Source organism: Streptomyces sp. BE303 (assembly GCF_036290945.1).
Taxonomy (GTDB): Bacteria; Actinomycetota; Actinomycetes; order Streptomycetales; family Streptomycetaceae; genus Kitasatospora.
This window is the reverse complement of sequence record NZ_JAQYWZ010000605.1, coordinates 1-57,671: the sequence shown is the minus strand read 5'-3', so window position 1 is coordinate 57,671 and position 57,671 is coordinate 1. Positions and strand designations below refer to the sequence as shown.

Annotated in this window: 46 protein-coding genes, 1 tRNA gene and 1 pseudogene (1 of these 48 running past the window's edge); 27 read left to right on the top strand and 21 right to left on the bottom strand. The window is 73.4% G+C overall.

Translation table 11 applies throughout. The features are described 5' to 3' along the window. From PUR56_RS13770 to pcaB, 5 genes are all read left to right on the top strand, one after another. Positions 1–36: the end of an SRPBCC family protein gene (locus PUR56_RS13770; RefSeq protein ID WP_380355347.1), read on the top strand. The gene continues 507 nt to the left of window position 1, outside the view; only the last 36 of its 543 coding nucleotides appear in the window; its start codon lies off the left edge, out of view; it ends in the stop codon at positions 34–36. Between the two features lie 232 nt (positions 37–268). Next, positions 269–1,849 carry a class I adenylate-forming enzyme family protein gene (locus tag PUR56_RS13765; RefSeq protein WP_329949110.1) on the top strand — a complete coding sequence of 527 codons (1,581 nt, stop codon included), beginning with the start codon at positions 269–271 and terminating at the stop codon, positions 1,847–1,849. Continuing rightward, positions 1,846–3,126 carry an FAD-dependent monooxygenase gene (locus PUR56_RS13760; RefSeq protein WP_329949109.1) on the top strand — a complete coding sequence of 427 codons (1,281 nt, stop codon included), beginning with the start codon at positions 1,846–1,848 and terminating at the stop codon, positions 3,124–3,126. Before PUR56_RS13765 ends, PUR56_RS13760 begins: the two co-directional genes overlap by 4 nt. Beyond that, positions 3,123–5,150, top strand: a complete 2,028-nt coding sequence (locus PUR56_RS13755; RefSeq protein WP_329949121.1) for an FAD/NAD(P)-binding protein — start codon at positions 3,123–3,125, stop codon at positions 5,148–5,150. The genes PUR56_RS13760 and PUR56_RS13755 overlap by 4 nt, the downstream gene beginning before the upstream one ends. Next, entirely contained in the window at positions 5,147–6,634 is a 1,488-nt protein-coding gene (gene pcaB / locus PUR56_RS13750; RefSeq protein ID WP_329949108.1) for a 3-carboxy-cis,cis-muconate cycloisomerase, read from the top strand. Before PUR56_RS13755 ends, pcaB begins: the two co-directional genes overlap by 4 nt. Before the next feature lie 147 nt (positions 6,635–6,781). Here the strand turns inward: pcaB and PUR56_RS13745 are convergent, their stop codons facing one another. The 10 genes from PUR56_RS13745 to PUR56_RS13700 all read right to left on the bottom strand — a co-directional run bounded on the left by PUR56_RS13745 (position 6,782) and on the right by PUR56_RS13700 (position 17,465). Continuing rightward, positions 6,782–8,221, bottom strand: coding sequence for an aldehyde dehydrogenase family protein (locus PUR56_RS13745; protein WP_329949107.1), 1,440 nt, complete (start codon positions 8,219–8,221; stop codon positions 6,782–6,784). Further along, positions 8,221–9,333 carry a phenazine antibiotic biosynthesis protein gene (locus PUR56_RS13740; protein WP_329884539.1) on the bottom strand — a complete coding sequence of 371 codons (1,113 nt, stop codon included), beginning with the start codon at positions 9,331–9,333 and terminating at the stop codon, positions 8,221–8,223. The genes PUR56_RS13745 and PUR56_RS13740 overlap by 1 nt, the downstream gene beginning before the upstream one ends. Before the next feature lie 23 nt (positions 9,334–9,356). Continuing rightward, positions 9,357–9,782: a YybH family protein gene (locus tag PUR56_RS13735; protein WP_329949106.1), complete on the bottom strand. Its 426-nt coding sequence runs from the start codon at positions 9,780–9,782 to the stop codon at positions 9,357–9,359. A gap of 5 nt (positions 9,783–9,787) precedes the next feature. After that, positions 9,788–10,591, bottom strand: coding sequence for an arylamine N-acetyltransferase family protein (locus PUR56_RS13730; protein ID WP_329949105.1), 804 nt, complete (start codon positions 10,589–10,591; stop codon positions 9,788–9,790). Between the two features lie 117 nt (positions 10,592–10,708). Further along, positions 10,709–11,731, bottom strand: a complete 1,023-nt coding sequence (locus PUR56_RS13725) for a 3-oxoacyl-ACP synthase III family protein (RefSeq protein ID WP_329884545.1) — start codon at positions 11,729–11,731, stop codon at positions 10,709–10,711. A gap of 44 nt (positions 11,732–11,775) precedes the next feature. Continuing rightward, positions 11,776–13,833 carry an anthranilate synthase family protein gene (locus PUR56_RS13720; protein ID WP_329949104.1) on the bottom strand — a complete coding sequence of 686 codons (2,058 nt, stop codon included), beginning with the start codon at positions 13,831–13,833 and terminating at the stop codon, positions 11,776–11,778. After that, positions 13,830–14,597, bottom strand: coding sequence for an isochorismatase family protein (locus PUR56_RS13715; RefSeq protein WP_329949103.1), 768 nt, complete (start codon positions 14,595–14,597; stop codon positions 13,830–13,832). Before PUR56_RS13715 ends, PUR56_RS13720 begins: the two co-directional genes overlap by 4 nt. Beyond that, positions 14,590–15,360 (bottom strand): 2,3-dihydro-2,3-dihydroxybenzoate dehydrogenase, encoded by a 771-nt coding sequence (locus PUR56_RS13710; RefSeq protein ID WP_329949102.1) that lies wholly within the window; start codon positions 15,358–15,360, stop codon positions 14,590–14,592. The genes PUR56_RS13715 and PUR56_RS13710 overlap by 8 nt, the downstream gene beginning before the upstream one ends. Positions 15,361–15,609: 249 nt before the next feature. After that, a complete protein-coding gene (locus PUR56_RS13705) occupies positions 15,610–16,791 on the bottom strand; it encodes a 3-deoxy-7-phosphoheptulonate synthase (RefSeq protein ID WP_329949101.1) in 1,182 nt (393 codons plus the stop codon). A gap of 56 nt (positions 16,792–16,847) precedes the next feature. Continuing rightward, positions 16,848–17,465, bottom strand: coding sequence for a flavodoxin family protein (locus PUR56_RS13700; protein ID WP_329949100.1), 618 nt, complete (start codon positions 17,463–17,465; stop codon positions 16,848–16,850). A gap of 248 nt (positions 17,466–17,713) precedes the next feature. Between PUR56_RS13700 and PUR56_RS13695 the strand changes: the two genes are divergently transcribed. Together PUR56_RS13695 and PUR56_RS13690 are read left to right on the top strand one after the other, a co-directional pair. Next, positions 17,714–18,889 (top strand): transaldolase family protein, encoded by a 1,176-nt coding sequence (locus tag PUR56_RS13695; protein ID WP_329884557.1) that lies wholly within the window; start codon positions 17,714–17,716, stop codon positions 18,887–18,889. A gap of 174 nt (positions 18,890–19,063) precedes the next feature. Beyond that, complete coding sequence (locus tag PUR56_RS13690) at positions 19,064–20,992, top strand: helix-turn-helix domain-containing protein (RefSeq protein WP_329949099.1); 1,929 nt, start codon at positions 19,064–19,066, stop codon at positions 20,990–20,992. 47 nt (positions 20,993–21,039) lie between these two features. Here PUR56_RS13690 and PUR56_RS13685 read toward each other — a convergent pair whose 3' ends face one another. From PUR56_RS13685 to PUR56_RS13675, 3 genes are all read right to left on the bottom strand, one after another. Next, the gene (locus tag PUR56_RS13685) at positions 21,040–22,209 is read right to left on the bottom strand and encodes an IS701 family transposase (protein ID WP_329949098.1); all 1,170 of its coding nucleotides are present in this window, start codon (positions 22,207–22,209) and stop codon (positions 21,040–21,042) included. 368 nt (positions 22,210–22,577) lie between these two features. Further along, positions 22,578–23,426, bottom strand: coding sequence for an NAD(P)H-binding protein (locus tag PUR56_RS13680; protein WP_329884562.1), 849 nt, complete (start codon positions 23,424–23,426; stop codon positions 22,578–22,580). Positions 23,427–23,541: 115 nt separating this feature from the next. After that, on the bottom strand, positions 23,542–24,729 hold the full coding sequence (locus PUR56_RS13675) for an acyltransferase family protein (protein WP_329949097.1): 1,188 nt from the start codon (positions 24,727–24,729) through the stop codon (positions 23,542–23,544). Positions 24,730–24,960: 231 nt separating this feature from the next. On the opposite strand from PUR56_RS13675, the gene PUR56_RS13670 reads away from it, so the two are divergent. From PUR56_RS13670 to PUR56_RS13650, 5 genes are all read left to right on the top strand, one after another. Continuing rightward, positions 24,961–25,941, top strand: a complete 981-nt coding sequence (locus PUR56_RS13670; protein ID WP_329949096.1) for an NADPH:quinone reductase — start codon at positions 24,961–24,963, stop codon at positions 25,939–25,941. A 130-nt stretch (positions 25,942–26,071) separates the two neighbouring features. Next, positions 26,072–27,526 carry an MFS transporter gene (locus PUR56_RS13665; protein WP_329949095.1) on the top strand — a complete coding sequence of 485 codons (1,455 nt, stop codon included), beginning with the start codon at positions 26,072–26,074 and terminating at the stop codon, positions 27,524–27,526. 71 nt (positions 27,527–27,597) lie between these two features. After that, positions 27,598–28,377: an alpha/beta fold hydrolase gene (locus PUR56_RS13660; RefSeq protein ID WP_329884568.1), complete on the top strand. Its 780-nt coding sequence runs from the start codon at positions 27,598–27,600 to the stop codon at positions 28,375–28,377. 238 nt (positions 28,378–28,615) lie between these two features. Then, positions 28,616–32,608 carry an ATP-dependent RNA helicase HrpA gene (gene hrpA, locus PUR56_RS13655; RefSeq protein ID WP_443034491.1) on the top strand — a complete coding sequence of 1,331 codons (3,993 nt, stop codon included), beginning with the start codon at positions 28,616–28,618 and terminating at the stop codon, positions 32,606–32,608. Positions 32,609–32,728: 120 nt separating this feature from the next. Then, positions 32,729–32,802 (top strand) — tRNA-Asp (locus tag PUR56_RS13650). A gap of 361 nt (positions 32,803–33,163) precedes the next feature. Here the strand turns inward: PUR56_RS13650 and bldC are convergent. Further along, positions 33,164–33,370 (bottom strand): developmental transcriptional regulator BldC, encoded by a 207-nt coding sequence (gene bldC, locus PUR56_RS13645; protein WP_014137253.1) that lies wholly within the window; start codon positions 33,368–33,370, stop codon positions 33,164–33,166. A gap of 529 nt (positions 33,371–33,899) precedes the next feature. Continuing rightward, positions 33,900–34,826, bottom strand: coding sequence for a hypothetical protein (locus PUR56_RS13640; RefSeq protein WP_329949094.1), 927 nt, complete (start codon positions 34,824–34,826; stop codon positions 33,900–33,902). A gap of 335 nt (positions 34,827–35,161) precedes the next feature. Between PUR56_RS13640 and PUR56_RS13635 the strand changes: the two genes are divergently transcribed. Next, complete coding sequence (locus tag PUR56_RS13635; RefSeq protein WP_380355309.1) at positions 35,162–36,322, top strand: Glu/Leu/Phe/Val dehydrogenase dimerization domain-containing protein; 1,161 nt, start codon at positions 35,162–35,164, stop codon at positions 36,320–36,322. Positions 36,323–36,717: 395 nt separating this feature from the next. Further along, positions 36,718–36,975: a DUF3073 domain-containing protein gene (locus PUR56_RS13630; protein ID WP_327679361.1), complete on the top strand. Its 258-nt coding sequence runs from the start codon at positions 36,718–36,720 to the stop codon at positions 36,973–36,975. Positions 36,976–37,171: 196 nt separating this feature from the next. Here PUR56_RS13630 and purM read toward each other — a convergent pair whose 3' ends face one another. The 3 genes from purM to PUR56_RS13615 form a co-directional block, all read right to left on the bottom strand. After that, entirely contained in the window at positions 37,172–38,257 is a 1,086-nt protein-coding gene (gene purM / locus PUR56_RS13625; protein ID WP_329884598.1) for a phosphoribosylformylglycinamidine cyclo-ligase, read from the bottom strand. A 79-nt stretch (positions 38,258–38,336) separates the two neighbouring features. Then, positions 38,337–39,920 carry an amidophosphoribosyltransferase gene (gene purF / locus PUR56_RS13620; protein WP_329884600.1) on the bottom strand — a complete coding sequence of 528 codons (1,584 nt, stop codon included), beginning with the start codon at positions 39,918–39,920 and terminating at the stop codon, positions 38,337–38,339. A gap of 290 nt (positions 39,921–40,210) precedes the next feature. Then, the gene (locus PUR56_RS13615) at positions 40,211–41,071 is read right to left on the bottom strand and encodes a diacylglycerol kinase (protein WP_329884602.1); all 861 of its coding nucleotides are present in this window, start codon (positions 41,069–41,071) and stop codon (positions 40,211–40,213) included. A 126-nt stretch (positions 41,072–41,197) separates the two neighbouring features. On the opposite strand from PUR56_RS13615, the gene PUR56_RS13610 reads away from it, so the two are divergent. Both PUR56_RS13610 and PUR56_RS13605 read left to right on the top strand, forming a co-directional pair. Continuing rightward, positions 41,198–42,481 carry an adenylosuccinate synthase gene (locus PUR56_RS13610; protein WP_329884604.1) on the top strand — a complete coding sequence of 428 codons (1,284 nt, stop codon included), beginning with the start codon at positions 41,198–41,200 and terminating at the stop codon, positions 42,479–42,481. Positions 42,482–42,607: 126 nt separating this feature from the next. Then, a complete protein-coding gene (locus PUR56_RS13605) occupies positions 42,608–43,210 on the top strand; it encodes a GNAT family N-acetyltransferase (RefSeq protein ID WP_329949093.1) in 603 nt (200 codons plus the stop codon). Between the two features lie 125 nt (positions 43,211–43,335). On the opposite strand, the gene PUR56_RS13600 is transcribed toward PUR56_RS13605, so the two are convergent. After that, positions 43,336–43,533 carry a hypothetical protein gene (locus PUR56_RS13600; RefSeq protein WP_329949092.1) on the bottom strand — a complete coding sequence of 66 codons (198 nt, stop codon included), beginning with the start codon at positions 43,531–43,533 and terminating at the stop codon, positions 43,336–43,338. A gap of 508 nt (positions 43,534–44,041) precedes the next feature. Between PUR56_RS13600 and PUR56_RS13595 the strand changes: the two genes are divergently transcribed. The 3 genes from PUR56_RS13595 to metG all read left to right on the top strand — a co-directional run bounded on the left by PUR56_RS13595 (position 44,042) and on the right by metG (position 47,349). Beyond that, positions 44,042–44,212 (top strand): DUF397 domain-containing protein, encoded by a 171-nt coding sequence (locus PUR56_RS13595; protein WP_329884610.1) that lies wholly within the window; start codon positions 44,042–44,044, stop codon positions 44,210–44,212. 104 nt (positions 44,213–44,316) lie between these two features. Then, the gene (locus PUR56_RS13590; protein ID WP_329949091.1) at positions 44,317–45,438 is read left to right on the top strand and encodes a damage-control phosphatase ARMT1 family protein; all 1,122 of its coding nucleotides are present in this window, start codon (positions 44,317–44,319) and stop codon (positions 45,436–45,438) included. Between the two features lie 180 nt (positions 45,439–45,618). After that, entirely contained in the window at positions 45,619–47,349 is a 1,731-nt protein-coding gene (gene metG, locus PUR56_RS13585) for a methionine--tRNA ligase (RefSeq protein ID WP_329949090.1), read from the top strand. Between the two features lie 189 nt (positions 47,350–47,538). Here the strand turns inward: metG and PUR56_RS13580 are convergent, their stop codons facing one another. Continuing rightward, complete coding sequence (locus PUR56_RS13580; RefSeq protein WP_329949089.1) at positions 47,539–48,018, bottom strand: MarR family winged helix-turn-helix transcriptional regulator; 480 nt, start codon at positions 48,016–48,018, stop codon at positions 47,539–47,541. Positions 48,019–48,194: 176 nt separating this feature from the next. On the opposite strand from PUR56_RS13580, the gene PUR56_RS13575 reads away from it, so the two are divergent. The 8 genes from PUR56_RS13575 to PUR56_RS13540 all read left to right on the top strand — a co-directional run bounded on the left by PUR56_RS13575 (position 48,195) and on the right by PUR56_RS13540 (position 57,185). Next, positions 48,195–48,614, top strand: a complete 420-nt coding sequence (locus PUR56_RS13575; RefSeq protein WP_329949088.1) for a DMT family transporter — start codon at positions 48,195–48,197, stop codon at positions 48,612–48,614. An 80-nt stretch (positions 48,615–48,694) separates the two neighbouring features. Then, the gene (locus PUR56_RS13570) at positions 48,695–49,015 is read left to right on the top strand and encodes a DMT family transporter (protein WP_329949087.1); all 321 of its coding nucleotides are present in this window, start codon (positions 48,695–48,697) and stop codon (positions 49,013–49,015) included. Between the two features lie 93 nt (positions 49,016–49,108). After that, positions 49,109–49,432 (top strand): DUF6087 family protein, encoded by a 324-nt coding sequence (locus PUR56_RS13565; RefSeq protein WP_329884622.1) that lies wholly within the window; start codon positions 49,109–49,111, stop codon positions 49,430–49,432. 733 nt (positions 49,433–50,165) lie between these two features. Then, positions 50,166–51,527 carry a cytochrome P450 gene (locus tag PUR56_RS13560; protein WP_329949086.1) on the top strand — a complete coding sequence of 454 codons (1,362 nt, stop codon included), beginning with the start codon at positions 50,166–50,168 and terminating at the stop codon, positions 51,525–51,527. Continuing rightward, positions 51,503–53,503 carry an ATP-binding protein gene (locus tag PUR56_RS13555; RefSeq protein WP_329949085.1) on the top strand — a complete coding sequence of 667 codons (2,001 nt, stop codon included), beginning with the start codon at positions 51,503–51,505 and terminating at the stop codon, positions 53,501–53,503. The genes PUR56_RS13560 and PUR56_RS13555 overlap by 25 nt, the downstream gene beginning before the upstream one ends. Positions 53,504–53,613: 110 nt before the next feature. Further along, positions 53,614–55,221 carry an MFS transporter gene (locus PUR56_RS13550; RefSeq protein ID WP_329949084.1) on the top strand — a complete coding sequence of 536 codons (1,608 nt, stop codon included), beginning with the start codon at positions 53,614–53,616 and terminating at the stop codon, positions 55,219–55,221. Further along, on the top strand, positions 55,218–56,582 hold the full coding sequence (locus PUR56_RS13545; protein WP_329949083.1) for a carotenoid oxygenase family protein: 1,365 nt from the start codon (positions 55,218–55,220) through the stop codon (positions 56,580–56,582). Before PUR56_RS13550 ends, PUR56_RS13545 begins: the two co-directional genes overlap by 4 nt. A gap of 90 nt (positions 56,583–56,672) precedes the next feature. Next, a complete protein-coding gene (locus PUR56_RS13540; RefSeq protein ID WP_329949082.1) occupies positions 56,673–57,185 on the top strand; it encodes a nuclear transport factor 2 family protein in 513 nt (170 codons plus the stop codon). 90 nt (positions 57,186–57,275) lie between these two features. On the opposite strand, the pseudogene PUR56_RS13535 reads toward PUR56_RS13540, so the two are convergent. Then, a pseudogene (locus PUR56_RS13535) lies at positions 57,276–57,671 on the bottom strand (class I SAM-dependent methyltransferase); the annotation flags it as partial.

Sequence of the window (57,671 nt, the reverse complement as noted above, 5' to 3'; positions counted from 1 at the left end):
CTGGAACGGATCAAGCAGGTCGTCGAGAAGGGCTGACGGAGCCCGGGTGCCGTTCGCGGCACATCCCGGCCGCCGACCCGACCGCCCGTCCCCGACACCCCGCCCGGTCGCTCACGGCAGCCTTCCCGGCCGCCTCCCCACACCCCTCCCGGCCGCCTTCCCGGCCGTCTCCGGCCTCCGTGTGTCTGTGCACACCTCTGAACAGCGCTTGAAATGCCTTTCGATCCCCCCCTGAAAGAAAACCCGAAACCCACGAGAGGGCGGAACGGTGCTACTTCAGCGCATTGCCAACCGGGGCATCCGGCTGGGCACGCTCTTCGAGCGGGCCGCCGTCCGGAACGGCGCGAACGTGGTGATCCTCGACCACGACCTCGACATCGCCCCCGACCTGGGGCGGCGGGCCACCGTCGCCGAGATCGCCGACCTGGTCGACGACTTCGCGTCCCGGCTCTGGGCCGCCGGGGTCCGCCCGGGCCGCCGGGTGGTGGTCTACAAGTCGAACAGCTTCGACATCACCCTGCTCGCCTGCGCGGTGGCGCGGACCGGCGGCGTCCCGGTGCTGCTGTCCCCGAAGCTGGACGGCGAGACCGTCGCCGAACTGATCCGCCGCACCGACGAGCCGTTCCTCGTCACCGACCAGGAGAAGCTCGAACAGGAGCTGCCCGCCGAGGTGTTCGGACTGGCGCACACCGTCCTGCTGACCAAGGGCGGCCACCCCGACGGGATCGGGCTGGCCGGGCTGGCCGGCTCGCCCCGGATCGCGCCGGTGACCATGCCGCCGGAGCACCCGACGCTGATCACCCACACCTCCGGCACCACCGGTACGCCCAAGCTGGCCGTCCACACCGGCCGGACCCTGGAGGCCCGGTACCGCCCGCAGGCGACCGTCGTCCGGCCGCTGGTCCCCGGCCGCGAGACGATCGCGATGCACGTCTCCTTCGTCCACTCGCGGCTGATCACCGCCCTGGCGATCTCGCTGTTCCGCGGCTTCCCGATCCTGGTGCTGGCCGATTCGGACCCCCGGCACGTCGGCGACCTGTTCGCCCGGCTGCGGCCGGGGATCCTGGAGGCGCACCCCAACTCCTTCATGGAGTGGGAGGAACTGGCCGAGGACCCGCGCCGCCCGCTGGCCAACGTCAAGCTGTTCTCCTCCACCTTCGACGCCATCCACCCGCGCACCGTGCAGACCATGCTGAACGCCTCGGCGCGCCGCGCCCCGGTGTTCGGCCAGCTGTACGGGCAGAGCGAGGTCGGTCCCGCGGTGGTCCGGTCCTTCTCGAAGCGGCGCGGCCCGGACGCGGACGGCCGGTGCGTGGGCATGCCGTTCCCGGGCTTCACCGACGTCCGGGTGGTCAGCCGGAACGGCGCGCCGCCGTCGGCCGAGAACCCGGGGTTCATCGAGGTGCGCAGCGACGGCCGGATCGTCACCTACCTCGGTGAGCAGGAGCGGTACGACAAGCAGGTCAACGACGGCTGGTGGCGGATGGGTGACGTCGGCTACCGCACCCGGTGGGGCTGTGTGCACCTGCTGGACCGCGAGGTCGACGTGATCGAGGGCTTCGGCTCCACGCTGGCGGCCGAGGACACCCTCTTCGCCCGGCTGGCCGACCTGGCCGAGGTGGTCATCATCCCCGGGCCGGACGGGCGGCCGGTCCCGGTCGTCTGCACCAAGGACGACCGCCCGCTCGACCGCACCGCCTGGCGGGCCGCGGCGGCGGGCCTGCCGCCGATGGCCGACCCGGTGCAGTGGAAGCTCGGCGAGCTGCCCGCCACCGCCACGACCAAGATCAAGCGGCTGGAGCTGGCCCGCCGGCTGGCAGCCGCCGAGGACGGCGGGGCGGGCCGATGAGCGCGCTCCCCGAACGGGACGGGCAGCCCCCGGCCGCGCCCCCCGACACGCTCCCCGGCGCCCCGGCGACCGTCGTCGTGGTCGGCGGCGGGATCGGCGGCCTGGCCACCGCCCTGGCGGTCAGCCGGGCCGGCCACCGGGCCGTCGTCCTGGAACGGGCCCCCGAGTTCGCCGAGATCGGGGCCGGCATCCAGATCGCCCCCAACGGCATCCTCGCGCTGGAGCGGCTCGGCCTCGGCGACGCCGTCCGGGCGGCCGGTGTCCACATGGCCGAACTCCGCTTCATGGACGGCGTGACCGGCGAGCACGTCACCAGCCTGACGCTCACCGAGCGCTACCGGCGGCGGTTCGGCAACCCGTACGTGGTGGTGCACCGCGCCGAACTGCACGGGCTGCTGCTGAAGGCCTGCCTGGCCGACGCGCGGATCGACCTGCGCGCCGCGACCGCCGTCACCGGCTACCGGCAGGACGGGCGCGGCGCCACGGCCCTGCTGGCCGGCGGCGGGACGGTCGCCGGGGACGCGCTGATCGGGGCGGACGGCATCCACTCGGCGGTCCGTGCCCAGCTGGTCGGCGACGGCGAGCCGAGGATCTCCGGGATCACCGTCTACCGGGCGATCGTCCCGATGGAGCGGGTGCCCGAGGAGCTGCGGCTGCCCACCTCGGTCACCTGGTGGGCGGGTCCGCACTGCCACTTCGTCCACTACCCGATCGCGGGCGGCGCCTTCCTCAACCTCGCCGCCTCCCGGGACAACGGCGCGACCGAGGCGATCGCCGGCGTGGCGGTCGGCGAGGAGCTGGTCCACGCCCAGCTGGCCGGTCTCACCGCGCCGGCCGCCCGCCGGCTGCTGGCCCTCGGCGAGGGCTGGCGCTCCTGGGTGCTGGTGGACCGCGACCCGGTGGACGGCTGGACCGACGGGCGGGTCGCGCTGCTCGGCGACGCCGCCCACCCGATGCTGCACTACGCGGCGCAGGGCGCCTGCCAGGCGCTGGAGGATGCCGTCCTGCTTGGCGAGTTGATGGTCCAGACCACCGAACTCACGGACACGCTCGAACGGTTCGCCGCCGAACGGCACGCCCGCACGGCGGCGATCCAGCGCGCGGCCCGCGAATCGGTCCGGCTCTGGCACCCGGCCGGGGAGGACGCGACGGCCCGCAACAAGCTGCTCGGCGGCCTCTCCGAGGACGAACTGCACGAGCACGTGGCCTGGATGCACGACATCCGGCCCTTTCCATCAATGGATCATCACAACTACGATGGCGAGCCGTGGGCATGATCGATCGCCATCTCCAGATCTGCGTCATCGGCGCAGGTCCGCGCGGCCTCTCGGTACTGGAGAGGCTCTGCGCCAACGAACGGAAGTCACCGGCCGGGTGCGCCGTCACCGTGCACGTCGTCGACCCTGCGGCGCCGGGGGCGGGCCGGGTCTGGCGCACCGACCAGTCCCGGCACCTGCTGATGAACACGGTCGCCTCGCAGATCACCGTCTACACGGACGACAGCGTCCGGGTGGAGGGGCCGATCGAACCCGGTCCGAGCCTCTACGAGTGGGCCACGTCCCTCTCCAAGGGCGAGCATCCGGGCGGGTACGACGAGCGGACCCTGGCCGAGGCCGCCGACCTCGGCCCCAACACCTACCCCACCCGGGCCTTCTACGGGCAGTACCTGAACGACGCCTTCCTCGCCGTGGTGGCCGGCGCCCCGCCGTCCATGACCATCCGCGTCCACCGCTCCCGGGCGGTCGCGATGGCCGACGCGCACGGCGTTCCCGGCGGGCCGCAGGGCGTCCGGCTGGAGGACGGCACCCGGCTCAACAAGCTGGACGCCATCGTGCTCGCCCAGGGGCACGTGTCGGCCCGGCTCACGCCCCGCGAGGCCCGCACCGCCAGCCTCGCGCGGATCCACCACCTGACCTACGTCACCCCCACCAACCCGGCCGACGTCCAGGTGGCCGTCCGGCCCGGTCAGACCGTGCTGCTGCGCGGCCTGGGCCTCAACTTCTTCGACCACATGGCGCTCTTCACCCTCGGCCGGGGCGGCCGCTTCGAACGGGTCGGCACCGGCCCCGCCGACGAACGCCGGCCGGGCGACGGGCAGCCGGGCGACGGGCAGCCGGAAGGCAGGCTGGTGTACCGGGCGTCCGGCACCGAGCCCCGGCTCTACGCCACCTCCCGGCGCGGCATCCCGTACCACGCGCGCGGCGAGAACGAGAAGGGCGCGTACGGCCGCTACCTGCCCCGGCTGCTCACCCCCGAGGTGATCGCCGAGCTCCGCGGACGCGCCCGCCGGGGCGAGCCCGCCCGGTTCGCCACCGACCTGTGGCCGCTGATCTCGCGCGAGGTGGAGTCCGTCTACTACGGCGCCCTGCTCACCGCGAGGGGGCGCGGCGCCGAGCGCGAGGAGTTCACCGACCGGTTCCTGACCACCGACGACCCGGCCGGGCTGCTCGACGCCCACGGTGTCGAGGAGTCCGGGCGGTGGAGCTGGGAGCGCCTCTCCCGGCCCTACGCCGGACGGGAGTTCGCCGACCGCGCGGAGTTCCGCGACTGGCTGCTCGACTACCTGCGCCAGGACGTCGCCGAGGCCCGGGCCGGCAACCTGAGCGGCCCGCTCAAGGCCGCCCTGGACGTGCTGCGCGACCTGCGCAACGAGGTCCGGCTCGCGGTCGACCACAGCGGCCTGGAGGGCAGCTCGCACCGCGACGACCTGGAGGGCTGGTACACCCCGCTGAACGCCTTCCTCTCGATCGGCCCGCCGACCGAGCGGATCGAGCAGCTGATCGCCCTGGTCGAGGCCGGGGTGCTGGAACTGCTCGGCCCGGGCACCGAGATCCGCATCGACCCGGTGGACCCGGCCTTCACGGCGCACTCCGCCACCGTGCCGGGGGAGCCGGTCCGGGCCTCCGTGCTGATCGAGGCCCGGCTGCCCGAACCCGACCTGCGGCGCACCGACGATCCGCTGCTGCGGCACCTGCTGGAGACCGAGCAGTGCACCACGTACCGGATCGACGGGGAGCACGGGAACGGCTACGAGACCGGCGGCCTCGCCGTCACCGAGCGGCCCTACCGGCTGCTGGACGCCCGCGGACGGGCGCACCCGCGCCGGTTCGCGTACGGCATACCGACCGAGTCGGTGCACTGGGTGACCGCCGCGGGCATCCGCCCCGGCGTCGACTCGGTGACCCTCGGCGACTCGGACGCGATCGCCCGCGCGGTGCTGGCCCTGCCGCTGGTGTCCGAGGTGCCGGCCGAGGTGCGGCCCCAACCGGCCGAGACCGACCTGAGAGGCGTCGTGATATGACGGACAGCCACCTTCCGCCGCAGGAATCCGCGGCGAACGGGACCGGACCGCAGGAGACCGGAGCGCAGGGGAGCGGACCGCACGGGACCGGAGCGGAGGCCGACCAGGACTCCGGACTGCTCTCCCCCGTCCGCGCCGGCACCCCGGTCGAGCGGGCCGTCGGCGACCGGGCCTGGCTCCAGGCCATGCTGGACGCCGAGGCCGCGCTGGCCCGCGCCCAGGCGGGGCTCGGCACCGTCCCCGTCCCGGCCGCCGCCGCGATCACCGCGGCCGCCCGGGCCGAACGGTTCGACCTCAGGGCGCTGGCCCTGGCCTCCCGGGAGACCGCCAACCCCGTCGTCGGGCTGGTCCAGGCGCTGACCCGGGTGGTCGCCGCCGAGGACCCGGCCGCCGCCGAGTACGTGCACCGCGGTTCGACCAGCCAGGACATCTTCGACACCGGCGCGATGCTGGTGGCGGCCCGGGCGCTGCGGCTGGTCCGGGCCGACCTGGACCGCACCGCCCGGGCGCTCGCCGCGCTGGCCGCCGAGCACCGGGACACCGTGCTGGCCGGACGCACCCTGGCCCTCCAGGCGGTGCCGACCACCTTCGGCCTCAAGGCTGCCGGCTGGCGCCAGCTGGTGCTGGACGCCGACCGGCGGCTGGCGGCCGTCCTGGCGGACGGTCTGCCCGTCTCCCTCGGCGGCGCCGCCGGCACGCTGGCCGGCTACCTGGAGTACGCCCGGCTGGACGGCCCGGACCCGGACGTCGACGCCGGTGCGTACCTCGACCGGCTGGTGGACGCGTTCGCCGCGGAGACCGGGCTGGCCCGCCCGGTGCTGCCCTGGCACGCGCTGCGCACCCCGATGGCCGACCTGGCCGCCGCCCTGGCCTTCACCGCCGGCGCGCTGGGCAAGATCGCGGTGGACGTGCAGTCGCTGACCCGGACCGAGGTCGGCGAGGTGGTCGAGCCGGCCGCGGCAGGCCGCGGAGCCTCCTCCGCGATGCCGCACAAGCGCAACCCGGTACTGGCCACCCTGCTGCGCAGCGCCGCGCTCCAGGTGCCGGTGCTGGCCGCCGGGCTGACCCAGTGCCTGGTGACCGAGGACGAGCGCTCCGGCGGCGCCTGGCACGCCGAGTGGCTGCTGCTGCGCGAGTGCCTGCGGCTGGCCGGCGGCGCCGCGCACACCTCGGTGGAGCTGGCCGAGGGGCTGCTCGTCCGGCCGGAGCGGATGCGGGCCAACCTCGGGCTCACCGGCGGGCAGCTGGTCTCCGAGCGGATCGCGGCCCGGCTGGCGCCGAAGCTCGGCAAGGCGGTGGCCAAGCAACTGCTCACCGAGGTCTCGCTGACGGCGGACCGGGAGGGCCGTGCGCTGGCCGACGTCCTCGTCGAACAGGCCGAACTGGCAGGCCGGTTCACCCCGGCGGAGATCGCCGAGCTGTGCGACCCGGCCGGTTACACCGGCGCGGCCGGCGCGCTGGTCGACCGGGCGGTCGGTTCCTGACCTCCCGCGACCGCACGGGAAGGCCCCCCGCTCCCGGGGGGCCTTCCCGTGCCCGCGTCCGCGTCGTCCCGCGGCCGCCCGGCACCCCGACCGCCCGGTACCGCGACTGCCCGGTGCCGTGACTGCCCGGTACCGCGTCCGCCGGGCTCAGTCCCGGATGACGGTCTTGGTCCGCATCAGGAACTCCCCCAGGTAGCCGTCGTGCGGCACCCCCGGCCGGAGCCAGTACGTCGGGTGGTCACCCCGGTAGACGTTGCTGATGCTCGGCTCCCGGAGCAGCCGGTCGAACAGCGCGTCGTCCCGGGTGATCGCGGTGAGCACCAGGGAGTTGCGCAGCGGCGCGACGCCCGCCTCCTGGCTCCACGGCGCCACCCAGACGCAGGGGAAGGCGAGCTCGATGCCCGCCTGCTCGGCGTCGGGCCGGTCCAGCTGGTGCACGGCGGGCCGCAGCACCGCGCTGCCGTCGCCGAGTTCGGCGACCACGCCGTCCCCGCCGAGCCAGGCCCGGGTGCCGGCCGCGCGGCGCAGCAGGAACGCCTCGATCGCCCGGGCCTCCGCCACCGGCTGCACGGAGAGCACCGCCTTCTCGTCCTCCGGCGGCAGGCTGGGGATGACGGCCAGCCGCTCGGCGATCGCCCGGGCGAGCGGCGCCGGGTCGCCCTCGATCAGGACGGCGGTGGCGTTGATGCAGGCGACGCCGCCCTGGTGGCTGATCGAGTCGACGATGGTGTCCAGGTGCGCGCGCCAGTCGGTGTCCGCGGTGACCAGGATCTTGGAACGGCCGGGGCCCTGCGGCAGGACGGTGCTGCCCGCGTACTTGCGGACCACCTCGTCGCCGCCGTAGACCATGCCGAGGTCGGCGCCGTTCAGGATCTCGTCGGCCGCCTCGTGGTCGGTGGGCAGCAGCATCACCTGGTCGGCGCCGAAGCCGGCCAGCCGCAGGGCGGTGACCAGCCGGTGCGGGGTGAGCGGCTCGCGCCGGGAGGGCCGGACGGCGACCCGGTAGCCGAGTGCCAGTGCCTCCAGCCAGAGTCCGTGCGGGCCCGGGTGGTTGCCGGCCGCGTGGACGGCGAAGACGTCGCCGCGCCTGGTCCAGACGGCGCTGCCGTCGAGGGTGGCGCCGTCCCGCCAGTCGCTCACCGAGCCGACCGGCTGGGCCCGGTGGGCGACCCAGCCGGCCTTCCCGGCCGAGTCGGCGATGGACCGGACGGCGTCGCGCACGACGCCGATCGGCACCCCGGAGACCCGGGCCACGGCCCGCTGGTAGGCGGGGAGGTCGAGGCCGTCGATGGTCGCCTCGGTGAAGATCCGCCCGGCCCGGGCCAGCGCGGCGAACCGCTCGGCGGCCGGCAGGGACTCGGCGGCGTGCAGCGCCCGCATCGCCCGGGTGACGAACAGCCTCGGTACGAGGCTGAGTTCGGCGAACGGCGCACCGGTGACGTCGGCGACGACGGTCCGCCGGCGGGCCCGGAAGGGCTCGCCGGGGCCGAGCGCGTCCAGTTGCAGGAGCCCGGCGGGCTCCGGGGGCACGTCCGCCCCGTGGGGCCCCGGCTCCCGGGACCCGGCGGGCTGCAGCGGTCCGGCCATCAGTAGACCCCCTCGATCACGGTCTCGTTGTCGAACTCCCGGACCGGGGCGATGTCCGCCACCGAGTCGCCGAGCTGCCCGGGCAGCGGGGCGATCCTGGTGCCGAGGTCACGCTCCAGGTTGTTGGGCATCAGCAGGCTCTTGGAGACGTGGTGCATGACCACCTGGCCGCGTTCGCCGAAGTCGACCGTCCGGCCGGTCTCCGGGTCGATCACGCCGAAGCTCATGTACGGCGAGTACGGGTCGTAGACGCAGGGGTCGTCGTCGGTCAGCCCGTGCCGCTCGCTGGCGTTGCCGAGGATCATGGTCGAGCCGTAGCCGCTGTAGAGCACGGCGTCGGGGAAGATCTCGGTGCGGTACAGGTGGCGGGTGTCCGGGTCCATCTGGGTGCCGACCCAGTTGATCGCCCGGACCTTCTCGCCCACGAGCTTGGCGAGGCCGTCCCGGCGGGCGATCCGCTCCAGGACGGGCGGGGTGCACATCAGCACCCCGACGTCCTGGGTCTCCAGCAGGTAGGCGACCTGGTCGACGATGTGCTCGGCGTACGCGCCGGCCTCGGCGGCCCTGCCGTCGGAGATCAGCTTCTTCACCCAGCGCGGGTCGAGGTCGACGGTGAACGAGAGGCCGCCCCGGTAGGCGGTCTGGGCCTTGATGACGTCACCGACCATGTGCGGGCCGGTGGGCGCGACGACCAGCCAGTTGACGCCCTGCGGCACGCCGTGGCCGTCGAGCTGGGCGCTGGACCAGCCGAGCAGCCGGTCCAGCCAGTCGCGCAGCAGCACGATCCGCTTGGGCGCGCCGGTGGTGCCGCCGCTCTCGTAGACGCCGAGCACGTCGGGGCGGTCGCCGTAGCCGCGCGGGACGAGGTCCTCGACACGGGCGGTGCGCAGTTCGTTGGCGAGGTTGGGGAACTTCGCGAGGTCGGCGTGGGTGCGGACCTCGGTGAGCGGGTCGAAGCCGAGGGAGCCGGCCCTGGACAGCCAGAACGGGGAGCCGGTCGCGGGCGAGAAGTGCCAGCGCATGGCGGCGCGCAGGTACTCCTCGGGGTCGGGCACGGCGTCGAACGGGAGGTCCAGCACCGGGTCGGCGGCGGGATCGTCGACAGGAGACACAGCGGTCCTTCCAGGGGTGGGGTTCAGCGGTCGGTGCCGGGCGGGTTGTCGATGGCGTAGCGCCAGCGGCCGTCGGCGCCGCGCCGGGCGACGTCGGTGGCGGTGCCCTCGGACCGGAACGGCCCGTCCGGCCCCTCGCCCTCGATCAGGTAGTCGCCGATCAGCAGGGCGAGGTCGCCGTTCTCGTAGCAGTGCCGGAGGGTGATCCGGATCGGCAGGCCGAGGGCGAGGAAGCGGCCGGTCGCGGCGCGCCGGTCGTCGCCGGTCAGCGGGGTGCCGGGCCGGTCGACGAGGACCGCGCCGGGCTCGAAGAGCTCCTCGACGGCCGCCCGGTCGCCGGTGTTGAAGGCCGCGACGAAGGCGGCCGGCAACCGCGCCGGATCGGTGGGCGCCGGGTGCACCGGCTGCGCCGGTCGCCCGGTCGCGGTGCGGGGTTCGCTGGTGGTCATGGCGGTCATCCCGTCTGGACGCCGGCGGTGACGCCGCCGCCCGGCTGGTCGGGCAGCCGGTCCAGGCTGAACCCGAAGTGGGTCTTGTACGCCTCCAGGACGGCGGCGTCGCCGACGAACTCCTCGGTGGAGCGGTCGCTGCCGGCGACCGTGGAGAGCTGGTTGCCCTTGAGGGTGATCCGGCCGTCCTCGGTCCGCAGCGAGCAGAACACGTCCTGCAGGAAGGGGGATTCGGGCGCGGTGCGGTACCACCAGAGGGTCGGCCGGAAGTCCTCGATGCGCACCGGGCGGTCCTCCAGGCGGTACAGCGGCTTGCCGTTGAGCAGGACGTCGAAGCCGCCGCCCTCGACGTCGGCGAGCTGGAAGTCGCCGTCCGGGTCGTGCTGGACCTCGCGGGAGGCCAGCCGGAGCGGGCGCCGGCTGTTGCGGCCGAAGCCGGTGTCGACGAGCCACTGCTCGCCGTCGACGGTGACCCGCAGGGCCAGGTGGCACAGGGCCGCGCCGAGCGTGCCGCCGGGCCGGTGGACCCGGCCGGGGAGGATCTCGACCTGGTAGCCGAGGGCGGTGAGCAGGAACGAGAGGGCCGGGTTGACCTCGTAGCAGCCGCCGCCGCGGCGCTGGCGGACGATCTTGTCGAGGACCTGCTCGTCCATGTGGATCGGCTCGTCGAGGTGGTAGCCGAGGTTCTCGAACGGCACGGACAGCACGTGCCGCTCCTGGATGCGGGTGAGCGCGTCGAGGTCGGCCCGCTCGGGCCGTTCGGCGCCGATCCGGGCGAGGTACGCGTCCACCATGGCGTCGTCCAGCACGGTGATCTCCTTGTCGGTCGTTCGGTCGAACCGGGTGGGAAGGTGCGGGCGGTACGGACGGGGGGTGCTGAGGGGGGTGCTGAGGGGGAGAGCGGGGGCCGGCCCGGGCCGGGGCCGTCACCAGCGCAGCAGGGCGAGGCCGATCGCCATGCCGCCGCCGAAGCCGGCCAGCAGCACCAGGTCCCCGGGGGCGAACCGGCCGGCCCGGGCGGCCCGGTCGAGGGTGACGGCGATCGAGGCCGAGCCGGTGTTGCCGTACTCCTCGACCGTGGTGCACGTCCGTCCGACGGGGATGCCGAGCCGGTCGGCCAGGTCGGCGAGCAGCAGCCCGTTGGCCTGGTGCGGGACGAAGCCCGCCAGGTCCCCGGGGGCGACCCCGGCGTCGGCCAGGAAGGACCGGACCGCCTCCGGGAGCCGGGTCTCGACGAACTCGCGCACGCCGCGGCCGTCCATCCGGAACCAGTGCAGGCCCTGGGCGAGGGTGTCGGCGCTGGCGGGCAGCCGGCTGCCCCCGGCCGGGACGCCGATCAGTCCGCGGTCGGCGCCGAACCCGGCCAGCCGCCCGGCGAGCAGGCCCCGGCCGGGTGCCGGGGCCGGGCCGAGCACCACCGCGCCGGCTCCGTCGCCGAACAGCACCGCGGTCCGGCGGTCGGTGGGGTCGAGGATCCGCGAGTAGACGTCGGTGCCGACCACCAGCGCGTACCCGGGGGCGGCGTCGCCGAGCATCCGTTCGGCGGCGGTGAGGGCGAAGACGAAGCCACTGCAGACCGCGTTGACGTCGAAGGCCGCGGTGCCGGGGGCGGCGCCGAGCCGGTCGGCGACCACGCTGGCGGTCGGCGGCTGCGGGGAGTCGGGGGTGGAGGTGGCGACCATGATCAGCGCGAGGTCGGCCGGGTCCACCCCGGCGTCCGCCAGCGCCGCCCGGCCGGCCGCCACCGCGAGGTCGCTGGCGGCCTGGTCGGGCCCGGCGCGGCGGCGCCGGACGATTCCGGTCTTCCGGGCGATCCATTCCCCGGTGACACCGGCCGGGGCGGCGGCCTCGGAATTGCTCACCACCCGGGCCGGCAGGTACGAGCCGGTTCCCAGGACGGCGACTCCCGTGTGCGTGCGACCCTTCCCGGGAATTCCCGTCGTTATCATCCTTGTCCCCTCGATCGGATCGGACACCGGGCTCCGACGCATCGTCAGGCGCCGGGAATGGACGGGCCGTAGGAGCCGGTGCCCGCCCGCAGGACGGACCCCGGATCGGCCGGGACGGACGGGGCGGACGGGGCGGACGGGCCGCCCAGCACGTGGGCGATCAGGTCGCCGATGATCCGCACGCCGTCGCGGGTGAGCACCGACTCGGCGTGGAACTGCACCGAGGCGAAGTGCGGGCCGCGCAGCGCGTGCACCTCCCCGGTGGCGGCGTCCCGGGCGACCCGGACGGCGCCGCCGGGCACGGTGAACGTCCCCTCCGGCCCCGTTCCCCCGGTCCAGGAGGCGGCGAAGGTGTTGTAGAAGCCGACCCGCTCACCGGCGCCGAAGAGGTCGATCTCCCGCTGGACGCCCTGGTTGGGCGTCTCCCGGCGGACCAGCGGCAGCCCGAGTTCCGCGCAGAGCACCTGGTGGCTCAGGCAGACCGCCAGGAACGGCCGCCGCTCGGCGAGGAACTCCTTCACCCGGGAGCGGAGATGGGCGATCTTCGGGTGGGCGGTGTCCCGCGGGTCGCCGGGCCCGGGGCCCAGCACCACCAGGTCGACCCCGTCCGGCGCGTACGGCCGGTCGAACCGCCGGACGTCGACGTCGAGGCCGAGCGCCCGCAACTGGTGGTCGATCATCGCGGTGAAGGTGTCCTCGGCGTCCACCACCAGCACCTGGCGGCCGGCCAGCTCGGCGCGGGCGAAGGACCGCTCGACGGAGCGCTCGAAGGACCCCTCTCCGTCGTCGGCGAGCCAGAACCCGGCCAGCGTGCGGTTACGCCCGGCCAGCGCCTGCCGGACGCTCGGATGCGCGCCGAACCGGCCCCGGCCGCCGTCCTCCAGCGCGGCGAGCAGCCCGGCCGCCTTGGCCCTGGTCTCGGCCACCTCGGAGTCCGGGTCGGAGTGGCGGACCAGTGTCGCGCCGACGCCGATCCGCAGCCGGCCGGCCGCGTCGATGTCGGCGGTGCGGATCAGGATGCCCGAGTCCAACGCCCGCGCGCCCTCCGCGTCACGGCCGATCAGGGCGACCACTCCGCTGTAGTAACCCCGGCCCCCCGGTTCGTACTTGGCGATCACCCGGGCGGCGGACTCCAGCGGGCTCCCGGTCACCGTCGGCGCGAACAGCGTCTCGCGCAGCACCTCGCGCGGGTCCCGGTCGGTCCGGCCCTCGATGAAGTACTCGGTGTGCGCGAGCCGGGCCATCTCCTTCAGGTACGGGCCGACCACCCGGCCGCCCGTCGTGCAGATCCGGGCCATCATCTTGAGCTCCTCGTCGACCACCATGAAGAGCTCCTCGGCCTCCTTGCGGTCGGCCAGGAAGTCCATCAGGCCGTCGAGGTCGGGGCCCCGCTCCGGGTACCGGTAGGTGCCGCTGATCGGGTTCATCACCGCCCGCCCGCCGTGCACGCTGATGTGTCGCTCGGGGGTGGCGCCGACCAGCGTCCGCTCCCCGGTGTGCACCGCGAAGGTCCAGTAGGCGCCGGTCTCCCGCTGGAGCAGCCGGCGGAACAGGGTGAGTGCGGCGGCCGGGGTGTAGCCGGTGATCTCGGCGACGAACGAGCGCTTGACCACGAAGTTGGCGCCCGTCCCCTCGCCGATCTCCTCGCCGATCACCCGGCGGACGGTCTCCGCGTACTCCTCGTCGTCGGCGTCGAAACGACCGCCGGCCAGCGTGATCGGCACGTCGGGGAGGCGGGCGAACAGTTCGGCGAGCGGCAGGACGGCCTGCTCGGTGACGGTCAGCGCGAGCAGTGGGGTGCCGTCGTCGGGCGCCTCGAAGCCGCGCTCGGCGATCTGCCGGTAGGGGACCAGCGCCAGCACTTCGTGGCGCTTCCCCGCAGTCTCCCCGGCCCCGGCCCCGGCCCCGGCCGGTCCGGCGCGGCGGGCGGGGTCGGCGGGGTCGGCGGGGTCGGCGGGCAGCGGGAGGTCCGCCAGGGTGGCCGGTTCGGAGACCTCGCCGACCAGCAGGTCGACCAGGCCCGGCCCGGTCGCCTCCGGGCGGTGCAGCAGCGCGAAGGCCGGCGGGTGCTCGGCCAGCACCCGGTCCAGCAGCTCGCTCATCGGGTCACCGCCCCGGCCGTCGACGGGTCCGGGCTCGACGGGTCCGGGCTCGACGGGTCCGGGCTCGACGGGTCCACGGAGGCCCGGTCCGCGGACGACGGGCCACCCGTCACCGAGTCCCCGGTCACCGCGTCCGCGGTCAGCACCACGGCGCAGCGCCGGGCCGCGTACTCCAGGGCCATCCGGTGGTCCTCGGCCGTGAAGTCGGCCACCGCGTCGGCCACCAGGAAGGTCTGGATGTCGTTGGTGAACGCCTCGACGGCCGTCATCAGCACCCCGACGTGCGCGTACACGCCGCAGAGCACCAGCTGGTCCCGGCCGGCGGCCCGCAGCCGCGCCAGCAGGTCGTTGTTGAAGAAGGCGCTGTACCGCCACTTGGTGACCAGCCAGTCGGTCGGTCCCGGGGCGAGCCGGTCGACGATCTCCCGGTCCGCGGGGGCGGCCTGCATCCCCGGGCCCCAGAAGTCGGCCAGCAGGCCGCGCTGTTCGGGGGTCATGCCGCCCGGCTGCGCGGTGTAGGCCACCGGCACGTCGTGCGCGCGGGCCCAGTCCCGGAGCCGGACGGCGTTGGCGAGCAGCGGGCCGTCCTCGCCGAACGGCGCGAGGAAGTAGCGCTGCATGTCGTGCACGAGCAGGACCGCGCGGTCCGGATCGAGCGTCCAGCCGGCCGTGTTGGCGGGCAGGTCGGCCGCGGTGGGCAGCGGGTAGGGGGCGATCGCCGGGAGGCCCGGCCGCCGCGCCGGAGTGGGGAGGCCATTACGCACCGAGCCCGGCACCCCCGTCCACCGTGAGGTCGTGCAGGGTGATGTGGCCGGCCTCGTCGGAGAGCAGGAAGACGACGGCGTGCGCGACGTCCTCCGGCTCGGCGAGCTTGCCGAGCGGGATGCCGACCCGGTACGCGTCCGGCCGGCCCTCCAGGGTGCTGGCACGGCCGCTGTCGTCGTGCCACATGGAGCTGAGCATCGGGGTGTCGGTGGAGCCCGGCGCCACCAGGTTGCAGCGGATGCCGTACCGGGCGACCTCCAGGCCGAGGCTCTTGGTGAAGAGGGTCGCCGCGGCCTTGGAGGCCGCGTAGGCGGCCATCTCGCTGCGCGGGGTGGTGGCGGCGTTGGAGGCCACCGTGACGATCGCGCCGCTCCGGCGCGGGATCATCCGGTTGACCACGGCGCGGGAGACCCGGAAGACGCCGTCGGCGTTGACCGAGAAGGTGCTGTGCCAGTCCTCGTCGGTGAAGTCGCGGACCTCGCCGAGCCGGAGCACACCGGCGGTGTTGACCAGGTAGTCGAGCGGGCCGAGCCGCCGTTCGGCGGTGTCGACGGCCTCCTCGACGGAGGCGCTGTCGGTGACGTCGGCGGGGATCGCCACGACGGTGAGGCCCTCGGCGGTCAGTTTGCCGGCCAGCTCGGCGAGTCGACCGGCGTCCCGGTCGACGGCGGCGACGAGGACGCCGCGAGCGGCCAGGGCCCGGGCCACGGCGGCGCCGATGCCGCCGGCCGCGCCGGTGATGAGTGCCACCTTGTTCTGCATGTGCCAGACCTCCCTGGGGTCGGCCCGGGGGTGCGGGCCGGCAGTGTGGGTTGGGGGTTGTGCACGGTCGGACGGGACGGACCCGGGTCGGGTCCGCACCGGATCGGGTGGTGCGGGACAGCTGCTGCGGAACAGCTGCGGGGCAGGTCGTTCGGGACAGGTCGTTCGGGACAGGTGGTGCCGGACAGTGGTGCGGGGCGTGCGGGGCGGGCCGGACGGAACGGGGCGGGGCCCGTTGCCGTGCCCGGGTCAGGCCCGCCAGGCGGACACCACGGCGATGGCCTGGCCGGGGTTGAGCCGCGGATCGCAGAAGCTCGTGTACTTGTCACCGACCCGGCCGAGCCCGGTCTCGTCGTCGGCGCATTCGGTGACGTCGTCGGGCGTGGTCTCCAGGTGCAGGCCCCCGGCGGTGCCGCCCTCGGCACGGACCGCCTGCTGGAAGGCCTCGACCTCGCGGACGACGGTCTCCACCAGACGGGTCTTGAGGCCGTCGGGCCGGCTGAAGGTGTTGCCGTGCATCGGGTCGGTCAGCCAGACCACCGGGTGGCCGGCGGCCCGCACGGCCCGGACCAGCCCGGGGAGGACCCCGGCGACGCGGTCGGCGCCCAGCCGGGCGATCAGGGTGAGCCGGCCGGGTTCGCGGCCGGGGTCGAGCAGGGCGCAGAGCCGGAGCAGCTCGTCCGGGGTCGTGGTCGGGCCGACCTTGCAGCCGACCGGGTTGACCACCCGGGCGAGCAGCGCGACGTGGGCGCCGTCGGGCTGGCGCGTGCGTTCGCCGATCCACGGGAAGTGCGTGGAGGCGAGCAGCGGCCGGCCCTCGTCGTCGCGGCGGAGCAGCGGCAGTTCGTAGTCGAGCAGCAGCGCCTCGTGGCTGGTCCACACCGGAGGGCAGGCCGCGGAGGGTTCGCCGGGGGCGAGCCGGCCGAGGTGGACCATGGTCTGCCGGGCGGCGTCGTAGCCGGTCAGCAGGCGGCGCGGGTCCGGGGTGCGCTGGGCCGGGTCGGGCTCCGGGCCGTTGACCATGTGGCCCCGGTAGACGAGTAGTTCGACGCCGTCGCAGAGTTCGGTGGGGTGCGAGCGGGGCTTGGCGAACTGGCCCGCGATCCGGCCGATCCGGACCACCGGACGGTGGGTGGTGATCTTCAGGAGGCCGGCCAGCGCGTCCAGCAGGCCGGCCTTGCGGGCGACGTCCCCCGCGGTGCACTCCTGGGGGTCCTCGGCGCAGTCCCCGGCCTGGAGCACCTGTGCACGGCCCTCGGCGACCTGGCCGAGCAGGGCGCGCAGCCGGTGCACGTCGGCGGCCGACACGAGGGCGGGCCTTTCGGCCAACTCCTTTTTGACAGAATCGAGTTCGACGGAATTCGGCCAGTCCGGCTGCTGTCTTGCGGGGCGGCCGGCGAGCTGGCCCACGAGCAGGTTGTCCACTGACATCTCCATCACGGGTTGGGGGCCGGCCTGCGGCAGGCGACTGCGGCAGGCCCTCGGCCCTAGGGCGTGTCGAGGCCCCGGACCACACCGGCGACCCGGACCACGCGCCGGGCCTGGTACTCGACCGCGGCGATGTTCTCCTCGTGGACCTGTCCGGGCACGTTCCGGGAGACCGCGCTGGCGCCGTAGGGGTTGCCGTTGTTGGGCCGGAACAGCACCGGGTCGGTGGATCCGGTGGCCAGGATCAGCGAGCCCCAGTGGCAGAACGCGTTGTGCAGCGCGAGGATCGTGGTCTCGTGGCCGCCGCGCGGCGCCGAGCCCGAGGTGAACGCCGAGACGGCCTTGTCGGCCAGCCCGCCCGGGATCGACAGCGGCGCGGTGGAGTCGATGAACCGCAGGACCGGCGCGGCCGGCAGGCCGAACCGCACCGGGCTCCCGATCAGGATGCCGTCCGCCCACGCCAGGTCCGCGAGGTCGACCACGGGGACGTCCGCGGTGCGTTCCCGCAGCTCCCGCGCGGCGTCCTCGGTCCCGGGCACGTAGGTGTCGTCGGGCAGGTCCGCGATCCGGCGCAGCCGCACCTCGGCACCGGCCTTCTCGGCGGCGGAGGCCGCCGCCTCGGCCAGCCTGGCGACATTTCCGGTCGACGAGTAGTAGACGACGGCAATGGTGGTCATGACGGCGAACTCCTCAGGGACGGGGACGCGTTCAGCTGATCCTTGACGGTGGACAGCAGGTCGGCCAACGGAGTTACCGGCACTTCGTCAGGTGGCGTCGCACTCCGTCGAATACTCATCAGATGTCCCGTTCGACCCGACCTGACATTGACCGGAGCAGTCACTTTTCCGGGCACGAATTGCTCCCTATCCTCGGTGCCCGGCACCGTTTTCGGGCCGCCGCAGAGCCGAGGAGCAGTGATCCCGCAGTGAAGAAACCGCCGGCCGCCCCACCCCGTCGACGAGACCTGCGGCCGCTGATCGCCGAAGGCGTCTCCCCCTGGCTGGACGGGATCCACCGCGGCCTGGCCACCTCGGGCCTGCTCGGCCGGCTGATCGACGAGACCGGACTGCGCGGCGCCACCACCAACCCCGCGCTGCTGGCCGGACGACTGCGCCGGGACCCGGTCTACGGCGAGCAGTTGGCCCGGCTGGCCGGGCACGACGTGTCCCCGGAGGGCTCGGTGTGGGCCGCGTCGGTGCAGGACCTGCGGCTGGTCTGCGACCAGTTCCTGGACGTCTTCCGCACCGCCCACGGTCACGACGGCCTGGTCTCGGCGGACCTCGACCCGAGGCTGGCGCACGATCCGGCGGCGACCACCGCCGAGGCCGTCGAGCTGGCCCGCGCGGTGGACCGGCCCAATCTGCTGGTGAAGATCCCGGCCACCCCCGAGGGCCTGGGCGCGATCCGCGACTGCGTCGGTCTCGGCCTCGGCGTGCACGCGACCGGGCTGTTCTCGGTGCACCGCTACGGGCAGGTCGTGGACGCCTACTTCGACGGGCTGGAGCAGGCGCTGGCGGCCGGCCGGCCGCTGGCGGCGATCGCCTCGGTGGCCTCGCTGCCGGTCGGCCGGGTCGACCTGGAGATCGACCGCAGGCTGACCGCGATCGGCACCCAGGACGCCCTCGCCCTGCGCGGCCTGACCGCCCAGGCGGCGGCCCGACTGATGTACCGGGCGTACGAGGAGCGGCTCGGCGACGGCCGCTGGCGCACCCTGCGCGCCTCCGGCGCCCGGCCGCAGCGCCTGCTGTGGACCGACGCCGCACTGGCCGGCGCCGCCGCCGCGCAGGCCCGGTACGTGGCCGGCCTGGTCTCCTGGGGCACCGCGCACGCGATGACCCGCCCGGTGCTGGACGAGGCCGTCCGCAAGCTCCGCCTCGACGGCGACACCCTGATGGGCCGGCACGAGGCGGCCCAGGCGGTGCTCGACCGGCTGGGACGGCTCGGCATCGACTACTGCGCGGTGGTGCGACGGCTGGAGGAGGAGAGCGTCCCGCGGCTGGTCGACCACTGGCTCCGCCTGCACGCCTCGGCCGCCACCCGGCTGGCCCGCCCGGCCGACCTGCCGGGAGACAGCGAACCCGCCCGACTCCGTGGCAGTTGAGGATCTTTGACGAACCATCACCCTGTCGGCGCCGGGAGCGCCCGAACCCGCACCGGTGGCCCGGCGACCGGCCCGGACCTGTGCTTGACGGGAACATCCGCCCCCGCATACCTTCCGATTTGCAGGCCGTCACGCACTCCTTCTGCTCAGGAGGGCCTGGGGGGAGGGAAGGTCATGACGCGACGGTCGGCCGACTCAATCGCGTTCAACGTCCTGGAGTTGCTGGCCAGCGAGGCGCCCGCCGCCCAGCTGGCGGAGCTGGTCGAGCAGGCCCGGAAGAGTTGCGAGTCGCCCCGTGAACGGGAGGCGCTGGGCCGGATCGAACAGCTCGGCCTCTCCATACGCACACAGTCACAGCGCCGCCGCCGGCGCGAGGCCGGGCTGGCCGCGCTCGCCGACACCGCCCGCGACCTGGCGCTTCCGTACGACCTGGACGGCCTGCTGGCGGTGATCACACGCCGGGCCCGGCTGCTGCTGGGCGCCGACGTGGCCTGCCTGACCACCACCGACGAGGAGCACGGACAGGTCAGGATCCGCACCACCGACGGCCCGACCGGGGCGCTCGCGGTCGGCCTGCCCCTGCCCGACGGCTTCGGCCTGGGCGCCGGTGTCCTGGCCGACCCGGCGCCCTTCTGGACCCCGGACTACCTGCTCGACGAGCGGATCCGGCACAGCCCCGCGATCGACGAGACGATCCGCGCCGAGGGCCTGCACGCCGTGATGGCCGTCCCGCTCGGCCACCGCGCCCACCCGTTCGGTGTGCTGTACGTCGCCGAACGCACGGTCCGCCGCTTCACCGCCGACGAGATCTCCCTCATGGCCGCGCTCGGCGACCTCGCCGGGGTGGCGGTCGAGAAGGCCCGGCTGCTGGAGGAGGCCGCCCGCCCGGCCCCCGTCCCGGAACCGGACCGCACCGCCGGCGAACTCGCCGCGGTGCACCGCGCCCTGGTCGACCTCGCGCTCTCGGGCGGCGACCCGCACGCCCTGGTCCGGGACGCCGGGCGCCGTCTGGACCTCGGCCTGCGGGTGTACGCCACCGACGGCACGGTGGTCGCCTCGTTCGGCGACCTGCCCGAGCTGGACGAGCCCACCGTGGTCGCCGCCGCACTGGACACCCACGCCGCCGGCCGGCCGGTCCGGCTCGCCGGTCCGCTCTGGGCCGCCCCGGTCTGCGCCGGCTCGACCGACCTGGGCACCCTGCTCGCCCGGCCGGCCGACGGACGGGCCGACCTGGCCGCGGAGTCCTGCCAGGGCCTGGCGCAGGCGGTGGCGGTCGCACTGCTGCTGGAGAGCGGCCGGGCGGCCGGGCACACCGGCCCGGCCGGCCAGGTCCGGGACGAGCTCCTCGACGAGCTGCTGGCCAGCCCGCAGCGACCGCCGCAGCAGCTCGCGCTGCGCGCGCGCCGCCTGGGCATCGACCTCTCCACCGCGCACGTCCTGGTGGTCGCCCGGCCCGAGGGCGAGGCCCAGGGCAAGGCCGCCACCTGGGCCAACCTGTACGCCCACCGGATGAGCGGGCTGAAACGCGTCCACAACGGCCGGGCCGTCCTGCTGCTGCCGGGCAGCGACCCGGGGACGGCCGCCCGCGCCGTCTCCGACGAGCTGACCCCGCTGCTCGGCATCCCGGTGACGGTCAGCGCGGCCGGTCCGGTCTCCGATCCGACCTCGGTGTTCCACGGCTACCAGGAGGCGCTGCGCTGCCTGGACGCGATGACCTCGCTCGGCGCAGTCGGCCGCGCCGCCTCTGTGCGTGAACTCGGCTTCGTGGGCGTACTGTTGGCAGACAACCATGACATCGAGGGATTCATCGAGTCCGCCGTCGGGCCGGTCCTCGACTACGACCGGCAGCGGCTCACCGAGCTGACCCGCACGCTCCAGGCGTACTTCGAGACCGGCAACAGCCCGACCCACGCCGCGCAGCAGCTGCACGTCCACCCCAACACGGTGGCCCGGCGGCTGGACCGGATCGGCGAACTGCTCGGCCCGGACTGGCAGAAACCCGAGCGGGCCTTCGAGATCCAGCTGGCGCTCAAGCTCTGCCGGGTGCGGCGCGTCCTGCTGGACCGCGCGGCCCGCAAGGACCGCCCCGGACCGCCGTCCTGACGCTCCGCGCGCACGGACGGCCCCGACACCGTCCACCCGGGGCTCCGTCACGCCCGCCGGTCGTCCCCCCGGGCCAGCACCGCCACCGCGTGGGCCGCCGAGGCCAGGGTGATGTGCCGGTGCCATCCGCTGAACGACCGCCCCGCGAAGTCCCGCACCCCGACCCGGTCGGCGGTCCGGGCGAAGTCCCGGCCCACCCGGTCGGTCAGCCGGGCCAGCCGGACCAGCGCCGCGGTCGGCAGGTCCACCAGATCGGTCAGCCAGAGCTCGGCCGGCCAGCGCCGCCCGGCCGCGCCCACCCCGAGCAGCAGCAGTTCCCCGCCGCCCCGCCGGTCCCGCCCGCCCGACCGGGCACCGCGCCCGGGCAGCCGGACCGGGACCGTGGCCACCAGACCGTTGCGCAGCCCGCCGGCCGGACCCGACCAGACCACCGGCCGTCGCAGCTCCCGGGCCGCCGACATCAACCGGTGGGCGGGGCCCGGGCCGGCCGGGAGGCCGGTCAGCACCGGCCCCACCGGCAGCAGCGGGAACGAGCCGCCGACCCGGACCAGCATCGGCAGCCGCTCGGCCCGCAGCCGGCGCACCATCCGCATCCCGTCCGCGTCCCGGGCGTCCGCCACCACCGGGCGGACGGGCAGGCCCCAGCGGGCCGGCAGGCCGATCACCGCCTCCAGCGCGCAGTCGCCGAGGGTCTCCGCGTCCACCTCGTCCGGGATCAGCGCCTGGCTGCGCCGCGGCTCGTTGTCCAGCCAGGCCTGCGGCAGGTGCAGGCGCCAGTTGAGCGGGCCGCTGAAGCTGTCCGAGGCGGCCCATACCCCCACCGCCTGCTGGGCGTTGAGGACCTGTCCGAGCGCCGGGATGAACCGGCGGTCCACGCCCACCGAGTGGTCACCGGCCTTCGGGATCACCATCGGCCGCAGCACGTACGCCTGCGGCGGGGCGATCCGGGCCAGGTGCTGGGCCAGCGCCTGACGGACCGGTCCCCAGTCCCAGGTGGAGCTGGTGATGAAGTGGTGCAGGCTCTGTTCGGCGGCCTGGCCGCCGACGACGGTGGCGATGTTCCGGATCGACTTGCGTCCGCGCGCGCCGAGCAGGCCGCGGAGGTACTGGGCGCCCTTCTGCCGCTGGTCGCTGCGGGGCAGGGAGGCGAACAGCACGGCGCACAGCTCCCGGAGCAGGACGTCGTGCGAGGCGTCGAGGCCCGGCAGCTCCCGCACCGCCGGAGCGCCGTGGGCCGCGGTACTGCGGGCCGGTACCCCCTGTACCGGAACGCCGTGGGCCGGAAGGCCGTGCAGTGGAACACCGTGCAGTGGAACGCCGTGCAGTGGAACGCTGTGGGCTGGGGCGCCCACGGCGCCCAGGGCGAGACCGCTCATTGATCCCCCTCGAATGCGCGGATGGCTGCGCCGTCCTCACGCTAGGCGCCGCGCTCCCTCCCGCTAAGGTGCGCTGCCCACCCGTCCGGCGCTCTCGGTGGTGGCCCGGCCACCGGGGTCCGTCCCACCGGTGCGGCGGGAGCGGAATCCGGCGCGCCGGACCGGCACCGGCCGGGGGCGCCCGCGAGGGCGCCCCCGGCCGGACGGGGTCAGGCGGTGAAGTCCGACGCGTGGTCCCGGGCCCAGTCGGCGAAGGTCCGGGCGGGTCGGCCGGTGAGCTTCTCCACCGTGTCGGACAGCTCGGTGGGGACGCCGTCGGAGCCGGCCCAGTAGCCGACGACCGCGTCCATCACCCAGACCGGCACGATCGGGGAGAGCGCCTCGCGCGCCTCGGCGTCGGTCAGCTCCTCGAACTCCAGCGGCCGGCCGAGCACCTCGGCGAGGGTCGCCAGCTGCTCCCGCTGGGTGACCGACGCCGGACCGCTGAGGAAGTGGGCCTGGTTCTCGTGGCCGGGCTGGGTCAGCGCGACCACGGCGACCGCGGCGATGTCCTTCTCGTGGATCGCGTCGCTGTGCGACTCGGGGTACGGGAAGCGGATCCGCCCCTCGGCCCGGATCGACTCCGGCCACCCCCACATCAGGATGTTGGTGGCGAAGTTGTGCGGCCGCAGGAAGGTGTGGGGGATGCCCGAGGCGACCACGGCCGCCTCGACCGTCCGGTGCATCTCGACGATCGGCCGCTGCACCGGGAAGGCGTCCACCACGGTCTGCGAGGAGAGCACCACGACGTGCCGGACGCCGGCCTCCTTCGCCGCCGCGAGGAAGCCCTCGGTGCCCTGCGGCACCGCGTAGAGGAAGACCTTCTCGACGCCGGCCAGCGCCGGTCCGTAGGTCTCCGGGTCGGTCAGGTCGAGCACGGCGGTCTCGGCCGTGGTGGTCGACGCCAGCTTCTCCGGGGTCCGGGCACCGGCCCGGACGTCGGCGCCGGCGGCCAGCAGCTGCGCCAGCACCTCGGCGCCGACCTGGCCGGTCGCCCCGGTGACGAGGATCTTGCCCATGGGAACGGCTCGCTTTCTTGACGGACTGACGGACTGACGGACTGACGAACGGACGAACGGACGAACGGACGGTCTGACGGTCTGACGGGTCGACGGACGGGCGACGGGCGGCCTGTCAGTCGTTCCGGACGGCGGGTCGGTCGCGGCGCGGGGAGGAGAAGCGCCGGGTGATCGGGGCCTCGACCAGCCGGTACAGCACCCAGGAGACCAGGACGGTCGCCGCGATGGCGAAGAGGAGCAGGCCGACACCCTCCACGGTGGAGTACATCCGGGTGCCGAGCAGGTCGCGCAGCTCGGTCAGCACGATGAAGTGCAGCAGGTAGAAGGCGAAGGAGATCTCCCCCAGCCAGGTCATCGCCCGGTTGCGGAAGATCGTGAACCGCCCCTCGTTGTCGGCGATCGCGGCGGCCGCGATGAGCAGCGCGATCGGGACGACCAGGACGGCCCGCTGCGCGTACAGGTAGGGCACGTAGTGGGTGGCGACGTAGCCGGCCACCAGCAGCAGGCCGGACCAGACCATCCCGATGTTGCGCCAGCGACCGCTGCGCACCGCGTGGGCGACCAGCATGCCGAGCGCGAAGTCCAGCATCCGCACCGGCGGCAGCACGTAGCTGAACCAGTACTGCGAGACCGAGCCCTCGTACCCGCCGGGGACACCCGGGGTGTCGGGCAGCAGCAGGTAGGCGACGGCGGGGGTGGCGACGACGGCGGCGACCGCGCCGGTGATCCAGAACACCAGCCGCTCGGGGCGGATGGCCCGGAACACCCGGTGCAGGAAGGGGAACGAGAGGTAGAAGAACGCCTCGGCGCCCAGCGACCAGCTCGGCGGGTCGACGCTGAAGTAGGTGTTGAAGTCGGGTATCCAGACCTGGAGCATCAACAGGTTGACGATCGCGGTCCGGGCTGGGGTGTAGGTGCTCGCGAACAGCACCATGGCCAGCGCCCAGGCGACCACGTAGTTCGGGACGATCTTGACCAGTCTTCGCCGCCAGAACCCGGTGACCGTGTCGTCGGCGCGGGCCGACCAGGTGAGCACGAAGCCGCTGAGCACGAAGAAGAACGCGACGCCGAGACCGCCCGCCTGGTCGGCGATGTCGACGAAGCGGAACTCGGTGCCGTCGTCGGCGAAGAGCCGCAGGGTGGGGATGGGCAGGGCCGCGTGGTACGCGAAGACCGCAAGGGCGGCGGGGAAGCGCAGACCGGTCAGCGACGGCAGACGGCTGGTGAAGGGGCGCTGCGACTGCTGTCCGCTCCCGCCGTCCGGTGTCGGTCCCGGCTGGGCGAGGAGTCGGTCGGTGGCCATGGTTCCGTCCTTGAGGGTGTCGAGCCTGTGGAGCGGACCGATGGCGCCGGTCCGACCCGAGACCCAAGTAAACTACTCGGTGCAGATGAGAGATTGCACCGATCGGTGTAGCATCTATGTCAGGTCGGGGGACACTCCGGTCCGCTCCGCCTTTCCTTCCGAGCCAGAGGAGTTGACGAACGATGCCGCGATCCGCCGCAGCCCGGCCGTCCCTCCCGGAGGATCGGCCCCATGTACGCAGCGTTCATCACCCAGCACGGACCGGCCACGGACATCCGCTACGGCGAGGTGCCCCGGCCGGTCCCCGGGCCCACCGATGTCCTGGTCGACGTGGCCGCGGTCTCGGTCAACCCGGTCGACACCTTCGTCCGCTCGGGGCTCTTCCGCACCCCGCTGCCCTTCCCCTTCGTGATCGGGCGGGACCTCGTGGGCACCGTCGCGGAGGCGGGCCCGGGAGCCCCCGGCTTCGCCCCCGGTGACCGGGTCTGGTCCAACAGCCTCGGGCACGGCGGCCGGCAGGGCCCGACGGCCGAACAGGCCGTCGTCCCCGCCGACCGGCTCTACCACCTGCCCCCGGGCGTGGACGGGCCCGGCGCCGTCGCCGTGGTCCACCCGGCCGCCACCGCCCACCTCGCGCTGTTCGCCCACGGCGGGCTCCGGGCCGGCGAAACCGTCCTGGTGGCCGGTGGGGGCGGCAACGTGGGCGGCGCCCTGGTCGTCCTGGCCGCCGAGGCCGGCGCCCGGGTGGTCGCCACCGCGAGCGCGGCCGACGCCGACCACTGCCGGGACCTCGGCGCCACCGAGGTCCTCGACTACCGCGCACCCGACCTGACCGACCGGATCCGCGCCGCCTGCCCGGGCGGCGTCGACGTCCACCTCGACACCTCCGGCACCAACGACCTCGCCACCGCCGTCGACCTGCTCGCCCCGCGCGGCCGGATCGTGCTGCTCGCCGGCGCCCGCTCACGCCCCGAACTGCCCGCCGGACAGCTGTACATGAAGGACGGCTCGATCCGCGGGTTCGTCATCTCGCACGCCCGCACCGACGAGCTCGCCGAAGCCGCCGGCACCGTCAACCGCCTGCTCGCCGCCGGTCGGCTGCGAGCGCGCGCCCTGGAGAACCTCCCGCTCGACGCCGCCGCCGAGACCCACCGGCGGCTGGAGAAGGGCGGGCTGAACGGCCGCCGGGTCGTCCTGCGACCCGACCTGTGACGCCCCGCCCACGACAGCCCCGACCACAGCCCCGTCCACAGTCCCGTCCACAGCCGTACCCAAGACAGCTCCCCGGCACGGTCCGTGACGCCCCGTCCGCCGAGCCCCCGTCCCCGAAAGGCCGCCCCCCATGCCCCCGTCCGCCGGCGCCGACCAGGCGTCCGGGCCGCGTCATTCGGGTCTCCTCCTGGCCCTGCTGGCGTTCGCCCAGTTGATCGTCTCGGTCGACTACAACATCGTCTACGTGGCGCTCCCCGAGATCGGCAGCGGCCTCGGCTTCTCCGCCCAGAACCTCCAGTGGGTGGTCAGCGCCTACGCGGTCGCCTTCGGCGGCTTCCTGCTCTTCGGCGGCCGCGCCTCCGACCTGTTCGGACGCCGCCGGATGTTCGTCCTCGGGCTGCTGCTGTACGCCGGCTCCTCGCTGATCGGCGGACTGGCCACGACCCAGGGGCTGCTGATCGCGGCCCGCGCCCTCCAGGGGCTCGGCGGCGCCTTCCTCTTCCCCGCCACCCTCGCCCTGGTGGTCACCAGCTTCGCCGAGGGCCGCGAACGCAACCGGGCGCTCTCGGTCTGGGCCGCGGCCGGCGCCAGCGGCATGATCATCGGCTCGCTGGCCGGCGGCGTGCTGACCTCCGCCTTCGGCTGGGAGGCGGTCTTCTACGTCAACGTGCCGCTCGCCGGCGGCGCCGCCCTGCTCGCCCCCCGGCTGATCCGCGCCGACGGGCCCCGCGAGCAGGGCCGCTCCTTCGACCTGCCCGGCGCGCTGACCGCCACCACCGGCGCCACCCTGGTCGTCTTCACCCTCGTCCAGGCACCCGCCTCCGGCTGGACCTCGCCGCTGGTGCTGACCACCGCCGTCCTGGGCCTCGCCCTGGTCGCCGCGTTCCTGGCGATCGAGGCCCGCACCACCGACCCGCTGATGCCGCTGCGGCTCTTCCGCAACCGCAACCTCTCCACCGGCGTGGTCACGACCTTCCTCTTCATGGCCTCCTTCGGCACCCTGCTGTACTTCCTGACCGTCTACTTCCAGACCGTGCACGAGTACAGCGCGCTGCGGACCGGCGTGGCCTTCCTGATCCCGATGGCCTGCGGCTTCCTCGGCTCCATGCTGGGCGGCCGGCTCGCCACCCGGTTCGGCGCCCGCACCACCCTGGTCGCGTCCTTCGTCCTCGGCGCGCTCGGCACCACCGTGATGGCGTTCGCGATGGAACCGGACGGCTCCTACGTCTCGCTGCTGCCCGGTCTGGTCGTGCTCAGCCTGTGCCAGGGCGTCATCTTCACCACGATGTTCTCCGCCTCCGCGACCGGGGTGCACCCCTACGAGCAGGGCATCGCCTCCGGCATCGTCTCCACCGGCCAGCAGGTCGGCAGCGCGGTCGGACTGGGCGTCCTGGTCGCGATCGCCAACGCCGGCACCTCCGGGCTGACCGGCGAGGCGTTCCGCACCGCCACCACGGACGGTCTGCGCACCGCCGTGCTGGTCGCCACCGGAGGGATCGTCGCCCTGATCCTGGTCGCACTCGGCTTCGAACGCGCCCCGCGGGCGGCGGCCGTCAAGGAGACCCCGGCCGAGAGCCTGGCCTGACCCCGCCCGCCCGCACCCGTACCTCCCGCCCACCCACCTGTCCCACTCGTACTCCGAGGAGAACCGCCACCATGCCCATCGTCTCCACTCCCAGCGCCCGCGTCTCCTACGAGGTGGACGGCTCCGGCCCGGGTCTGGTCTTCGTGCACGGCACCGGCTTCGGCGCCGCGGGCACCTTCGGCCACCTCGCCGGCGACTTCACCGGCTCCCGCACCGTGGTCCTGCCGGACTACGCCGGCTGCGGCGACACCGAGGACGACGGCGGCGAGCTGACCGTCGAGCTGCTCGCCGAGCAGATCATCGGCGTGATCGAGGAGGCCGGCAACGGCCCGGTCGACCTGGTCGGCTTCTCGCTCGGCTCCGTGGTCGCCGCCGCCGTCGCCGCCACCCGGCCCGACCTGGTCCGCAGCCTGGTGCTGACGGCCGGCTGGACCCGCCCGGACGACGCGTACCTGCGCAACCACATGACCACCTGGCTCGGCACCAGGGCCGACACCGACGCCTTCGGCCGGTTCGGCACGCTGACCGCGTTCAGCCGCGACCACCTCAACAGCCTCGACCACGGCGTCGTCGAGGGCATCATCAAGGGCAACCAGCCCACCGACGGCGCGCTGCGCCACATCGACCTCAACCTCCGGGCCGACATCCGCGAGCTGCTGCCCCGGATCACCGCCCGCACGCTGGTGATCGGCTGCGCCAAGGACGCCACCGTCCCGGTCGAGCTGACCCGCGAGCTGGCCGAGGCGATCCCCGGCAGCACCTACGCCGAGATCGAGAGCGGCCACGTGGTGGTCTACGAGAAGCCGGCCGAGTGGGTCCGGCTGGTCAGCGACTTCATCGCGCAGGACTGACCCGCGCCGCCCGGCGCACCGCACCGCCCGTCGCACCGTGGGGCCCGTCCGAGCAGTCCGGACGGGCCCCACGGCCGTCCCCGGAACCGTCCCGGGAGCCGTCCCAGGAGCCCTCCCCGGCCCCGTGCCGTGTTCCGCTTCCGGGCCGTCGTTGGCAGCGGACCGCCGTCCCCTGTGACACTGGAGTCGCTCGAAAACCGAGGTGCGCTCCACCGCATCTCCTTGCGAACCTAGAGGGATGCCCGCCGTGAGTTCTCCCGCAGTCCAGCCCGCCGACGCCCCCACCGAGGACCAGGGGCCCGGGATCGGCGAGCTGGCCGCGCGCCTGCCCGAGCTGACCCTGCGCGACCAGGTGCGCATCGGCCGCCGGCTGGAGGGTGCCCGCAAGGTCCGCAAGCCCGAGGCCCGCCGGCAGATCGCCACCGAGATCGCCGGCGACATCGAGCGCGCCGAGCTGCTGGTCGAGCGCCGCCGTGCCGCCGTCCCCGCGATCGACTATCCCGCCGAGCTGCCGGTCAGCCAGAAGAAGGACGAGATCCTCGAAGCCCTCCGCGACCACCAGGTGGTGATCGTGGCGGGTGAGACCGGCTCCGGCAAGACCACCCAGATCCCGAAGATCTGCCTGGAGCTGGGCCGCGGCGTACGCGGCCTGATCGGCCACACCCAGCCCCGCCGGATCGCCGCCCGCACGGTGGCCGAGCGGGTCGCGGAGGAGATGCGGACCCCGCTGGGCGAGGCCGTCGGCTGGAAGGTCCGGTTCACCGACCAGGTCGGCCCGGACACGCTGGTCAAGCTGATGACCGACGGCATCCTGCTCGCGGAGATCCAGACCGACCGCGAGCTGCGCCAGTACGACACCCTGATCATCGACGAGGCCCACGAGCGCAGCCTCAACATCGACTTCCTGCTCGGGTACCTCAAGCAGCTGCTCCCCCGCCGCCCCGACCTCAAGGTGGTCATCACCTCGGCGACGATCGACCCGGAGCGCTTCGCCCGGCACTTCGGCGAGGCCCCGATCGTCGAGGTCTCCGGCCGCACCTACCCGGTCGAGGTCCGCTACCAGCCGGTCACCGACGAGTCCGACCCGGACGGCGACGGCGACGAGGTGGACCGCGACCGCGACCAGATCCAGGCGATCTGCGAGGCGGCCCGGGAGCTGCAGGCGGAGGGTCCGGGCGACATCCTGGTCTTCCTCTCCGGCGAGCGCGAGATCCGCGACACCGCCGACGCGCTCGACAAGCTCAAACTGAAGTCCACCGAGATCCTGCCGCTCTACGCCCGGCTGAGCTCCGCCGAGCAGCACAAGGTCTTCCAGCGCTCCGGCTCCCGCCGGATCGTCCTGGCCACCAACGTCGCCGAGACCAGCCTCACCGTCCCCGGCATCAAGTACGTGATCGACCCGGGCACCGCCCGGATCTCCCGCTACAGCCACCGCACCAAGGTCCAGCGCCTCCCGATCGAGGCGATCAGCCAGGCCAGCGCCAACCAGCGCAAGGGCCGCTGCGGCCGCACCTCGGACGGCATCTGCATCCGGCTCTACTCGGAGGAGGACTTCCTCTCCCGCCCCGAGTTCACCGACCCCGAGATCCTGCGCACCAACCTGGCCTCGGTCATCCTCCAGATGACCGCCGCCGGCCTCGGCGACATCGCCGCCTTCCCGTTCCTGGACCCGCCGGACTCCCGCAACATCAAGGACGGCGTCAGCCTCCTGCACGAGCTGGGCGCGCTCGACCCGGAGGAGAAGGACGTCCGCAAGCGACTCACCCCGCTCGGCCGCAAGCTGGCCCAGCTCCCGGTGGACCCGCGGATGGCGCGGATGGTCCTGGAGGCCGACCGCAACGGCTGCGTCCGGGACGTCATGGTCATCGCCGCCGCGCTCTCCATCCAGGACCCGCGCGAGCGTCCCGCCGAGAAGCGCCAGGCCGCCGACGAACGGCACCGCCGGTTCAACTCGGAGACCTCCGACTTCCTCGCCTTCCTCGCCATGTGGCGGTACGTGCGCGAGCAGCAGCGGGAGCTGTCCTCCTCGGCCTTCCGCCGGATGTGCAAGGCCGAGTTCCTCAACTACCTGCGGATACGGGAGTGGCAGGACATCTACTCCCAGCTGCGCACGGTCGCCAAGCAGCTCGGCGTCACCATCGAGGAGCCGCACGACGACGCCGAGCCGGACGCCGACCGGATCCACCAGTCGCTGCTGGCCGGCCTGCTCTCCCACATCGGCCTGTACGACGTGGAGAAGCGCGAGTACGGCGGCGCCCGCGGCGCCCGGTTCGCGGTCTTCCCCGGCTCCGGCCTGTTCAAGAAGCCCCCGCGCTGGGTGATGTCCGCCGAGCTGGTGGAGACCTCCCGGCTCTGGGCCCGGATCAACGCCAAGATCGAGCCGGAGTGGGTGGAGCCGCTGGCCGCCCACCTGGTGAAGCGCAACTACAGCGAGCCGCACTGGGAGAAGAAGTCCGGCGCGGTGCTGGCGTACGAGCGGGTCACCCTCTACGGGGTCCCGGTGGTCGCCCAGCGGAAGGTCAACTACGGCCGGATCGACCCGGAGCTCTGCCGCGAGCTGTTCATCCGCAACGCGCTCGTCGAGGGCGACTGGGAGACCCACCACCGGTTCTTCGCGGAGAACCGGAAGCTGCTCAGCGAGGTCGAGGAGCTGGAGAACCGGGCCCGTCGCCGGGACATCATGGTCGACGACCAGACCCTGTTCGACTTCTACGACAGCCGGCTGCCGGACGAGATCGTCTCCACCCGGCACTTCGACTCCTGGTGGAAGCAGACCCGGCACGAGCAGCCGGACCTGCTCAACTTCGAGAAGTCGATGCTGATCAACGACGCCGCGGACGGCGTCACCGAGGACGACTACCCGGACTACTGGCAGCAGGGCAAGCTCCGCTTCAAGCTGACCTACCAGTTCGAACCGGGCAGCGACGCGGACGGCGTGACCGTCCACATCCCGCTGCCGGTGCTGAACCAGGTCACCGCCGAGGGCTTCGACTGGCAGATCCCGGGCCTGCGCGAGGAGCTGGTCACCGCCTGGATCAAGTCCCTGCCCAAGGCGGTCCGCCGCAACTTCGTGCCCGCCCCGGACTTCGCCAAGGCGGCGCTGCGCGAGCTGAGGGAACGGCAGGAGCCCCTGCTGCCGACCCTGGAGCACGTGCTCAAGCGGATGACGGCGATCACGGTCCCGCCGGAGGCCTGGGACGAGGAGCGCGTCCCGGAGCACCTCAAGGTGACCTTCCGGGTGGTGGACGGCCGCAAGAAGCTCGCCGAGTCCAAGGACCTGGAGGAGCTGCGGCTGAGCCTCAAGCCGAAGCTGAAGGAGACCCTCTCCTCGGCGGCCTCCGGGCAGGGCATCGAGCAGTCCGGGCTGACCGCCTGGCCGTCCGCCCTGCCGGTGCTCCAGCGCACCTTCGAGCAGCGCTCCCGGGGCCATTCGCTGCGCGCCTACCCGGCGCTGGTGGACGAGGGCGACACGGTCGGCATCAAGCTGTTCGACACCCCGCAGGCGCAGGCGCAGGCGATGTGGGCGGGCACCCGGCGGCTCCTGGCGCTGACCACCACCTCGCCGGCCAAGTCGATCCAGGGCCGGCTGGGCAACCAGGCCAAGCTCGCGCTGTCCTACAACCCGCACGGCTCGATCCCGGCCCTCTTCGAGGACGTGGTGGCCTGCGCGACCGACCGGCTGATGGCCCGGGCCGGCGGACCGGCCTGGGACGAGGCGGCGTTCGGCTCGCTGCACGACAAGGTCCGGGCCGACCTGTACGACCTGTCGGCGGACACCACCCTGAAGTCGGCCACCGCGCTGATCGCCTTCCACAAGGCGTCGAACCGGCTGAAGTCGGTGAGCAGTCCGGTGCTGCTGGGCGCGGTGAACGACATCCGGCTGCACCTGGCCTCGCTGGTGCACCCGGGCTTCGTGACCGCGACCGGCTGGCAGCGGCTGCCCGACCTCAAGCGGTACCTGCTGGCGGTGGACCGCCGGCTGGAGGCGCTGCCCAACCACCCCCAGCGGGACTCCCAGCAGCTGCTGAAGGTCCAGCAAGTGCAGCAGGCGTACGGGGAGCTGCTGGCGGCCGTACCGGCCGGGCAGCAGCCCTCCGAGGAGGTGCGGGCGATCCGCTGGATGATCGAGGAGCTGCGGGTCAGTTTCTTCGCCCAGTCGCTGGGCACGCCGTCACCGGTCTCCGAGAAGCGGATCATGAAGGCGATGGAGGCCGCCCGGGCGTCGCTCTGAGCCCGCCCCAGCTCAGCGGGCCGGGGTCCCCAGGAGCCAGTTCGACCTGGGGGCCCACCATGGGCTACAGTCTGTCTTGTTCGCAGCGCAGCAAGCGAGTGAACGAGATCAGAACACTCTGGTCCCGTGGAGCAGTTGGTTAGCTCGCCACCCTGTCAAGGTGGAGGTCGCGGGTTCAAGTCCCGTCGGGATCGCCGTAGTCGAGAGGCCCGGAACCGTTTGGTTCCGGGCCTCTCGTTTTTGTCTGACGCCCCATTACCCGGTCCAGGTCTAGACCACAAGTGACCGTGTGTGTGATGGTCGTCACCCACCCCCTCCGGGAACCGGCCGTTCGAACGCCTCTCCGGGAGGGCGCTAATTTAATATGTAAAATTGTACTGTCATTAACAGTAAATCCCCCCCACCCCATCCACCTCAAATCGTTATCCGGAGTTCAACATTCCGGGCGGTGGCGCCACCACGACAGACGTGTAGAAACAAAGAAAGGGACCGCTTACCGGACCCGGCGGAGTCCGGTAAGCGGCCCCTTTCGAAGAGCCTTGCGTCTTCGGCCCGTCAGGCCTCGGTGCGCTGAGCCGGAATACCGGCCAGCAGGGCGCGCACCTCCGCCTCGCGATAGCGGCGGTGACCGCCGAGCGTGCGAATGGACGTGAGCTTGCCGGCCTTGGCCCAGCGCGTCACGGTCTTCGGGTCCACGCGGAACATGGTGGCGACCTCTGCCGGCGTCAGCAGAGGTTCGGCATCAGGGGTACGAGCGGTCATGAGCGGCCTCCTCGGGAGAACCGAACCAGGGCGGTTCTATCCTTCAAATTCTGCACCTTGGCCCGCGATGCCCGAAATGGCATAGACGGGCCGAGTCGGTAATAGGACGAACGGCTTGTCCTGGTGTCTACAACTACACCATCCGTCCAGCCCTATCGACCAAACCGCCAAAATTGACCCCTCACGGGTTCAAGGCCGACGGATGGCGATGGACCACCCCATAACGGGCAGTCACGTAATAGTGACATTCGGTTACGAGGGGACCAGACCCCCCGTTTTCCCGCAAAGCGCGCATCGACTCCAGAACCACCCAAAAGTGGGCACGCTCACGTGAAGTTGGGCTGGTTGTCCCATTTTTGCACATAGGGGTTAGTTCGCGTCAACGGTGAGTAGTGTCACGTTCGACAGGTATTGACCCGAACCAGGACCTTGGTCATGCAGGACGGGCCGTAGGACTCTTACAGTCTTACAAGTACCACCGACACCCCGAGGACCCTGCCGTGACAGCCCCTCAGCCGGACGGGCCCGCCTAGTTCGCGTACCGCAGCGCCAGCACCCGCCGCCAGCGCACCGTGAGCTCCTCGTACGCCCTCATGGCCTCCGCGGCCTCCCCGGCCCGCAGCGCCCGCAGCCCGTCCTCCAGCTCCCCCGCCGAACGGTCCGCCGACAGCCGCTCCGGCCCCAGCAGGTGCACCAGCCCCCCGTAGTCCAGTTCCACCAACGACCGCGGATGGAACTCCTCCAGCCACCGCCCCACCTGTTCCGCCCCCCGCACCAGTTCCCCCTCCGGCACCGCCTCGCGCAGCGCCCGGTACGCCCGGGCCACCCGCCGGCGCGCCTGCGCCATCGGCGTCAGGTAGAAGAGCGCCGCCGTGTCCCCCCGGATCCCCTCCCCGTCACGTTCCCCCGTTTCCCCCTCTCCCACTCCTGCGGGGACGAAGCACCGGTCCTCCTCCCCGAACGGCAGGAACCACCGCACCGGCACCTCCCACCGGCTGGTGAGGATCCACGGCCGGGCGTCCGGGTGCTCGGCCCGCCAGCGCTCCCGGTCCGCCTCCGCCGCCTCCCGGGTCGCCTGCGGCAGCGCGGTGTCCACCAGCGCCACCGGGGCCCCCGCCCGCAGCTCCTCCAGCGCCTGCCAGCTCCGCAGCCTGGTCGCCCACGGGCAGACGTACAGCACCCCGTCCACGGCGCGGACGAACGCCCGCTCGCTCTCCCGCTCCGGCAGCGCCCGCGGCGTCCGGCCGACCACCTCGGCCAGCGCCGAGCGCTGCTCGTCCAGGACCGCCGCCGCGACCGACCGGCCGGCCTCCGCCGCGTCCGGCCCGTGCTCCGCCGCGTAGGCCTGCCAGCGTGCCCGCTCGGGTTCCGGGTACGCGGCCAGCGGTTCGTAGACCCGCAGGTGCGCGGCGTAGGGCGGCAGCACGGAGGTGCGTACGACGGTCACGTCCTGCATGGTCCCACGCGGCCCCGCCGGCCGGGAGGGTGCGGTTCGCGGACGCACTCCCGCGTCGCCGCCGAACCGTCCCCGAACCGTTCGCGGACGGCCCCCGGGAGCGGCTCCGGAACGGCTCCGGGCCTGGTCCGGGCCGCAGGCGGGCCACGGGCGGGCCTGGTCCGGACCGCCCGCCGGTCGGACCGGCGGAGCCCCTCCCACCCGGCCCGTCTCACCCATCGGACAACCGGCCCGAGCTTCGCCAAGGGGGCGGATCGGCGGCTTTCCCGCGGCTACGCTTCGCCCTACGCGCCCGCACCACAGCAGCGGGCCTCGGAATTACTGGAGTCACCACAGTGACCGACGTACAGACCGCATCCGCCACGCACCCCGCACCCGGCGTGCTCAGCAGGATCTTCGGCACCTCCCAGGACGGCGCCAACGGCGACGGCCACGAGCAGGTCGTGCTCTGCCACGACCGCTCCTCCGGACTCAAGGCGATCATCGCCGTCCACTCCACCGCGCTGGGCCCGGCCCTCGGCGGCACCCGCTTCTTCCCGTACGCCTCCGAGGAGGCGGCGCTGGAGGACGCCCTCAACCTCTCGCGCGGCATGTCCTACAAGAACGCGCTGGCCGGGCTCGACCTCGGCGGCGGCAAGGCCGTCATCATCGGCGACCCGAACAAGGACAAGAACGAGGCGATGCTCCGCGCCTACGGCCGGTTCGTCGAGTCGCTGCGCGGCCGCTACATCACCGCCTGCGACGTCGGCACCTACGTCCAGGACATGGACGTCGTCGCGCGCGAGACCGGCTTCGTGACCGGCCGCTCGCCCGAGAACGGCGGCGCGGGCGACTCGTCCATCCTCACCGCGTTCGGCGTCTTCCAGGGCATGCGCGCCTCGGCCCAGGCCCGCTGGGGCCAGCCGACCCTGCGCGGCAAGCGCGTCGGCGTCGCGGGCGTCGGCAAGGTCGGCCACTACCTGGTCGGCCACCTGGTCGCGGACGGCGCCACCGTCGTCGTCACCGACGTCTCGGAGACCGCCGTCAACCGCGTGCGGGCGGCCCACCCGGAGGTGGAGGTCGTCGCCGACACCGCCGCGCTCCTCCAGGCCAAGCTGGACGTCTACGCCCCCTGCGCCCTCGGCGGCGCGCTCACCGACGACTCGGTGGCGGCGCTGGGCGAGTTCGGCACCGTCGTCGTCTGCGGCGCCGCGAACAACCAGCTGGCCCACCCGGGCGTCGAGAAGGACCTCGCCGACCGCGGCATCCTCTACGCCCCGGACTACCTCGTGAACTCCGGCGGCGTCATCCAGGTCGCCGACGAGATCGAGGGCTTCAACTTCGACCGCGCCAAGAACAAGGCGACGAAGATCTTCGACACCACCCTGGAGATCTTCACCCGGGCCGCCTCCGACGGCGTGCCGCCGGCCGTCGCCGCCGACCGCCTGGCCGAGAAGCGGATGCGCGAGATCAGCGCGCTGCGCTCGGTGCTGCTGCCGGCCGCCCGCCGGGGCTGATCCCGGGCACCCGGCCGGACCGGGTCGACCCGCGGTGCGCGGGGGGCGTCCACTTCCGTCCCCCGCGCATCACAATGTGGAACCGGATTCTCACTTCTGCGCCCGATCGGGTGATCCAACGTCCCCCTTGGGGGGATAATCGATCCGGGAACAACGGACCCGAGACACCTCCGGACAGCGTGCAGAAAGCCGCAAAACCTCCCCTGACCTGGGACGACCCGGTCGCGGGTGCGGCCGGTGCGCGCCACGTCACACCGACGACGTACCGTCCAGCGGCAGAAACAGGTACCGTTAATGCTCCAAGGGACGGTTCTCCCCATTCGGGCAGGCCGCTCTTGATCATGAACACGTGTCAGACTCGGGGCCGTGAGCCCCATCGTTGAGGGGGTCGACCCATGGGGCGCGGCCGGGCCAAGGCCAAGCAGACGAAGGTCGCCCGCGAGCTGAAGTACAACAGCGGCGGGTTCGACGCCAATCGTCTCTCCAGCGAGCTGGGCGTATCGCCCTCCACCTCCCCGATCGAGCCGGAGCCGATCGAAGAGGACGAGGACGACGACCCCTACGCGGAGTACGCGGCTCGTTACGCCGATGACGGCGAGGACGACGACACCGAGTCGGGTACCGGGCCTTCCCAGGCCCGCCGGCGCGCGTAGTCTCCCAGTCTGACCAGACCGGCCTCGGTGCCCAGTGCACCGGGCCGGTTTTCGGCGTTCCCGCGTGCTCCCGGCGCACCCCGGGGCTCGTGGGGCACCCGCCCGGGCCTTCGCACACCCCGGCACACGGGCACCGGTACGCGAAGGGGCCCCGCCGGCGTGCCGCCCGGCGGGGCCCCTTCGCCCGGTTCCGTGCTCAGCCCGCGGTGAAGCCCTCGTAGGCGTTGTAGAGCGCCGCGCCGCCGTCGTGCTCGTCGGTCCGCTCGACGATGTCGCCCAGCAGCCAGGACTCGACGCCGCGGTCCTCCAGGATCGACAGCACCACGTCCACCGAGTGCGGCGGGACGACCGCCACCATGCCGATGCCCATGTTGAGCGTCTTCTCGATCTCCAGGGTGGCCACCCCGCCGACCCGGGCGACGGTCTGGAACACCGGCAGCGGGGTCCAGGTGCCGCGGTCCAGGCGGGCGTGCAGGCCGTCCGGGACGACCCGGGCCAGGTTGGCCGCGAGACCGCCGCCGGTGACGTGCGAGAAGGCGTGGACCTCGGTGGCCCGGGTCAGCGCAAGGCAGTCCAGCGAGTAGATCCGGGTCGGCTCCAGCAGCTCCTCGCCGAGGGTCCGGCCGAACTCCTCGACCTTGCGGTCCAGCTTCCAGCCGGCCTCGTTCAGCAGCACGTGACGGACCAGCGAGTAGCCGTTGGAGTGCAGGCCCGAGGCGGCCATCGCGATCACCACGTCGCCGGCCCGGACGCGCTCGGCGCCCAGCAGCGCGTCCGCCTCGACCACACCGGTGCCGGCGCCCGCGACGTCGTACTCGTCCGGCCCGAGCAGGCCCGGGTGCTCGGCGGTCTCGCCGCCGACCAGGGCGCAGCCGGCCAGGGCGCAGCCCTCCGCGATGCCCTTGACGATCGCCGCGACCCGCTCCGGGACGACCTTGCCGACGCAGATGTAGTCGGTCATGAAGAGCGGCTCGGCACCGCAGACCACCAGGTCGTCGACGACCATGCCGACCAGGTCGTGGCCGATCGTGTCGTGCTTGTCCATGGCGGCGGCGATCGCCACCTTGGTGCCCACGCCGTCGGTGGCCGAGGCCAGCAGCGGCCGCTCGTAGCGCTTGAAGGCGGACGCGTCGAAGAGCCCGGCGAAGCCGCCGATGCCGCCGACCACCTCGGGCCGGCTCGCCTTCTTCACCCACTGCTTCATGAGCTCGACGGCGCGGTCGCCCGCCTCGATGTCGACGCCGGCGGCGGCGTAGGTGGCGCCGTTCTGGTTCGTGGTCACTGCGGTGCGGCCCTCTCGGGTCAGTGGGGGTCGGAACAGCGGTGGGGCCCCGGGGTTCCGGGACCCCACCGTCGGGTCGTTACGGGCGGCGCAGCGCGTCGGCCGCGCCCGCCCCGCCGAGCAGCGACTGGACGCCGTCCAGGTCGCTGCCGCTGGTCGGCTTGCCGCGGACCGCCGGCTGCTGCTGGCCGCCCTTGATCTCGGCCTCCAGCAGGAGCTTGCCGAGCAGCGCCGGATCCGGCAGCTCCATCGGGTACTCGCCGTCGAAACAGGCCCGGCAGAGCCGGTCCTTCGGCTGCTTGGTGGCCTCGATCATGCCGTCGATCGAGATGTAGGAGAGCGAGTCCGCGCCGAGCGTGCGGCCGATCTCCTCGATCGTCATGCCGTTGGCGATCAGCTCCGCACGGGTGGCGAAGTCGATGCCGAAGAAGCAGGGCCACTTCACCGGCGGCGACGAGATCCGGATGTGGACCTCGGCGGCGCCCGCTTCGCGGAGCATCTTCACCAGGGCGCGCTGGGTGTTGCCGCGGACGATCGAGTCGTCGACCACGACGAGGCGCTTGCCCTGGATGACCTCGCGCAGCGGGTTCAGCTTGAGCCGGATGCCGAGCTGGCGGATGGTCTGGCTGGGCTGGATGAAGGTGCGGCCGACGTAGGCGTTCTTCACCAGGCCGGAGCCGTACGGGATGCCGCTGGCCTCGGCGTAGCCGATCGCGGCGGGGGTGCCGGACTCGGGCGTCGCTATCACCAGGTCGGCGTCGGCCGGAGCCTCGGCGGCCAGCTTGCGCCCCATCTCCACGCGGGAGAGGTGCACGTTGCGGCCGGCGATGGAGGTGTCCGGGCGGGCCAGGTAGACGTACTCGAAGACGCAGCCCTTGGGCCGGGCCTCGGCGAACCGCGAGGTGCGCATGCCGTTCTCGTCGATGGCGATGAGCTCGCCCGGCTCGACCTCGCGGATGAAGGAGGCGCCGCAGATGTCCAGTGCCGCCGTTTCGGAGGCGACCACCCATCCGCGCTCCAGCCGGCCCAGCACCAGCGGGCGGATGCCCTGCGGGTCGCGGGCGGCGTAGAGCGTGTGCTCGTCCATGAAGACGAGCGAGAAGGCGCCCTTGACCTTGGGCAGGACGAGCTTGGCCGTCTCCTCGATGGAGAGGTCCGGGTGACCGGCGAGCAGCGCGGTCACCAGGTCGGTGTCGTTGGTCGCCGCCGAGCGTCCGGAGCGGGAGACGTGCTCCTCACCGGGGAGTTCGGCGACCATGGCCGCCAGTTCGGCGGTGTTCACCAGGTTTCCGTTGTGCCCGAGGGCCAGCGAACCGTGGACGGTCGCCCGGAAGGTCGGCTGGGCGTTCTCCCAGACCGAGGAACCGGTGGTCGAGTAGCGGGCGTGTCCGACGGCGATATGCCCGTGCAACGACCCCAGCGAGGCCTCGTCGAAGACCTGGGAGACGAGTCCCATGTCCTTGAAGACGAGAATCTGGGAGCCATTGCTCACTGCGATGCCCGCGGATTCCTGACCGCGGTGCTGCAGGGCGTAAAGGCCGAAGAACGTGAGCTTGGCGACCTCCTCGCCGGGAGCCCAGACACCGAAGACGCCGCAAGCGTCCTGGGGGCCTTTCTCACCGGGAAGAAGATCGTGGTTGAGTCTTCCGTCACCACGTGGCACGCCTTCGAGTCTAGGGCAGTTGGCACAGGCTTCCGGAACCCGGGAGGACGGGATTGTCGGGCGGTCGGCTGGTAACGCGCGTAGACAAAACCCCTTACCCGCGGTGGATTTCGGCGGCCCCGCATTCCCCGCGCACCCGGTTGGCCTTGCGGTTCGCGCCCGTTGGCGCATTCCGTGCACGGACGACCCTTCGCCGCGCGTTCGGCCGCCGTTCGCCCAACGTGAGCCTGCTCACCCGGGCCGTTCGATGACGCCGGGTGTCCTCCGGGTAGCGCTGCGCTCCGCGGCGACTACGCAGCCGGCAGCAGCAGGCCCCAGCAGCCGGGGTGGACCGTCCAGGTGCGCGCCCGGACGGGGCCGACCGGATGGCCGTCAGCCTCGTACCCGAAGCCGCGTCCGACCACCGAGACACTGGCCGCCCGCACCCGCACCAGGGCGCCGGGCGTGCGGACCACGATCTCCATGACGCCCTCGCCGAGCGCCTCGCCGGACGGCAGCGTCACCTGGACCGCCCGGACCGGGTGGTGGACGTCGGCGAGCAGCCGGCCGTCCGCCTCGACCCGCACCCGGGCGCCCTGCTCGCCCCTGCTCTCGGCCCCGGCCTCGGGCGTGAGTACGGTCCCCTGCTCGGCCGCAGCCAGTTTCGCCCATAGCGAACGCCAGCCGCTCGAACGGCCGACCGGGCGACGGGTTCCGCCCCCCGGGATCCGCACGCCGCCGAGCGCCACCCCGCCGCCGTCGTCCACCAGCAGGTCGAGCTTGCGCGGCGCCCCCGCGAGCACCGCCCGCGCCGCCGCCACCGGAGCCCCCGGCACACCCAGCGCCCGCGCCGCCGCCAGTCCGTCCGCCCGGCCCACCGGGACCATGCCCACCGCGTCGGCCCCCAGCTCACGCTGGCGGTGCAGGGCCTGGAGCACACGCTGCAACGCGAGGTCGGAACCGATCACCACCGGTCGCCTCCGGCCGCGGTGCGAAAGCACCCGGTCGAGCTCGGACGGGCTCTCCGGGCACGCCACCTTGACGTCCGCCCCACCGGAGAGAACGTCCTTCGCGATCCGCACCGACTCACCGTCGGTCTGCCGGGCCGCCGGGTCGAGGAGGAGCAGGAGCGGCTCGGGGCCGCCGGTTGCGGGCGTGGACAGGGACGACACAACCGGTCCTTCCTCAGGTAATCTCTCGGTGCAAGAGCCCCTTGCGCTATTGCGCCAGGGGCTTCGTCTATCTCGGGGCAGACTGCGGCCTACGCAGGATGCCCCAACCGGAAGGGGTGTACGCCTGTGCCGGCACTCGTGCTCGTTGGCGCTCAGTGGGGAGACGAGGGCAAGGGGAAGGCGACGGACCTCCTCGGCGGCTCCGTCGACTACGTCGTCCGCTACCAGGGCGGCAACAACGCCGGTCACACGGTGGTCATCGGCGACCAGAAGTATGCCCTGCACCTGCTCCCTTCCGGCATCCTCAGCCCGAACGTGACGCCGGTGATCGGCAACGGTGTCGTCATCGACCCGGGCGTGCTGCTCTCCGAGCTCAGCGGCCTGAACGAGCGCGGCATCGACACCTCCAAGCTGCTGATCTCGGGCAACGCCCACCTGATCACGCCGTACCACCGGACCCTGGACAAGGTCACCGAGCGCTTCCTCGGCAAGCGCCGGATCGGCACCACCGGCCGCGGCATCGGCCCGACCTACGCGGACAAGATCAACCGCGTCGGCATCCGGGTCCAGGACCTCTTCGACGAGTCGATCCTGCAGCAGAAGATCGAAGCCGCGCTGCACGACAAGAACCAGCTGCTGGTCAAGCTCTACAACCGCCGCGCCATCCCGGCCGAGCTGGTGCTGGAGGAGTACCTCGGCTACGCGGACAAGATCAAGCCGTTCCTCGCCGACACCACGCTGGTGCTGGACGAGGCGCTCAAGGCGAACAAGGTCGTCCTGCTGGAGGGCGGCCAGGGCACCCTGCTCGACGTCGACCACGGCACGTACCCCTTCGTGACCTCGTCGAACCCGACCGCGGGCGGCGCCTGCACCGGCGCCGGCATCGGCCCCACCAAGATCGACCGGGTCATCGGCATCCTGAAGGCGTACACCACCCGCGTCGGCTCGGGCCCGTTCCCGACCGAGCTGCTCGACGCGGACGGCGAGGCCCTGCGGCGGATCGGCGGCGAGCGCGGTGTCACCACCGGCCGTGACCGCCGCTGCGGCTGGTTCGACGCGGTCATCGCGCGCTACGCGACCCGGGTCAACGGCCTCACCGACTTCTTCCTCACCAAGCTCGACGTGCTGACCGGCTGGGAGCAGATCCCGGTCTGCGTCGCGTACGAGATCGACGGGCAGCGGGTCGAGGAGCTGCCGTACAACCAGTCGGACTTCCACCACGCCAAGCCGATCTACGAGTCGCTGCCGGGCTGGAACGAGGACATCAGCGGGGCGAAGACCTTCGGCGACCTGCCGAAGAACGCCCAGGCGTACGTGAAGGCGCTGGAGGAGATGTCGGGCGCCCCCATCTCCGCCATCGGCGTCGGCCCGGGCCGGTACGAGACGATCCAGATCAACTCGTTCGTCTGAGCACCCGCCACCGGCTGGGGGGAGCCCTGCGGACCTCGTGTCCGCAGGGCTCCCCTTTGCCCTTGCGAGTTTGCACTAGGGCAATGCGACATTGCATCTAGTGCATTCGCCCGCTATTTTTCGATCATGACTGCGAAGCTTCCCGCCCCCGTCACGCTCACCGGCCGCCACGTGCGCCTGGAGCCGCTCGGCCGCGGCCACCTCACCGAGCTGTGGTCGTCCGTCGGCCGGGACCAGGACGTCTGGCGCTGGATCCCGTTCGCCGCGCCGACCACCGAGGAGGATCTCGGCGCGATCCTCGACCTCCGGCTCGCGGAGGTCGCCGCCGGGACGGCCGTGAAGTTCGCCGCCGTCGACCTCGCCTCGGGGCGGGCCGTCGGCATCACCGGGTTCTACGACTTCAGCGCGGAGAACGAACTGGTCGAGATCGGCGGCACCTGGAACGCCCGGTCGGCGTGGCGGACCGGCCTCAACACCGAGTCCAAGCTGCTGCTGCTCACGTACGCGTTCGAGGAACTCGGCATGGGCCGGGTGTTCTGGAAGACGGACGCGCTCAACGACCGCTCCCGCAACGCGATCCTGCGCCTCGGCGCCACGTTCGAGGGCATCCACCGCCGCGACAAGCGGCGCGACACCGGGGTCTGGCGCGACACGGCGTACTTCTCGATGCTGAGGGAGGAATGGCCCGCGGCCCGTGCGCGCCTGGAGGAGCGGCTGGCCGCGGGCTGACCGCGCAAGGCCCGGGGCCGACCGGGCGAGCGGCCGACCGGGCGAGCGGGGCGAAGGGGCGAGAAGGTCTCAACACCGGCCGGTGGTGGGCCGTTTCACGACCCGCTGCGGCGTTCCACCGAGAGCTACCGGTGCGAACGCCCCCGCCCCGACGGAAGTCGGCGCGACAGTGCCTCCTCCTGTCGGCCGGTGGAGGAGCGGCCGGAGGCCGAGTCCCCTCCGCCGGAGCGCCTCTCCCGCTGCTGACGGCTCGCGATGATCTGCGCCACCACGCCGACGAAGAGCACCGACACCAGCAGTCCCGTCAGCAGCACGACAGCCATCAGCGATCGACCGCCGCCACGGCCCGAACCGCCCTGCCACAAAGCCCGATGAGTTCCACACCCCAGTCATCGGCCAAAGCGGCGACGAGGTCAAGCCCCCGCCCACCCGTTCGAGCCACCTCCGGTCCCGGTCGGACCGGCGGCGGGGAGCGTCGCGCTTCACGGCCATGTGAGGCCGCCCGCACCGCAGTTCGAGCCCGGCGGCGGTTGCGCCGCCGCCGCCGACCAGGGCACCGGTCACCGGTCACCGGCTCGGAGAGGTCGGACCGGCCCGTCGGTGCCGGTCCCGCACGGCCCCGGCAGATCCCGGCAGATCCCGACGAAGATCCCGGAGCAACCGCCTCGGCACCCCGACGGCCCCGTCAGGGGATCCCGCCTGCCGCCCTCCACGAGTGGCGCCGAACCCGCCTCGCGCGCCACACTGCCGAGGCGTCGAGCACGGCGAGTTCGACCACTCCGCTCTCCGGAACCACGCCGCCCCTGACCACCGATCCTCCCGGGAGTACTCATGGACGACCACGACCCGCAGGCTCCGGGCGATCGCCCCCGGGTCACCATCACCCCGGACGCCGTCCTCGTCCGCAGCGGCCGCTCCCCCGACGCGCCCCACGCCGTCCTCACCCACCAGGAGTGGAAGGACCTCGTCGCCGCCGTCAAGCAGGGCGAGTTCACCGTCTGATCGACACCCCGTACCGCCGGGGCAGCGGTCGACCGCCACCCGGATCGGGCCCCGCACCGGGTGGCGCCGACGCCGGAGGGGCCGGGGCCGGTTAGGGTCGCGGCGTGGCTGAGGTGGCGGTGATTCGTAGCGACGTACCCGGGTCGTTCGCATGGGCGGTGTTCCACGAACGGCATCCGCGGCTGGTGAGCCAGGTGCTGGCGGCCCTGCCGTACGGGGCTCGGGAACGGGCGGCAGTGGAGCGGCTGCTGGTGGAGAGCACCACCGGGGTACTGGAGCCGCCGCCGGCGGACGCGCACGACCGCGCCGAGTGGCTGGCCTGGGGCGAGGGGCTCTGGGGGCGGCCGTGGGGCGAGGCACCGTTCCTGTGGGCGGAGAGCTACTTCTACCGGCGGCTGCTGGAGGCCACCGGCTACTTCGGGGACGGCGTCTGGCAGGGGATCGATCCCTTCGGACCGTTCAAGGCACCTGAGTTGGCGGACGCGGCGGTGGACGGGTTCGGCGACGGACCGCAGGAGCTGCTGGTGTCCTCCCTGTGGGGGAACCGGGCGGACCTGGGGTTCCGGATCACCGCCGGCGAAGGCCGGGACGCGGTACGGGACGCGCTGGTGGTGGACGACTCGGCGGCGTTCTGGGCCGGGCTGGAGAAGGGCCGGGGCGGGCGGGTCGCCGTGGTGGCGGACAACGCCGGACCCGAACTGCTGCCCGACCTCGCGCTGATCGACCACCTGCTGACGAGCGGACTCGCGGCCGGGGTCGCCCTGTACGTGAAGCCCCGGCCGTACTTCGTGTCGGACGCGACGATGGCCGACGTCCTCGCGGCGGTCGGCCGCCTGCACGGCACGGCGGCGGGCCGGCGGATCCGGCGGGCGATGGAGGACGGCACGCTGGCCGTCCGGACGCACCCGTTCTTCTGCGCGCCGCTGCCCTACGACGCGATGCCCGCCGACCTGCGGGCGGAGTTCGGCGGTGCGGCCCTCACCGTCCTCAAGGGTGACCTCAACTACCGCCGGCTGGTGGGCGACCGGCACTGGCCGCCGACGACACCGTTCGCCGACACGGTCGACCACTTCCCCTCGCCCGTCGCGGCGCTGCGCACGCTGAAGTCGGACGTGCTGGTGGGGGTGGACCCGGGAACGCTCGCGCGGCTGGACCGTTCCGGGACGGCGTGGCGGACGGACGGGCGGCACGCGCTGGTCCAGGTCCGGGGGGCGGGGCAGCGGTAAATACGAGCGAAGGACGACGGGGAGCTTCGCTAGGATTGGCCCGCCCACAGTGGAACTCGCTCTGTGCGGCAGCCCGGGAGCCCGCGTGCGTGCCGGCCTCCCGTCGCGGCCCCAGAACCCTGCGCCTGTCACGGCACTCCGGGGTAGGGGTCCGTGCGGGAGAAATCGGAGCATCCGAGGATGGCTCGGCACCTGATCACCAGCGCCCTTCCCTACATCAACGGGATCAAGCACCTGGGCAACATGGTCGGGTCCATGCTGCCGGCGGACGTCTACTCCCGGTACCTGCGGCAGCGCGGGCACGAGGTGCTGTACATCTGCGCGACGGACGAGCACGGCACGCCGGCCGAACTGGCCGCCCAGGAAGCCGGGCTGCCGGTGGCGGAGTTCTGCGCACGGGCGCACGACCGGCAGAAGGCGGTGTACGACGGCTTCCGGCTGTCGTTCGACCACTTCGGGCGCAGTTCCTCGGTGCAGAACCGGGAGATCACCCAGGAGATCGCCCGCGAGCTGCACGCCAACGGGTTCGTCGAGGAGCGGGCGATCCGTCAGGTGTACTCGGTCACCGACGGGCGCTTCCTGCCGGACCGGTACATCGTCGGGACCTGCCCGCACTGCGGCTACGACAAGGCGCGCGGCGACCAGTGCGAGAACTGCACGCGCGTCCTGGACCCGACGGACCTGCTGGAGCCCCGGTCGGCGATCAGCGGCAGCTCGGACCTGGAGGTGCGGGAGACCAAGCACCTGTTCCTGCTCCAGTCGAAGCTGACCGAGCAGGTGGAGCAGTGGGTCGACGAGCACGGTGGCCAGTGGCCGGTGCTCGCCTCGTCGATCGCCCGCAAGTGGCTGACCGAGGGCCTCCAGGACCGGGCGATCACCCGCGACCTGGAGTGGGGCGTCCCGGTGCCGGCCGACGTGTGGCCGGAGCTGGCGGCCGCCGGCAAGGTCTTCTACGTCTGGTTCGACGCGCCGATCGAGTACATCGGCGCCACCAAGGAGTGGTCGGACGCGGCCTCCGACGGCGAGACCCGGGACTGGAGGTCCTGGTGGTACGAGGCGGACGGCACCGTCCGGTACACCGAGTTCATGGCCAAGGACAACGTGCCGTTCCACACCGTGATGTTCCCGGCGACGATCATCGGCTCGCGCCGGCCGTGGAAGAAGGTCGACTACGTCAAGGCCTTCAACTGGCTGACGTACTACGGCGGGAAGTTCTCCACCAGCCAGAAGCGCGGCATCTTCACGGACGTCGCCCTGGAGCTGCTGCCGGCCGACTACTGGCGCTACTTCCTGATGGCGCACGCGCCCGAGTCGGACGACTCCAGCTTCACCTGGGACCTCTTCGCCTCGACCGTCAACAAGGACCTCGCCGACACTCTCGGCAACTTCGTCAACCGGGTGCTCTCGTTCAGCCGCAAGCGGTTCGGCGACGACGTGCCGGCCGGGCACGCGGCGGCGGAGCCGGAGGAGCGGCTGGGGGCGCAGATCGCCGAGCTGCTGGCCGACTACGAGGCGCAGCTGGAGGCCCTCAACTTCCGCAAGGCGACGCAGAGTCTGCGGGCGCTGTGGAGTGCCGGCAACGCGTACCTCGACGAGAAGGCCCCCTGGCTCCAGGTGAAGACCGACCCGGAGGCGGCGGCCCTCACGCTCCGGACGGCGATGAACCTGATCCACCTGTACGCGGTGGTCTCGGAGCCGTTCGTCCCGACGGCGGCGGAGGCCATGCGCGGGGCGTTCGCGCTGCCGGCCGACGCCCCCGCGCGGACCCGCGGCTGGGTGAGCGCGGAGGAGGCGCGGGCGCTGGACGCGGTGCCGGCCGGGACGCCGTTCACGGTGCCGCCGGTACTGTTCGCGAAGATCACGGACGAGGACCTGGCCGCCTGGGCCCAGCGCTTCGGCGGCGGCGAGTAGGCGGGGAGCGGGCGGGGAGCGGGCGGGGAGCGGGCGGGGAGCGGGCGGGAAGCAGGCGGGGCGCGGACCGAGCGCCACCGGGTGGCGGGCACCCGGACGACGCGGCCGCACGACTCCGTCCCGGACGGGGGCGGGCGGCCGCGCCGTCTCCCGGTGCGGTAGCGGCCCCGGCCCCGACTCCGGCCCCGCTCAGCCGAGGGAGGCGCGGGCGGCGGCGAGCAGCGGGACGAGGTCGGGGGTGGCGGTGGCGGCCTCGTCGAGGGCGGCGGTGAGGCTCTCCTCGTAGGTGGTGCGCGCCTCCCCGTGGCGGGCGCGGCCGGCCTCGGTGAGGACGGTGTAGACGCCGCGCCTGTCGTCGGGACAGAGGTCCCGGTACGTGAAGTCGGCGGCGTTGAGGCGGGCGACCAGGCGGGTGACGGAGCTCTGGTTGAGGCCGAGCCCGGTCGCGAGGTCCTGCATCCGCAGTTCGCTCTTCGGCGCCTCGGCGAGCAGGCCGAGGGCACGGTATTCCGAGAGGCCGAGTCCGTGTCGGCGCTGGAGGACGGTGGCGAGCCGGCCTTCGACCTGAGCGTGCAGGGCCGTCAGGCGGCCCCACATCCGGGTGTCGGCGGTCGGCCCGGCGGCGTCGGGGACCGCACCGGGGGCGGCTGGGCTGGGTCGGGTGGACATCGGGCGCTCCCTGGCCTTGCGGGTCTGGCGGGCGGGTCTGGCGGGCGGGTCTGGCGGGCGGGTCTGGCGGGCGGGGCGAAACGGGTTGACACGATGTTACTTGTACATGCATGCTCTTGCCCAGGTCGATGTACTTGCACATACATGCAACAACCAAGCCCCGAGAGGTCCTTCCCATGGCCTGGATCTACCTGCTCATCGCCTCGGTCTTCGAGGTGGTCTTCGCCCTCGCCACCAACGCCACCCACGGCTTCACCGTGCTGGGCCCGTCCCTGCTCACCGCGGGCGCCGCGGCCGGCGGGATCTTCTTCCTCAGCCTGGCCCTCAAGACCCTCGACGTCGGCGTCGGCTACACCGTGTGGACCGGAATCGGCTCGGTCGGCACCGTCCTCCTCGGCACCCTGATCTTCGACGAGGAGATGAACGCCGGAAAGGCCGTCGCCTTCGTGCTCATCATCGGCGGCGTCCTGGGCCTCAAGCTGGCCGACCGGCTCGGCCGGACGGCCACTGCCGCCGGAGCGGCGGGGCAGCAGGCCGGGCAGGCGGGGCAGCAGCCCGCCGCACCGGCCCCGGCGGCCACCGTCGCCACCGGCTGACCGCCCCGTCGGCACCCGCACCGCCCCCGCGCTCCGCGCCCCACACCCCGCACCGCCCCACGAGAGAGAGTTGCACCGTCATGGCCTGGGCCTTCCTCGCGATCGCCGTCGTCTTCGAGATCGTCTTCGCCCTCGGCACCAACGCCACCAAGGGCTTCACCGTGTTCTGGCCCTCCGTCCTCACCCTGACCGCCGCCGCGGGAGGGATCTACACGCTGAGCCTCGCCCTCCGCACCCTCGACGTCGGCGTCGGGTACACGATCTGGACGGGGCTGGGTTCGATCGGCACCGTCGTCCTCGGCGCGCTGATCTACAAGGAGCGGATCACACTGCCCAAACTGCTCTCCTTCGCCTCGATCATCGCGGGGGCGGTCACGCTGAAGCTGGCATCAGGAGTCTGATCCCCCAGGCGATTTCACCCGATCGTGGAATCGTCCGCCCGATCCGGATCGGGAAGACTGGCCGTCCCCGACCGATCCCCGAGGGAGGCGGCGATGGACGCCGAGGACGAGCCGCTGGCCGAGTGGTACGCGCGGCGGGCACGCCGCCGACGGGCCCCCGGGACGCGCGACGCGATCACGCTGGCACCCGGGCCCCGGCGCGGGGCGCACCTGTTCCGGGACGTACCGAGACTGGTCGTCGAGTGGGACGGCTTCGCCTGGCAGCCGGTCGCGGTGGCGGAGAGCTACGCCGAGGCGTACCCGCTGATCGTCCGGCCCGACGAGGCGGCCGGGCCGGCCACCGTCTTCCCTCAGGCGGACACCCCCGTACCGCTGCTGCGCAAGGGAACCGGGCGCCACCGGAAGCCGGACCGGTAGCGCCCGGCCCGCCGCGCGACCGGGCGCCGCCGGGCCGCACCGGGCCGCACCGGCCCGGCGCACGACCGGGGACCGGGCACATCGCCGCGATACGGACGCCGGGCGCCACGAGCCCCGAGACGGTACACCGACGATCCCGTCATCCTTCCAGGACGAACCGTCCGCTCCCCGGATCGGGCGCCGTCCGGCCGATCGGCCTTCGGGCTATAGTGCCCACGTCAATCTCAGGGTGGGTCGGCGTCGAGCCATCCTGACGGTGGATCCCATCGGCCGCCCCGATCCCGACGTAGGAACCGACCACGGTGCCCAGAGCGCGAGTTGTCTGCCCGGCCACGACCGAGGGACTGGATCCCTGTCGTCCGGGCACGGTGCGCGGAGCCGCGGGACACCGCCCCCGGCACGCACCGGCGGGCCGGGCGCGCCGCCTCTCCCCTGTCGACCGGGCTCCCCTTCCTCCCCCGGACCCCGGCCCCGGTCGCCGGAGAACCACGCGCGGTCTCCCGCCCGCCTGAAAGCCCCGGCGGGACCCTCACCGGCCGAACGCCGCCGACCGCCCCGGCCGGAATGCTCACCGCCGCCGAGCCGCTGTCGAGCCACCGCCGAGCCGCCGCCGTTCGAGCCCCCGTCACCCACGTCACCGTCACCCGAGCCGACGTCACCCGGCCCCCGTCACCCGAGCCCTGCCGCCCCGGCGCTCCCCGTGCACCCGCTTCCCGAGAGGACCGCCCCCGCCATGGTCGATCCCCGCTTCAGCATCCTGTCCGAGGAGTTCGCCGCCGCGCCCCACCGGCACTTCGCACGGCTGAGGGACCGGTCACCGGTGCACTACGAGCCGGCGGTCGACAGCTACTTCCTCTCCCGCCACCGGGACGTGAAGCGGGTACTGACCGACCATGAGGCGTTCACCACCGAGACGCTGCAGGTCCGCGCCGAGCCGGTGATGCGCGGTCCGGTGCTCGCCCAGATGACCGGGGCGGAACACACCGCCAAACGAAAGATCGTCGTCCGGGGCTTCACCGGACAGGCCCTGCAGGACCAGGTACGCACCATCCGCGCCAACGCCGCCGAGCTCGTCGCGCCCTTCCTCCCCCGGGGGCGGATGGACCTCGTCAACGACTTCGGCAAGCCCTTCGCCGTCCAGGTGACGCTGGAGATCCTCGGCCTGGACCGGAAGGACTGGCGAAAGGTCGCCGCCTGGCTCGGCGGGATAGGGGAGTTCGTCACCGCCATCACCCTCACCGACGAACGCCGCCGGCACTGCCTGGACCGCGCCCTGGAGCTGGAGGCCTACCTCGTCCCGGTCATCGAGCAGCGCCGCCGTCACCCCGGCGAGGACCTGATATCGACGCTCTGCACGGCCGAGTTCGACGGCATCACCATGAGCACCCGCGACGTCACCGCGTTGATCATCAACGTTCTGGTGGCCGCCGTCGAGCCCGCCGACAAGACCCTCGGCTACCTCTTCAAGCACCTGATCGACCATCCCGAGCAGATGGCGCAGGTCCGCCGGGACCCGGCCCTGCTGCCCGCCGCGATCGCCGAGACCCTGCGCTACACCCCGCCCGTCCAGCTCGTCCCCCGCCAGGCGGAGCGGGACGCCGTGTTCGCCGGCACCGTCGTCCCGGCGGGCGCCACCGTCTTCTGCCTGATCGGCGCGGCCAACCGCGACCCCGAGGCGTTCGACGCCCCGGACACCTTCGACCTCCACCGCCCGGACCTGGGCACCGCCCGCTCCTTCACCGCCGCCGCCCAGCACCTGGCCTTCGGCACCGGGCTCCACCAGTGCGTCGGCGCGGCCTTCGCCCGCGCCGAGATCGAGACCGTGGCCGCGCTGCTGCTCCCCCTGCTCGACCGGGTCCGCCACAGCCCCGGTTCCCGCTACCGGGAGACCGGCCTGTACACCCGCGGCCCCGCCGCCCTGTCCCTGGACTTCACCCCCGTGCACGAGGGCGCCGCCGTCCCCGGCCGAACGCCCCTCCCGCTCCCGGCTCCCCACCGGCCGGGGCCTTCCCGGACCACGACCACGAGGCCGTCCCGAACCACGACCACCACCCGCGGAGAGGAGCCGTCATGGCGTCCGTCGGAGAGCGACTGAGCAACGCACGCGTCCAGGCCTTCATCGGCCGGGACGAGGAACTCGGCCGCTTCGCCCAGGCCCTGGCCGGCGATTCGCCGGCGCCGTTCGCGTTCTACGTGTCCGGACCGGGCGGCATCGGCAAGTCGACACTGCTGCGGTGCATGGCCGACCGCGCCCGTGCGGCGGAGCGGCCGGTGCTGGAACTCGACGGCCGTTTCGTGAGCCGGGACCCGGACGACTTCCGGCGCGCCGCCGCTCCCCTCCTGGAGGTCCCCGGCACGGTCCTCGTCGTCGACTCCTTCGAGCACTGCCAGTGGCTGGAGAGCTGGCTCTGGCAGCGGTTCCTGCCCGGGGCCGCCGACGACACCCTGGTGGTCCTGGCGGGCCGCCTCGCACCGCAGCCCCAGTGGACCGCCGATCCCGCCTGGGCCGGACTCCTGCACGTCTGCGAACTGGAGCCGTTCACCGAGGAGCAGGCCCTCGGCCTGCTGACCGCGGCGCAGGTCATGCCCCAACTGCGGGAGCGGGTCCTCCGCTTCGCCGGAGGCAACCCACTGGCCCTGTCCCTCGCGGCTGCCGCGAGGGTCGCGGACTGGAGCCGGGAGGACGTCTGGGCGCCGTCGGCCGACGTCCTGCGCACCCTGCTGTCGGGCCTGATCGGCGAGGTGCCGACCGCGGCCCACCGCCGCGCGCTGGAGGTGGCGGCCCAGGCCTACTCGACCTCCGAGGAACTGCTCGCCGCCGTACTGCCCGACGAGGACGCCCACCCGCTCTTCACCTGGCTCAGGGACCTGCCCTTCATGGAGTCCACCCACCGAGGGCTCCACCCGCACGACGCCGCGCGCGAGACCCTCGCCGCCGACCTGCGCTGGCGCGCCCCCAACGCCTTCGTGGCGATGCGCCGGCGACTGGCCGAGGAGTACCTGCGCCTGCTGCGCGAGGCGCCCGAGGAACGGGTCTGGACCGTCACCGACGAACTCTTCCACCTCTTCCGGGAGGGGGAGATCGTGGCGCGGCTGCGCACCTGGTCCCGCGAGGACGAGGTGCACGACCGGCCCCTGCACCCGGACGACCTCGACGTCGTCCTGCGGATGGCCGAGCAGACCGAGGGCCCGGCCTCCGCCGAGCTGGTCCGCTACTGGGCGGAACGCCAACCGCAGTCCTTCAGCGTCTACCGCCTGGTGAGCACGGGCCGCGTCGTGGCGTTCACCGCCCGCCTCGCCCTGCCCGCCCCCGCCGACCCCGAGGACCTGGCCACCGACCCCGTCGTGGCGGCGGCCTGGGAGTACACCGACGCCACCGCGCCGGTGCGGCCCGGCGAGCACATCGGCATCAGCCGCTTCTCGGTCTACCCGGAGCGGTACCAGGTCCCCTCGCGCGTCATCGACCTGAGCAGCTCCCGCGCCCAGGCGGAGTCGGCCCGTGCCCGCGGCCGCGCCTACGGCTTCGCCGTCTGGCGGGACGCCGAGACCTGGGCCGCGCGCGTCAAGGGCAGCCTCGCCGACACCGGCGCCCGGCCGCGGGTCGGCGAGCACACCTACGGCCTGTTCGGCGTCGACTGGCGCCAGGTGCCCGTCGAGATCTGGCTCCGCCACCTCATATCGGCCACGGCCGTGCCCACCCGGGCCGGGCCGTCGGGCGTCTCGCGCAGCGTGTTCGACCAGGACGTGCGCGAGGCCCTGGCGCACTGGCGCGACACCGACGCCTTCGCCGCCTGCGCCCTGCTGCGCGCCCGCCTGGCGGCCGACTCCGCCGACCCCGTCGGGGAGCTGCGCGCCCTGCTGCGCCGGACGGTGGACGACCTCGCCGGTGACCCGCGCGGCGTGCGCGCCCGCGAGGCCCTGACGGCGGGGTACTTCTCCGGCGCACCCACCCAGGAGGCCGCCGCCCGGCGCCTGAGCCTCCCGTACGGCACCTACCGGCGCCACCTGCGCCAGGGCCTGGACCTGCTCTGCGACGCCCTGTGGCAGCAGGAGCTGCACGGCCCCCGCTGAGGACGCCCGCACCCCGCCCGGATCCGGTGGACAGGTGCGGACAGGAGTGGACAGTCCCCACGCCCGTCGGGCCTGGAAGGTGGACGGCGACCGGCCCGAGTCTGTGCGTCATGAACGTTGCACGCACGCAGACGGAGCCGGCGGCAGGCCGGTCCCCCCGGCCGGGAGCGGCGCTCGCGGCGCTCGCCGCGGCCCAGTTCACCGTCATGCTCGCCACCTCGATCGTGAACGTGGCGCTGCCGCAGATCCGCGCCGGGGTCGGCCTCTCGGACGGCGCGGTCACCTGGGTGGTCAACGCCTACGGTCTGGCGTTCGGGGCACTGCTGCTGGCGGGCGGCCGGGCGGCCGACCTGCTCGGCCGCCGCCGGGTCCTGCTCGCCGGGCTCGCGCTGTTCGCCGCGGCCTCGCTGGCGGCGGGACTGGCCGCCACCTCGGACGTGCTGATCGGCGCCCGCGCCGCCCAGGGCCTCGCCGCGGCGGCGATCGCCCCGGCCGCGCTCGCCCTGGCGATGGAGCAGTTCCCCTCCGGCCCCGGGCGCGGCCGGGTCCTGGGGGTGTGGGGCGCGGTCTCCGGCGCGGGCGGAGCGGGCGGCGTCCTGCTCGGGGGTGTGCTCACCCAGGCACGGGGCTGGCCCTGGATCTTCCACGCGGTCGCGCTCGGGTCGGCGCTGGTCCTGGCCGCCGTGGCGGCCCTCGTACCACCGGCGCCCCGGCAGGTGAGCGGACAGGTGAGCGGGTCGGGGCGGAAGGACGGGCGGAAGGAGGCGCGGTTCGACCTGCTGGGCACCGCCACCGTCACCCTCGCCCTGACCTGCCTGGTCTGGGGCCTGACCACCGCACGCGGCGCCGGCTGGAGCGACGGCCGGGTCGTCGGCGCCCTGGGCGCCGCCGCCGTCCTGCTCCCGGTCTTCGCCGTGATCGAGCTCCGCCGGCCGAACGCACTGCTACCGCCCCGGCTGCTCGTCACCGGCCGGGTGGCCACCGGCAACCTGCTGATGGCGCTGCTGGGCTCCGTGTGGATCGCCCTGTTCTTCTTCCTTCCGCTCTACCAGCAACAGGTCCTCGGATCGGGTCCGCTGGCCACCGGAGCCGGCCAACTCCCGCTCGCGGCAGCCAACATGCTCGGCGCCGCCCTGGCGCCGCGCGTCTCCCGGCGCCTCGGCGCGGCCACCACCGTGATCGCCGCCCTGCTCACCGAAGCCGCCGGCCTGCTGTGGCTGTCGCGGATCGACGCCGACGGCAGCTACCTCACCGACGTCCTCGGGCCGAGCATCCTGATCGGCCTGGGCCTGAGCACCGCCTTCGTCCAGCTCACCGCCCTCGCCGTGGACGGCGTCCCGCCCCGGGACGCCGGACTGGCCGGCGGACTGGTCAACACCACCCGCCAGGTCGGCGGCGCGATCGGCCTCGCCGTCCTGACCACGCTGGCCGGATCCGTGACCGCCCACGCGGCCACCCACCGGCCCCACCTGGAGGCCCTCACCGCCGGGTACCGGACCGCCTTCGCCGTCTCCGCCTCCGTCGCGGCGGCCACCGCACTCCTCACACTGCTCCTCACCCGGGCCGCCGGCCGAAGGGCCGTGACCGCCTCTCCCCTCCCGGCGCCCGACCCGCGAACCGCCCGATTCCCCCGGGACCCGCGCCCGCCCAGCCCAACCCCTCTCCCACACAACTCCCCTCACACGCAACGCACTTCACGGGAAGGACTCCTGCCATGAGCACAGCGAAGCCGTACCTGACCGGCCACTTCACCCCCGTCACCGACGAGGTCGCCGTCACCGGCCTCACCGTCGAGGGCACCTTGCCCACCGAGCTCACCGGCCGGCTCCTGCGCAACGGCCACAACCCCAAGCCCGGCGTCACCCCCACCCACTGGTTCAAGGGCAGCGGCATGGTCCACGGCATCAGGCTGCGCGAGGGCCGCGCCGAGTGGTACCGCAACCGCTGGGTCCGGACCCCCGCCCTGGACGGCGCGCCCTACATGACCGAACGCGGGCCCGACCTCACCGCCAGCGCCGCCGGCACCCACGTGATCGAGCACGCCGGACGGCTGCTCGCCCTCTGCGAGGCGAACCTGCCCTTCGAACTCACCCGGAAGCTCGACACCGTCGGCGCCTACGACTTCCGCGGCAAGCTGCGCACCGCGATGACCGCGCACCCCAAGGAGGACCCGGCGACGGGCGAGCTCCACTTCTTCGGGTCCTCGCCCCTCCCGCCGTTCCTGACGTACTACGTCGCCGACGCCAAGGGCGAGATCGTCCACAGCGCCGAGGTCCCCGGCGCGACCGGCGCGCTGAAGCACGACTTCGCCATCACCCGCCGGCACGTGGTCTTCGTCGAGGGCAACGTCACCTTCGACCCCACCGACCACTCCGGCATCCCCTACGGCTGGGACGACCAGCAGCCCGCCCGGATCGGCGTCATGCCGCGCGGAAACGACGGCGCCCGGCAGGTCCGCTGGTTCTCGGTCGAACCGGGCAACATGCTGCACGTCGCCAACGCCTACGAGGACGGCCGGGGCCGCATCGTCCTGGAGGGCCCCACCGTGGACCGGGACGGATTCCGGCTCTCCTGGAACTGGTGGACCGGCGCGCCCGGACGCGGCAGCGAGCCCGTCTCCCGTTCCTACACCCGCCGTTGGGTGATCGACCTGGCGGCCGGCAGCGTCGACGAGCGCATCGTCGACGACCTGCCGGTGGAGTTCCCGACCCTCAACGAGGCGTACCTGGGCGCCGAGAACCGCTACCAGTACGCCGTCGCCTTCCCCGACGAGAAGGGCTTCGGCGGCTACGGGGTGGTCAAGTACGACCGCGTCACCGGTGCCCGCCGCATCCGGCAGGTCGGCGACGCCCGGATGCCCGGCGAAGCCGTCTTCGTCCCCGCCGCCGGGGCGACCGGTGAGGACGACGGCTACCTGCTCACCGTGGTCTCCGATCTCAAGCAGGACGCCTCGCAGCTGCTGGTCCTCGACGCCGCCGGCCTCGAATGCATCGCCACCGTCCACCTGCCCCACCGGGTGAGCGCCGGACTCCACGGTTCCTGGATCCCCGACAGCGGCCCGGACGCCGACCGGGACTGACCCACGCGCCCCGGGCACCGCCGTGAACCGGCCTCGCCCGGCCCCTCACCCAGACCTCACCCGGCCCCCTCCGAAGAAGGACCCACCACGATGTCCCGTCTGCCCCGCGCCATGACCACCCTGATCGCCGCCGCGGCCCTGTCCGCCGCGCCCGCCACCACCGCCTTCGCCGCCCAGGACGCCCACGACGCCGGACGGCGACCGCCGAGGATCGTCGCCGACTGGGCCTGTGCCTGGAACGGCACCGACCCCCGGGCGCTCGGCGCCCTGTTCACCGCCGACGGCGTCTACACCGACCTCGGCGTGGGCGTCGCCTTCCACGGCCGCCGGGAGATCGCCGGGTGGAAGGCCCGCGCGGACAGCCTCATCGACAACGTCCACGTCACCGTGCGCGCCGCCCACCGCGACGGCGGGCGCATCACCGTCGAGGCCGTCTACGCCGGCCGTCTCAAGGGCGCGCCCAAGGCCTTCGCCGTGCCGATGACCACCCTGCTCGACGTCGACCGCCGCGGCCGGATCACCTCCGACCAGGACCACTACAGCCTCGCCGACGTCCTGACCCAGTCCGGCCTGCCCGCCGACTGGACCCCGCCGGGCCACTGACCGGCCGGCCACCGGCCGACCACCGGCCGACGGGCCGAAACGCCGACCGGCCCCGCTCCCTCGTTCGAAGGAGCGGGGCCGGTGTCACGGCTACCGGGGGCCGGTCGCGCGGGCGGTGTGGACGGTGACGGCGGTGAGGTAGAAGGCGTCCGGGCGGGTCAGGATGCCGGTGGGGGCCTCGGGGTCGAGCAGGGCGTCGAGGACCGCCCGGTCGTCGGCGTCCAGCTGCTCGGCCAGCTGGTCCCGGCGGCGGGCGAGACTGACGTGCAGGTACTCGCGGGCCGGCCCGTCCAGCGGGGCCGGACGGTCGGCCAGGAACGTCCGCGTCCCGCTCGGGACGAGGCCCGCCGCGGCCAGCATGGCCGGCCAGTCCTCCACCGTGGCGACCGAGCCGGGCAGTTCGGCCCGCATGCCGCTGAAGGTGTCCTCGTGGGCGGCGTCCAGCCGGGCCTGGAGGCCCGGGCGGCCGAGCCCGAGGTCGCGGGG

Coding starts and splice junctions, on each gene's coding strand:
- PUR56_RS13760 (WP_329949109.1), top strand. CDS start 1,846: ATGAGCGCGCTCCCCGAACGGGACGGGCAGCCCCCGGCCGCGCCCCCC.
- PUR56_RS13755 (WP_329949121.1), top strand. CDS start 3,123: ATGATCGATCGCCATCTCCAGATCTGCGTCATCGGCGCAGGTCCGCGC.
- pcaB (WP_329949108.1), top strand. CDS start 5,147: ATGACGGACAGCCACCTTCCGCCGCAGGAATCCGCGGCGAACGGGACC.
- PUR56_RS13745 (WP_329949107.1), bottom strand. CDS start 8,221: ATGGCCGGACCGCTGCAGCCCGCCGGGTCCCGGGAGCCGGGGCCCCAC.
- PUR56_RS13735 (WP_329949106.1), bottom strand. CDS start 9,782: ATGACCACCAGCGAACCCCGCACCGCGACCGGGCGACCGGCGCAGCCG.
- PUR56_RS13725 (WP_329884545.1), bottom strand. CDS start 11,731: ATGATAACGACGGGAATTCCCGGGAAGGGTCGCACGCACACGGGAGTC.
- PUR56_RS13720 (WP_329949104.1), bottom strand. CDS start 13,833: ATGAGCGAGCTGCTGGACCGGGTGCTGGCCGAGCACCCGCCGGCCTTC.
- PUR56_RS13710 (WP_329949102.1), bottom strand. CDS start 15,360: ATGCAGAACAAGGTGGCACTCATCACCGGCGCGGCCGGCGGCATCGGC.
- PUR56_RS13705 (WP_329949101.1), bottom strand. CDS start 16,791: ATGTCAGTGGACAACCTGCTCGTGGGCCAGCTCGCCGGCCGCCCCGCA.
- PUR56_RS13700 (WP_329949100.1), bottom strand. CDS start 17,465: ATGACCACCATTGCCGTCGTCTACTACTCGTCGACCGGAAATGTCGCC.
- PUR56_RS13690 (WP_329949099.1), top strand. CDS start 19,064: ATGACGCGACGGTCGGCCGACTCAATCGCGTTCAACGTCCTGGAGTTG.
- PUR56_RS13680 (WP_329884562.1), bottom strand. CDS start 23,426: ATGGGCAAGATCCTCGTCACCGGGGCGACCGGCCAGGTCGGCGCCGAG.
- PUR56_RS13675 (WP_329949097.1), bottom strand. CDS start 24,729: ATGGCCACCGACCGACTCCTCGCCCAGCCGGGACCGACACCGGACGGC.
- PUR56_RS13670 (WP_329949096.1), top strand. CDS start 24,961: ATGTACGCAGCGTTCATCACCCAGCACGGACCGGCCACGGACATCCGC.
- PUR56_RS13665 (WP_329949095.1), top strand. CDS start 26,072: ATGCCCCCGTCCGCCGGCGCCGACCAGGCGTCCGGGCCGCGTCATTCG.
- PUR56_RS13660 (WP_329884568.1), top strand. CDS start 27,598: ATGCCCATCGTCTCCACTCCCAGCGCCCGCGTCTCCTACGAGGTGGAC.
- hrpA (WP_443034491.1), top strand. CDS start 28,616: ATGCCCGCCGTGAGTTCTCCCGCAGTCCAGCCCGCCGACGCCCCCACC.
- bldC (WP_014137253.1), bottom strand. CDS start 33,370: ATGACCGCTCGTACCCCTGATGCCGAACCTCTGCTGACGCCGGCAGAG.
- PUR56_RS13640 (WP_329949094.1), bottom strand. CDS start 34,826: ATGCAGGACGTGACCGTCGTACGCACCTCCGTGCTGCCGCCCTACGCC.
- PUR56_RS13630 (WP_327679361.1), top strand. CDS start 36,718: ATGGGGCGCGGCCGGGCCAAGGCCAAGCAGACGAAGGTCGCCCGCGAG.
- PUR56_RS13605 (WP_329949093.1), top strand. CDS start 42,608: ATGACTGCGAAGCTTCCCGCCCCCGTCACGCTCACCGGCCGCCACGTG.
- PUR56_RS13600 (WP_329949092.1), bottom strand. CDS start 43,533: ATGGCTGTCGTGCTGCTGACGGGACTGCTGGTGTCGGTGCTCTTCGTC.
- PUR56_RS13595 (WP_329884610.1), top strand. CDS start 44,042: ATGGACGACCACGACCCGCAGGCTCCGGGCGATCGCCCCCGGGTCACC.
- metG (WP_329949090.1), top strand. CDS start 45,619: ATGGCTCGGCACCTGATCACCAGCGCCCTTCCCTACATCAACGGGATC.
- PUR56_RS13580 (WP_329949089.1), bottom strand. CDS start 48,018: ATGTCCACCCGACCCAGCCCAGCCGCCCCCGGTGCGGTCCCCGACGCC.
- PUR56_RS13575 (WP_329949088.1), top strand. CDS start 48,195: ATGGCCTGGATCTACCTGCTCATCGCCTCGGTCTTCGAGGTGGTCTTC.
- PUR56_RS13570 (WP_329949087.1), top strand. CDS start 48,695: ATGGCCTGGGCCTTCCTCGCGATCGCCGTCGTCTTCGAGATCGTCTTC.
- PUR56_RS13565 (WP_329884622.1), top strand. CDS start 49,109: ATGGACGCCGAGGACGAGCCGCTGGCCGAGTGGTACGCGCGGCGGGCA.
- PUR56_RS13560 (WP_329949086.1), top strand. CDS start 50,166: ATGGTCGATCCCCGCTTCAGCATCCTGTCCGAGGAGTTCGCCGCCGCG.
- PUR56_RS13555 (WP_329949085.1), top strand. CDS start 51,503: ATGGCGTCCGTCGGAGAGCGACTGAGCAACGCACGCGTCCAGGCCTTC.
- PUR56_RS13550 (WP_329949084.1), top strand. CDS start 53,614: ATGAACGTTGCACGCACGCAGACGGAGCCGGCGGCAGGCCGGTCCCCC.
- PUR56_RS13545 (WP_329949083.1), top strand. CDS start 55,218: ATGAGCACAGCGAAGCCGTACCTGACCGGCCACTTCACCCCCGTCACC.
- PUR56_RS13540 (WP_329949082.1), top strand. CDS start 56,673: ATGTCCCGTCTGCCCCGCGCCATGACCACCCTGATCGCCGCCGCGGCC.